The sequence below is a fragment of the Gordonibacter pamelaeae genome, from assembly GCF_003340385.1.
GTDB classification, from domain to species: Bacteria; Actinomycetota; Coriobacteriia; order Coriobacteriales; family Eggerthellaceae; genus Gordonibacter; species Gordonibacter pamelaeae.
Window position 1 is genome coordinate 170,208 of sequence record NZ_PPTS01000003.1, and the last position, 57,671, is coordinate 227,878.

Annotated in this window: 45 protein-coding genes and 3 tRNA genes (2 of these 48 cut by a window edge); 33 read left to right on the forward strand and 15 right to left on the reverse strand. The window is 68.1% G+C overall.

Going from position 1 to position 57,671, the window contains the following annotated elements; translation table 11 throughout:
- Nucleotides 1–1,968: the 3' portion of an ABC transporter permease gene (locus tag C1877_RS05835; RefSeq protein ID WP_114568648.1), read on the forward strand. The gene continues 135 nt to the left of window position 1, outside the view; only the last 1,968 of its 2,103 coding nucleotides appear in the window; its start codon lies beyond the left edge, outside the window; the stop codon is at nt 1,966–1,968.
- Nucleotides 1,969–2,190: 222 nt separating this feature from the next.
- On the opposite strand, the gene C1877_RS05840 is transcribed toward C1877_RS05835, so the two are convergent.
- The 3 genes from C1877_RS05840 to C1877_RS05850 all read right to left on the reverse strand — a co-directional run bounded on the left by C1877_RS05840 (nt 2,191) and on the right by C1877_RS05850 (nt 5,432).
- Nucleotides 2,191–4,020, reverse strand: coding sequence for a hypothetical protein (locus tag C1877_RS05840; protein ID WP_114568649.1), 1,830 nt, complete (start codon nt 4,018–4,020; stop codon nt 2,191–2,193).
- On the reverse strand, nt 4,017–4,718 hold the full coding sequence (locus C1877_RS05845; RefSeq protein WP_227155115.1) for an RNA polymerase sigma factor: 702 nt from the start codon (nt 4,716–4,718) through the stop codon (nt 4,017–4,019). Before C1877_RS05845 ends, C1877_RS05840 begins: the two co-directional genes overlap by 4 nt.
- Nucleotides 4,719–4,856: 138 nt before the next feature.
- Nucleotides 4,857–5,432, reverse strand: a complete 576-nt coding sequence (locus C1877_RS05850) for a flavodoxin family protein (protein ID WP_015538718.1) — start codon at nt 5,430–5,432, stop codon at nt 4,857–4,859.
- 329 nt (nt 5,433–5,761) lie between these two features.
- Here C1877_RS05850 and C1877_RS05855 point away from each other — a divergent pair, with 329 nt between their 5' ends.
- Nucleotides 5,762–6,928, forward strand: coding sequence for a phosphoglycerate dehydrogenase (locus tag C1877_RS05855; protein ID WP_015538717.1), 1,167 nt, complete (start codon nt 5,762–5,764; stop codon nt 6,926–6,928).
- Between the two features lie 353 nt (nt 6,929–7,281).
- On the opposite strand, the gene C1877_RS05860 is transcribed toward C1877_RS05855, so the two are convergent.
- Both C1877_RS05860 and C1877_RS05865 read right to left on the reverse strand, forming a co-directional pair.
- A tRNA-Lys gene (locus C1877_RS05860) sits at nt 7,282–7,357 on the reverse strand.
- Nucleotides 7,358–7,447: 90 nt separating this feature from the next.
- A tRNA-His gene (locus C1877_RS05865) sits at nt 7,448–7,524 on the reverse strand.
- 249 nt (nt 7,525–7,773) lie between these two features.
- Between C1877_RS05865 and C1877_RS05870 the strand changes: the two genes are divergently transcribed.
- Together C1877_RS05870 and C1877_RS05875 are read left to right on the forward strand one after the other, a co-directional pair.
- Nucleotides 7,774–9,624, forward strand: a complete 1,851-nt coding sequence (locus C1877_RS05870) for an NYN domain-containing protein (protein WP_114568805.1) — start codon at nt 7,774–7,776, stop codon at nt 9,622–9,624.
- Between the two features lie 150 nt (nt 9,625–9,774).
- On the forward strand, nt 9,775–10,350 hold the full coding sequence (locus C1877_RS05875) for a DUF4230 domain-containing protein (protein WP_015538716.1): 576 nt from the start codon (nt 9,775–9,777) through the stop codon (nt 10,348–10,350).
- A gap of 95 nt (nt 10,351–10,445) precedes the next feature.
- On the opposite strand, the gene sstT is transcribed toward C1877_RS05875, so the two are convergent.
- A complete protein-coding gene (sstT, locus tag C1877_RS05880) occupies nt 10,446–11,702 on the reverse strand; it encodes a serine/threonine transporter SstT (protein WP_114568650.1) in 1,257 nt (418 codons plus the stop codon).
- Between the two features lie 116 nt (nt 11,703–11,818).
- On the opposite strand from sstT, the gene C1877_RS05885 reads away from it, so the two are divergent.
- Nucleotides 11,819–11,903, forward strand: a tRNA-Leu gene (locus tag C1877_RS05885).
- 64 nt (nt 11,904–11,967) lie between these two features.
- Here C1877_RS05885 and C1877_RS15140 read toward each other — a convergent pair.
- Nucleotides 11,968–12,723, reverse strand: coding sequence for a hypothetical protein (locus tag C1877_RS15140; RefSeq protein WP_181813801.1), 756 nt, complete (start codon nt 12,721–12,723; stop codon nt 11,968–11,970).
- Between the two features lie 4 nt (nt 12,724–12,727).
- On the opposite strand from C1877_RS15140, the gene C1877_RS05890 reads away from it, so the two are divergent.
- A complete protein-coding gene (locus C1877_RS05890; protein WP_181813802.1) occupies nt 12,728–14,047 on the forward strand; it encodes a (Fe-S)-binding protein in 1,320 nt (439 codons plus the stop codon).
- A 51-nt stretch (nt 14,048–14,098) separates the two neighbouring features.
- Here C1877_RS05890 and C1877_RS05895 read toward each other — a convergent pair whose 3' ends face one another.
- Nucleotides 14,099–14,458 carry a hypothetical protein gene (locus C1877_RS05895; RefSeq protein ID WP_041239908.1) on the reverse strand — a complete coding sequence of 120 codons (360 nt, stop codon included), beginning with the start codon at nt 14,456–14,458 and terminating at the stop codon, nt 14,099–14,101.
- Nucleotides 14,459–14,802: 344 nt separating this feature from the next.
- Between C1877_RS05895 and tig the strand changes: the two genes are divergently transcribed.
- The 8 genes from tig to C1877_RS05935 all read left to right on the forward strand — a co-directional run bounded on the left by tig (nt 14,803) and on the right by C1877_RS05935 (nt 25,296).
- Complete coding sequence (gene tig, locus C1877_RS05900; protein WP_227153998.1) at nt 14,803–16,302, forward strand: trigger factor; 1,500 nt, start codon at nt 14,803–14,805, stop codon at nt 16,300–16,302.
- A 171-nt stretch (nt 16,303–16,473) separates the two neighbouring features.
- Nucleotides 16,474–17,109 carry an ATP-dependent Clp protease proteolytic subunit gene (locus tag C1877_RS05905; RefSeq protein ID WP_015538715.1) on the forward strand — a complete coding sequence of 212 codons (636 nt, stop codon included), beginning with the start codon at nt 16,474–16,476 and terminating at the stop codon, nt 17,107–17,109.
- Nucleotides 17,110–17,115: 6 nt separating this feature from the next.
- Nucleotides 17,116–18,513 (forward strand): ATP-dependent Clp protease ATP-binding subunit ClpX, encoded by a 1,398-nt coding sequence (gene clpX, locus C1877_RS05910; RefSeq protein ID WP_114568653.1) that lies wholly within the window; start codon nt 17,116–17,118, stop codon nt 18,511–18,513.
- Nucleotides 18,514–18,609: 96 nt separating this feature from the next.
- On the forward strand, nt 18,610–21,300 hold the full coding sequence (locus tag C1877_RS05915) for a valine--tRNA ligase (RefSeq protein WP_114568654.1): 2,691 nt from the start codon (nt 18,610–18,612) through the stop codon (nt 21,298–21,300).
- A gap of 228 nt (nt 21,301–21,528) precedes the next feature.
- On the forward strand, nt 21,529–22,074 hold the full coding sequence (locus C1877_RS05920; RefSeq protein ID WP_114568655.1) for a zinc ribbon domain-containing protein: 546 nt from the start codon (nt 21,529–21,531) through the stop codon (nt 22,072–22,074).
- Nucleotides 22,075–22,269: 195 nt separating this feature from the next.
- Nucleotides 22,270–24,183, forward strand: a complete 1,914-nt coding sequence (gene thrS / locus C1877_RS05925; RefSeq protein WP_114568656.1) for a threonine--tRNA ligase — start codon at nt 22,270–22,272, stop codon at nt 24,181–24,183.
- A 180-nt stretch (nt 24,184–24,363) separates the two neighbouring features.
- Nucleotides 24,364–24,921, forward strand: coding sequence for a hypothetical protein (locus C1877_RS05930; RefSeq protein ID WP_015538711.1), 558 nt, complete (start codon nt 24,364–24,366; stop codon nt 24,919–24,921).
- A 12-nt stretch (nt 24,922–24,933) separates the two neighbouring features.
- Nucleotides 24,934–25,296 carry a hypothetical protein gene (locus C1877_RS05935; protein ID WP_114568658.1) on the forward strand — a complete coding sequence of 121 codons (363 nt, stop codon included), beginning with the start codon at nt 24,934–24,936 and terminating at the stop codon, nt 25,294–25,296.
- A gap of 21 nt (nt 25,297–25,317) precedes the next feature.
- Here the strand turns inward: C1877_RS05935 and C1877_RS05940 are convergent, their stop codons facing one another.
- Nucleotides 25,318–27,027, reverse strand: coding sequence for a cation:proton antiporter (locus tag C1877_RS05940; RefSeq protein WP_114568659.1), 1,710 nt, complete (start codon nt 27,025–27,027; stop codon nt 25,318–25,320).
- Between the two features lie 230 nt (nt 27,028–27,257).
- Between C1877_RS05940 and C1877_RS05945 the strand changes: the two genes are divergently transcribed.
- A complete protein-coding gene (locus C1877_RS05945) occupies nt 27,258–28,166 on the forward strand; it encodes an ion transporter (protein ID WP_114568660.1) in 909 nt (302 codons plus the stop codon).
- A 22-nt stretch (nt 28,167–28,188) separates the two neighbouring features.
- On the opposite strand, the gene C1877_RS05950 is transcribed toward C1877_RS05945, so the two are convergent.
- Nucleotides 28,189–29,112: a patatin-like phospholipase family protein gene (locus C1877_RS05950; protein ID WP_015538710.1), complete on the reverse strand. Its 924-nt coding sequence runs from the start codon at nt 29,110–29,112 to the stop codon at nt 28,189–28,191.
- 320 nt (nt 29,113–29,432) lie between these two features.
- On the opposite strand from C1877_RS05950, the gene trxA reads away from it, so the two are divergent.
- Complete coding sequence (trxA, locus tag C1877_RS05955; RefSeq protein WP_015538709.1) at nt 29,433–29,741, forward strand: thioredoxin; 309 nt, start codon at nt 29,433–29,435, stop codon at nt 29,739–29,741.
- 160 nt (nt 29,742–29,901) lie between these two features.
- Here the strand turns inward: trxA and C1877_RS05960 are convergent, their stop codons facing one another.
- The gene (locus C1877_RS05960) at nt 29,902–30,660 is read right to left on the reverse strand and encodes a MerR family transcriptional regulator (protein ID WP_114568661.1); all 759 of its coding nucleotides are present in this window, start codon (nt 30,658–30,660) and stop codon (nt 29,902–29,904) included.
- Nucleotides 30,661–30,843: 183 nt separating this feature from the next.
- On the opposite strand from C1877_RS05960, the gene C1877_RS05965 reads away from it, so the two are divergent.
- The gene (locus tag C1877_RS05965) at nt 30,844–32,190 is read left to right on the forward strand and encodes an MATE family efflux transporter (protein ID WP_114568662.1); all 1,347 of its coding nucleotides are present in this window, start codon (nt 30,844–30,846) and stop codon (nt 32,188–32,190) included.
- 357 nt (nt 32,191–32,547) lie between these two features.
- Here the strand turns inward: C1877_RS05965 and C1877_RS05970 are convergent, their stop codons facing one another.
- The 3 genes from C1877_RS05970 to C1877_RS05980 form a co-directional block, all read right to left on the reverse strand.
- Entirely contained in the window at nt 32,548–33,552 is a 1,005-nt protein-coding gene (locus tag C1877_RS05970) for an IS1595 family transposase (RefSeq protein ID WP_114568663.1), read from the reverse strand.
- A 213-nt stretch (nt 33,553–33,765) separates the two neighbouring features.
- Nucleotides 33,766–35,142: a peptide-methionine (S)-S-oxide reductase MsrA gene (gene msrA, locus C1877_RS05975; RefSeq protein WP_114568664.1), complete on the reverse strand. Its 1,377-nt coding sequence runs from the start codon at nt 35,140–35,142 to the stop codon at nt 33,766–33,768.
- Nucleotides 35,143–35,270: 128 nt separating this feature from the next.
- Nucleotides 35,271–36,284: a response regulator transcription factor gene (locus C1877_RS05980; protein ID WP_181813803.1), complete on the reverse strand. Its 1,014-nt coding sequence runs from the start codon at nt 36,282–36,284 to the stop codon at nt 35,271–35,273.
- Nucleotides 36,285–36,472: 188 nt separating this feature from the next.
- Between C1877_RS05980 and C1877_RS05985 the strand changes: the two genes are divergently transcribed.
- From C1877_RS05985 to C1877_RS06030, 10 genes are all read left to right on the forward strand, one after another.
- On the forward strand, nt 36,473–36,679 hold the full coding sequence (locus C1877_RS05985) for a hypothetical protein (protein WP_114568666.1): 207 nt from the start codon (nt 36,473–36,475) through the stop codon (nt 36,677–36,679).
- A 310-nt stretch (nt 36,680–36,989) separates the two neighbouring features.
- Nucleotides 36,990–39,629, forward strand: a complete 2,640-nt coding sequence (locus C1877_RS05990; protein ID WP_041239903.1) for a molybdopterin-dependent oxidoreductase — start codon at nt 36,990–36,992, stop codon at nt 39,627–39,629.
- A gap of 63 nt (nt 39,630–39,692) precedes the next feature.
- Nucleotides 39,693–40,517 carry a 4Fe-4S dicluster domain-containing protein gene (locus C1877_RS05995; protein WP_015538705.1) on the forward strand — a complete coding sequence of 275 codons (825 nt, stop codon included), beginning with the start codon at nt 39,693–39,695 and terminating at the stop codon, nt 40,515–40,517.
- Between the two features lie 57 nt (nt 40,518–40,574).
- Nucleotides 40,575–41,981 carry a uracil-xanthine permease family protein gene (locus C1877_RS06000; RefSeq protein ID WP_015538704.1) on the forward strand — a complete coding sequence of 469 codons (1,407 nt, stop codon included), beginning with the start codon at nt 40,575–40,577 and terminating at the stop codon, nt 41,979–41,981.
- Between the two features lie 135 nt (nt 41,982–42,116).
- Entirely contained in the window at nt 42,117–43,478 is a 1,362-nt protein-coding gene (locus C1877_RS06005) for a uracil-xanthine permease family protein (RefSeq protein ID WP_015538703.1), read from the forward strand.
- 201 nt (nt 43,479–43,679) lie between these two features.
- Complete coding sequence (trxB, locus tag C1877_RS06010; protein ID WP_015538702.1) at nt 43,680–44,654, forward strand: thioredoxin-disulfide reductase; 975 nt, start codon at nt 43,680–43,682, stop codon at nt 44,652–44,654.
- A gap of 163 nt (nt 44,655–44,817) precedes the next feature.
- Entirely contained in the window at nt 44,818–45,876 is a 1,059-nt protein-coding gene (gene prfA / locus C1877_RS06015) for a peptide chain release factor 1 (protein WP_041239901.1), read from the forward strand.
- A 196-nt stretch (nt 45,877–46,072) separates the two neighbouring features.
- Nucleotides 46,073–47,062 carry a N5-glutamine methyltransferase family protein gene (locus C1877_RS06020; protein ID WP_114568668.1) on the forward strand — a complete coding sequence of 330 codons (990 nt, stop codon included), beginning with the start codon at nt 46,073–46,075 and terminating at the stop codon, nt 47,060–47,062.
- Between the two features lie 105 nt (nt 47,063–47,167).
- Entirely contained in the window at nt 47,168–47,695 is a 528-nt protein-coding gene (locus tag C1877_RS06025) for an L-2-amino-thiazoline-4-carboxylic acid hydrolase (RefSeq protein WP_049783968.1), read from the forward strand.
- A 47-nt stretch (nt 47,696–47,742) separates the two neighbouring features.
- Complete coding sequence (locus tag C1877_RS06030) at nt 47,743–48,576, forward strand: purine-nucleoside phosphorylase (protein ID WP_114568669.1); 834 nt, start codon at nt 47,743–47,745, stop codon at nt 48,574–48,576.
- A gap of 18 nt (nt 48,577–48,594) precedes the next feature.
- On the opposite strand, the gene C1877_RS06035 is transcribed toward C1877_RS06030, so the two are convergent.
- Nucleotides 48,595–49,659, reverse strand: coding sequence for a PTS sugar transporter subunit IIC (locus C1877_RS06035; RefSeq protein ID WP_114568670.1), 1,065 nt, complete (start codon nt 49,657–49,659; stop codon nt 48,595–48,597).
- Between the two features lie 291 nt (nt 49,660–49,950).
- On the opposite strand from C1877_RS06035, the gene C1877_RS06040 reads away from it, so the two are divergent.
- The 6 genes from C1877_RS06040 to C1877_RS06065 form a co-directional block, all read left to right on the forward strand.
- Nucleotides 49,951–50,874: an MBL fold metallo-hydrolase gene (locus C1877_RS06040; RefSeq protein ID WP_227155085.1), complete on the forward strand. Its 924-nt coding sequence runs from the start codon at nt 49,951–49,953 to the stop codon at nt 50,872–50,874.
- Nucleotides 50,875–51,182: 308 nt separating this feature from the next.
- Nucleotides 51,183–52,106 carry a LysR family transcriptional regulator gene (locus tag C1877_RS06045; RefSeq protein ID WP_114568671.1) on the forward strand — a complete coding sequence of 308 codons (924 nt, stop codon included), beginning with the start codon at nt 51,183–51,185 and terminating at the stop codon, nt 52,104–52,106.
- Nucleotides 52,107–52,405: 299 nt separating this feature from the next.
- Nucleotides 52,406–55,003 carry a molybdopterin-containing oxidoreductase family protein gene (locus C1877_RS06050; protein WP_114568672.1) on the forward strand — a complete coding sequence of 866 codons (2,598 nt, stop codon included), beginning with the start codon at nt 52,406–52,408 and terminating at the stop codon, nt 55,001–55,003.
- 4 nt (nt 55,004–55,007) lie between these two features.
- Entirely contained in the window at nt 55,008–55,751 is a 744-nt protein-coding gene (locus tag C1877_RS06055) for a 4Fe-4S dicluster domain-containing protein (RefSeq protein ID WP_114568673.1), read from the forward strand.
- A 72-nt stretch (nt 55,752–55,823) separates the two neighbouring features.
- Nucleotides 55,824–57,143, forward strand: coding sequence for a GntP family permease (locus C1877_RS06060; RefSeq protein ID WP_114568674.1), 1,320 nt, complete (start codon nt 55,824–55,826; stop codon nt 57,141–57,143).
- A 144-nt stretch (nt 57,144–57,287) separates the two neighbouring features.
- A protein-coding gene (locus C1877_RS06065) for a purine-cytosine permease family protein (protein WP_114568675.1) crosses the window boundary here: on the forward strand, nt 57,288–57,671 show its 5' portion. It continues 246 nt past the right edge of the window; 384 of the gene's 630 nt are visible here — the first part of the coding sequence; the start codon lies at nt 57,288–57,290; its stop codon lies beyond the right edge, outside the window.

The following is a 57,671-nucleotide window of genomic DNA, read 5'->3' on the forward strand; positions in this document are numbered from 1 at the left end:
TTCTCCGAGACGCAGGACAAGATGTTCGAGCTTCTGGGCATGGTGATCGGCGGGGTGTCGGTGTTCATCGCGTTCGTGCTCGTGTTCTTGGTGGTGTACGCGAACGGCTTCCTCATCAAGCGGCGCAAGCGCGAGTTCGGGGTGTACCTGACGCTGGGTATGAGCTCGGGCGACGTGGTGAGGATCGTGGCGCTTGAATCGCTCATCGTGGGCGCCGTGTCGCTCGCGGTGGGCCTTGCGGTGGGCGTGGGGCTCTCGCAGCTTCTGCTGCAGCTCACAAGCGCGCTGTTCAAGGCCGACGTGGCCGCTGCCGGTGGGTTCGCGTTCGTGTTCTCGGCCGACGCGCTGGTGAAGACCGCCGTCGTGTTCGCGGCTATCTTCCTGGTGGCCGCCCTTTTGAACGCGCGCACGGTGGCGCGGGCGAAGCTCATCGACCTGCTCCATGCAGGCAGCAGGAACGAGGAGATGAGGCTTAAGAGCCTGCCGCTGTCGCTCGTGCTGTTCGCGGTGTCGCTCGTGCTGATCGGCGTATCGTACAAGCTGCTCATCGACAACGGGCTCATGGAGCCTTCGCCGGAATTCGCCGCGGCCACGGTGCTCGTGTGCGTGGGCACGGTGCTGTTCTTCTACGCGCTGTCGGGCTTTTTGCTGAAGCTCGTGCAGATGATCAAGCCGCTGTACCTGCGCGGGCTCAACATGTTCACGCTGCGGCAGCTGGGCGCCAAGGTGAACACCACGTTCGCGTCGCTGTCGGTGGTGTGCATCGTGTTGTTCCTGGCCATCACCAGCGTGTGCGGCGGCATCGGCATCCGCAACGCCATCGACGGCTCGCTGGACAGGAGCACCGACTACAGCGCCAGCGTGTCCACGTCGTTCGGCTCCTACAACGCCGAGGCGGGTTTCCAGCCGGCGGACCTGGGGGCGTTCGGCGAGTTCGCCGAGCGGCAGGGCTACGACATGGCCGCCGGCCTGCGCGCGAGTGCAGCAGCGGTGGGGGCGGGCGACTTCGACGCGGTCGTGTCCGGCACGGCGCAGGTGGACCTCATGGTCGACCCGTCCGACGGCCTGGTGATGGACGACGTGGAGCGCGCGAGCGGCCTGGTGCTGGCCGATTACGCGGGCGCTTCCATCAACAGCGGCTACGGCGTGTACCCCGTGTACGTGGCGGCGCTGTCACAGGTGAACGATGCGCTTGCGCTGGCGGGCAAGCCCGCGCTCGAGCTGGGCGCGGGGGAGTGCGCGATCTACAGCGACTCCGACATCACGAGCGGGTTCTACCGCGATGCGGTGGATCGCGGCACCACGCTGCCGGTGGGCGGACGCGATATGCGCGTGGTCGAGTTTCGGGATGATTGCCTGCAGACCACGCCGTTCCCCATGAACACCGGCACGCTCGTGGTGCCCGACGAGGCGGTGCCCGAGGACGCGCGCATCCTGCAGTCCATCCTCGACGTGCAGTGCGCAAGCGATGCGGACGAGGCGGCGTTCGGCGAGATGATGGACGCCGTGGCGGATACCGACAACCCCGACACCTGGCCCGTCACGCTTTCCATGACGCGCGCCGACGTGTTCGACCAGAGCATCAGCCTGTCTACCATCGTGGCATATCTGGCCATCTACCTGGGCTTCGTCCTGGTCATCGCCTGTGCGGCAATACTCGCCATCCAGCAGCTCTCCGACGCGTCCGACAACGCGCAGCGTTACGGCCTGTGCGCCAAGCTAGGCGCCCCCGAGCGCATGATCGACGGCGCGCTGTTCGTGCAGGTGCTCGTGTACTTCCTGTTCCCGCTGCTGCTGGCCGTGGCGCATTCCGCGTGCGCGCTCGTGGTGGTCACCGACGTCGTGGCCGTGTTCGGGCACCTCGACATCACCTCGATGGCGCTCGCCTGCGCCGGCGCGTTCCTCGCGGTGTACGGCGTGTACTTCGCCGTGACGTACCTCGGCGCCCGCAAGCTCGCCCGCGAGTAAGGACGAAGACGCCCCCGCAGGTTCGACCTGCGGACCCTGCTAGCAGCCGCTTGCATGTCCTCCCCTTATCAGCCGGCCGGGTACGTGCGTGTCGTGCGAGCTGTCCGGCGCATCGGGCGAACCTCCAAGGTTGCCCTGATGCGCCGGACGGCGTCCATCGCGCGCGTGCTTTCGGCCGGCCGACAGAGGGGCCGAGGCACGCGCGAGCGATCTTCCTCTTTCCTACATCTGCCGGCCGAGCGCGAACGCGTGCGAGAACAGGCTGCCATTGTCGGTCGGCACGAGCACCAGGTTGTCGCTCTCCAGGACGTACGTGGGCAGGACGCGCACCATGGTCAGCTGCACCGTGCCGCCCGGCGCGATGACGACGTGCTGGGGGTTGTCGGAGGGCAGGGTGTCGCCCGAAGCCTCGAAGTCCAGATCGTAACCCGTCCGCACCACGTCGAGCGTCCCGTCGTCGTTGCGCAGGGCGAACTCGTAGAGCACGCTCGTCCAGACGGGCACGGCCGTATCGCCAAGGTTGCGCACCGTTACCGTCGTCGACGCGTAGCGGTAATCGTTGCTCGTCAAGGTGCCGTCGTCGTTGTAGCCGTAGCCCCACACCTCGCGCGAGCACTTGTCCAGGTAGCGCGCGTTTCCGAGCCAGCCGCCGATCACGAAGAGGCAGTCGCCGAGCGTCTTCCCGCCCGGCAGGGTGTCGGAGAGCGAGAGGGAAGGAGAGCTCATGGCCAGTTGGGCGGTCAGCCGTTGCGGGCTCTCGGCATTCGTGTAGGAGTAGTCGGGGTTCTCGTAACCGAAGTCGAACGGGATCTCGCCATCGGCCGCCGTGAGCGCGTTCTCGGGCAGCGTCGCGTCGACGTGCGCGCCGTCCACCTCGACGGTTGCCCGCCACGTGTCGTCCTGCCGCTCGATGATCGAGGCGGGCAGCACCTCGTCGGCGCGGTCGTTCGCGTCGTCCAGCGGGAAGGGGAACGGCCCGTTTCCGGCTTCCACCACGGTGCCGTAGAGCGACTTCGCCGACGTGCTCGCCTCGGCATCGTCCGCAGCGAGGCGGGGGGTCAGGCGGGGGGCGCCGTCAACCATCTCGGTCTCGAAGTTGGCGACGTGCAGCTCGATGGCCTGCGTGGAGGTGCTGCCGTCCTCGAACGTCACGGTGACGGTGAGCGTCTGCCCGTCGAACAGGTCGATGACGGGGGACTGCGAGTCGTTGAAGACATCCTCGGGAACCTCGCCTTCGTTCGTCCAGAGGCCGAAGCTCGTCGTGCCGTCGGCGATGCCGGGGTCGTCGTCCGCGGAGACGTCGATGGTGGCGCCCATGAGCTTCGCGAGGCTAAGCTTGCTCTCGCCGTCGCGCATGGCGCTGCCCACGAAGTCGTAGCCGCCGTAGTACTCGCCGGTGCCGCGCGACGTGGGCTTCCAGCTTGCAAGCTCGCCCATGCGCGGGTCGTCGGGGTCGGTCGGCCCGTCCTCGAACGTCACGCGGTACAGCGCCCCGCCCGTGAGATGCGCCTGCACGCGGACGATACCCTCGCCCTCCACGTGGAAGAGGCAGCCCGAGAAGAAGCCGCTTACCTTGTAATCGTCGCCTCCCCGGAATCGGTAGCCCAGGTCGCGGTCGAACGCCACGGTGCCGCCCTCCCCGGGTGCGAGCGGCGCGCTGCCGTCGCTCGCATAGGCGCGCACCGAGAAGCCGCAGCGTGCGGCGGCCTCGTCGAGCGTGATGGCAGGGGAGCCGGAGAGCGACGAGGTGAGGGCGGGGATGCCGGCCACCGCGAGCGCGCCGGCGACGAGGCAGGCGGCTGCGGCCGGCGCCCAGCGGCGGGCGAGGGATGCGGCGCCGACGGAGAAGCCGGCGGTGCGCGACGTGGGCCGGGGGCGGCGCCGGGCCGGGCGCTTCGCGGGTGCGGCTCCCTTCGCGGGCGCCTGGCTCCCGGCGTGCTGTGCCGTGCCCTCCTGCAGGGCGTTGCAGACGGCGCGCTGCTTGAGCTCGGGGGAGGCTTCGACAGGGGACTGCGACGCGGCGTAGCGCGTGCGGAACTCGTTCTCGTTCATGGGCGTGCTCCTAGGTCGATCTTGAGGGCCTTGCGTGCGCGGTGGAGGTGGGAGCGGACGGTGGCGGGGCGCTCGCCGGTGATACGGGCGATCTCGTCGGTTGCGTACCCCTCGTAATAGTGCAGGTGCACGGCGGTGCGCTGGCGGTCGCTCAGGCGGGCGAGGGCGGCCTCCAGCTCGTCGTCCCGGCCCGCGGCGCCCTCCGGGGCGTTCGGGCCGGGACGGTCGGCGAGGCGTGCCACGTCATCGTCGCCGAGGGCGGCGCGCTTCCGGTGCCAGGGGCTGCGGTGCAGGTCGTTGCAGCAGTTGACGGTCACGTGCAGAAGCCAGGCCTTCAGGTGCTCGTCGTCGCAGAAGCGCTTGCCGCCTTGATGCAGGCGCAGGAACACGGTCTGGAACACGTCCTCGGCATCGGCGCGGTTGCCCGTGCGGCTCGCCGCCAGGCGCAGGACCGTGTCGCCCCAGCGCCCGACCGCGTCCTCGAGGAACGCCGCCGCCTCGCGCGCCTGCGCGACGCTTGCCTCGGCGGCTGCGTCGGGGGCGTCGCCGCGGAAGGCGTTGCGCGCATCGCCGCCGCCTGCCGCCCGGGACGCGCCGGCGCTGGAAGCGCCGTCGAGCGGGGGACGTGCCGCGTCCGGCCGCCCCCGCCCTGCGGCGCCGAAGCCCGCGGGCAGCGCCATCTCGCCTGATTCTTCCATATCCCATCTCCTTTCCCCTAGAACACGGGGAAGGAACCGTCATTTGTTGCGCTCTGCCCGAAAAAAGACGGGCGGTTTCGATCGCCCGTCGAAACCGCCCGTTGGGCGCTCGCGCCCTCGCTTGCCGCCCTCTTTGCCTTACCGCAGGCTGGCACCCAGCTCGCGGGCATCGTCGAGGGCGGGGTTGCCGGCGATGTCGCCTACGCGGTACACGCCGCCTGCCAGCACGCGACCCAGGTCGCGCCAACCCATGCGCTCGCAGAGCACCTCGTAGTAGGAGACGACGGGGGCGAAGTTGCGTTCCGTGTCCTCCTCGGCGGGCATGAGCAGCACGCAGCCCTTGCCGCCCGCCTCGGCTGCGGCCGCCTCCGCGGCGCGCATGCCGGCCTCCATGAGCGCGAACAGGCGGTCGAGCACGGCCTTCTCCTGCGCGGTGACGCTCCAGCAGTACATAGGCGACGCCAGCACCACCACGTCGGCCGCGCGGTAGGCGGCGTATACGGCGTCCATGTCGTCCTTCTGCACGCAGGGGCTGTCCGCATCGGCGCCGCCGCCCAAGCAGCCCCGGCACGGCGCGATGTCCATGAGCGCCACGTCGAATCGCACGACGTCGTGGCCCGCCTGGGCGGCCCCTTCCGCGAACGCGTCGACGAGCGCCGCCGTATTGCCGTTCCTCCTCGGGCTCCCGTTCAGCACCAGCACGTTCTTCCCCATGGTCCTCCGCCTTCCCTCGTCTGCCTGGCCGCATCCGCTTTGCCTTGCCGCGCACGCCGCGCCGTTCCCGTCAGCCGTGCGCGGCTTCCGTCGCAGCCGATTGTACCGCGCCCACCGCGGCCCCGCTGCGACGGTTTTCAAATCGCGTCCCTGCTTCCCGCCCACGCGCTCGTTCGCGCGGGCGCCGCCCTTTCGCCGCCCGCCGGGCGGGGGAGGGAGTATACTGCTGTAGCAGGCTAAAGCGGCTCGGCTCCCACGCAACGACGGCGCGGCTCCCCTGCGCGACGGCAGCCCTCGGCCTCACCTTATACAAGAGAAGGAGAAGAACCATGCGCTACGTCCACTGCTTGAACAACATTTCCTCGCACGGAACCGACCTGCTCACCGATTCCTACGAGCTCACCGACGACCCTGCGAGGGCATCGGCCATCCTCGTGCGCAGCGCCGCCATGCACGACATGGCGTTCGGCGACGGTCTCCTGGCCATCGCGCGCGCGGGGGCGGGCGTGAACAACATCCCCACGGATCGTTGCGCCGAGGAGGGCATCGTCGTGTTCAACACGCCGGGCGCCAACGCCAACGCCGTGAAGGAGATCGTGCTGTGCGCGCTTCTGCTGGGAAGCCGCGGCATCGTGGACGGCATCGCATGGTGCCGCGACAACGCCGACGACCCGAACATCGCCAAGGCGGCGGAGAAGGCGAAGAAGCAGTTCGCCGGCTGCGAGATCAAGGGCAAGAAGCTGGGCGTCATCGGTCTGGGCGCCATCGGCGCCGAGGTGGCGAACGCGGCTGTGGCGCTGGGCATGGACGTGTACGGCTACGACCCGTACGTCTCGGTGGGCGCCGCATGGCGCATCTCGAGCGCCGTCCACCACGTCACGAACCTGGACGACCTCTTCCGCACCTGCGACTACCTCACCATCCACGTGCCGGCCATGGAGGGCACCATCGGCATGGTGGGCGGGCGCGCCTGCTCGCTCATGAAGGACGGCGCCGTGGTGCTGAACTTCTCGCGCGACACGCTCGTGGACAACGCCGCCATGGCCTCGGCGCTGGCGTCGGGCAAGGTGGGCGCCTACATCACCGACTTCGCCACGCCCGAGGTCATGAAGATGGAGCACGCGATCGTGCTGCCCCACCTGGGCGCGTCGACCGCCGAGGCCGAGGACAACTGCGCCGCCATGGCCGTGCAGGAGATGATGGACTACCTTGAGAACGGCAACATCAAGAACTCGGTGAACTTCCCCGCGTGCGACATGGGCGCGTGCCCTGCCGGCATGAGCCGCGCGGCCGTCATGCACGAGAACATCCCCAGCATGATCAGCCGCATCACCGATGTGTTCGGCGAGGAGGGCGTGAACATCGAGAACATGACGAACAAGTCCCGCGGCGACGCCGCCTACACGATGCTCGACCTCGACCAGCCCGTGCCCGCCACCGCCGTGGAGAAGCTGGAGGCCCTCGAGGGCGTCCGCCGCGTGCGCGTGGTGTGTTAAAGGGAGGTTCCGAGCCGCGCCGCATGTCCGAGGGGCATGCGGCGCGGCGGCAGCAGGGCCGGCCCGTTCTCGGGTTCGGCCCTCCTCCCCGCAGGCGGGGAGGGAAGATGCTCGCAAAACGAAAAAAGCCAGCCGGTTCTGCCGGCTGGCTTTTAGGTTCTCAATGGTGGACCGTCGGGGACTCGCGTATTCGCTTCGCGAATCCGCACCCCTCGGCATCGCAGATGCCTCGGGCGTTTTCCTAAGAACAGCCCACCGGGCTGTTCTCTTAACGGAAAACCACCTCATCGGTTCGAGTCACCGTTCCCCAAAAATGCAACAACCCCGCATAAGCGGGGTTGATTTGATTTCAATGGTGGACCGTCGGGGACTCGAACCCCGGACCTTGGGATTAAGAGTCCCCTGCTCTACCAACTAAGCTAACGGTCCAAAGAAAAAACTATGTCAAAGTGCTCAAAGCGCTGGGCTATCTTAAAGCATGCGTCCAGCGATTGCAAGCCCTAATTTCAAAAAGCGCGCTGGGGTGGCTAATCGGACTCGAACCGACGACCTCCAGAGCCACAATCTGGCGTTCTAGCCAACTGAACTATAGCCACCAAGGCGCAAGGTGGAAGTATACGGATTTTCTCCCCTGAGTGCAAGAGGATTATGGACAAATTGTATCAGACTTGCTGCAATCGGGCTCTGATCGGCCCGTTTAGAGTAGTATAGTTGCCTGAAACGCCGTGTTTTCCGCCGGTTGGAACAGCTTCGGGCTGCCGACCGCTTCCGGCCACGGCGCAAAAGCCGGCGTCGCGCGCCTGGGCGCGCCCGCCACCATCCCTTTCACCGAGGAGCGGCACCACGTGGAAAAGCAATCATCTGAAAAGCGCTTCGCGCTCTTGATCGACGCCGACAACGTGTCGGCGAAGTATATAAAGCCCATCACCGACGAGCTGTCGAAGTACGGCACCGTCACCTACAAGCGCATCTACGGCGACTGGACGCTCACGCTCCACGCCAAATGGAAGGACGCGCTGCTGGAGAACTCCATCACGCCCATCCAGCAGTTCGGCTACACGCAGGGCAAGAACGCCACCGACTCGGCCATGATCATCGACGCCATGGACATCCTGTACACGCGCTCGGTGGAGGGCTTCTGCATCGTGTCGAGCGACAGCGACTTCACGCGCCTGGCCAGCCGCATCCGCGAGAGCGGCCTCACGGTCATCGGCATGGGCGAGAAGAAGACGCCCACGCCGTTCCGCAAGGCGTGCGACATCTTCACCACGTTGGAGCTTCTGCTGGGCGACGCGGGTGGGAAGGCGTCCGGCCGCGGCAAGGGCCGGGGCGACCAGGCCGGCGCGAACGCCGCCGGCGCGGGCGCGGGCACGGCCACCGCGAGCAAGGAGGAGATCGAGCAGGCCGTGGTGAACATCATCACGGACAACCAGAACAACGGGAAGTCCACCGGCCTCGGCGAGGTGGGCAGCCGCCTGCTGAAGCGCTACCCGGACTTCGACGTGCGCAGCTACGGCACGAACCTGCTGTCGAAGCTGCTCGACGAGTTCCCGAGCGTGCAGATCACGAAGGACGGCAGTTCGGTGACGGTGGAGCTCGCGGGCGACGACCGCGAGCGCCGGGGCGGCCGCGGCAAGGACGCCCCGCACGGCGCGGAGGCGCCGGCCGCCGAGGCGTCCGACGCGCAGGCCGAGCAGGAGCCGAAGGGGCCTGCCGGCGCCGAGGGCGCAGTCGACGCGCAGGCGGAGCCCGTCCCGGCCGAGGGCGCTGACGAGCCGGTGCGGCAGCCGGCTGCGAACGGGGGCGGGGAGGGCGCTTCCGCGAAGAAGCCCCGTCGCTCCACGCGCCCGGCCTCGCACCGCGGCGGGAAGGGCGACGCCCCGAAGGCGACGGCCGAGGATGCCGTCGAGGCGAAGGGCGCCGAGGCTCCTGCCCCGGATGCCCCGGCGGAGGAGCCGCAGGACGCTTCGCGCGCCGCGCAGCCCGAGCCTGTCGAAGAGCCTCCCGTGGACAACCGTCCGGGCCGGGCAGCGCGCTTGAGGGCCGCCGCCGCATGGGCGAACGCCATGGGCGGGCGCAAGGCTGCGGCCAAGGCGAAGCCGGCCGCGCGCAAGGAGCCGGAGGCGGAGGCGCAGGACGCCCCGGCCGCCCCGCAGGCCGAGGAACCCGCAGGGGTGCGGCAGGGGCAGGCGCCCGCAGCGCCGAAGCCGAAGTCCCGCCGCAAGCCGGCCGCCAAGGCCGCTGCGGCCCCGCAGCCCGTCGAGCAGGGCGAGGCCCCGGCACAAGCCGCCGAGGCGCCCGCGAAGGCCCCGGCGAGGGCTTCCGCGAAGGCGGCGCCGAAGCCCACGGCGAAGCGCGCGAAGGCGGCCGGCCCGGCCGAGGCGGCGCGTCCCGCCGAGAAGGCCGCGAAGGCCGGCAAGGCCCCCAAGTCACCCAAGGCCGCGCAAGCACCCGAGGCTCCCGCGCAGGACGCCCACGCCGCAGGCGGGCCCGAGGAGTACATCCGCCAGACGCTGGCCGAGGCCGGCCCCGACGGCGTGGCGCTCGCCACGCTCGGCAAGCGCGTGCGCGGCAGGTTCCGCACGTTCAAGCTGCGCGACCTGGGCTATGCCCAGTTCCGCCCGTACCTCGCCGACCTCGAGGGCGTTGACGTCGAGCAGCGCGACGGCCAGTTCTACGCCCGCCTGGCCCGCTAAGGCGGGCTGCGGACCAGCGAGGCCGGCCCGCCCTTCGGCAGCGGGCCGGCCTCGCGCCCCTTTTCAACCGCTCGTTGACGGAGGACGGGTGCCCGTGCGTCCGTGGTATCCTGCCCCTTGATCCTGTTTCCATCGAGAAGGAACCTTGCCATGAAGAAGATTCTCGCGATCGTGGCGGCCGTGGCGCTCGTCGCCGTGGGCGTCGTGGGCACGCTCGCGTTCCAGCGCGCCTTCGAGCCCAGCGTCAAGCTCACCGCCACGTCCATCCAGGAGCAGCTCACGAACTCCAGCGAGCTGGCCACGGCCAAGCTGGAGTACCGCGGCCTCGTGCGCTATGAGAACGGCGACATCGACTTCATCAACAAGAAGGGCTTCACCATGGTCTACGACGCCGAGGTGCGCGCCGGCGTGGACCTGTCGCAGGCCTCCGTGGACGTGAGCGGCCGCACCGTCACCGTGCGCCTACCGCAGGCCCGTCTTCTGGGCATCGAGATAGACCCGCACTCCATCGAGTTCTACGACTCCGCGTTCGCGCTGTTCAACTGGGAGAACAAGCAGGACACCGCCGAGGCTCTCAAAGCGGCCCAGGCCGACGCCGAGGGCAAGGTCGACCAGACCGGCATGATCGAGCAGGCGAACGAGCAGGCCCGCACCCTCGTGGAGAACCTGCTGCACCCGTTCACCGTGGGAGAGGGCGCCTACACGCTGCAGATCGTGGACGCGTAAGAGGGGCGCAAACTGCGCCCCATACGGAAACGGCGCGGCGGCCCGGTGGACCGTCGCGCCGTTTCCGTATGGGAAGGGGCTTGCCCCGCCCCGCCCTACGCCAGCTCGTTCTCGTCGAACGCGTCGCGGCCCAGGCGGAAGCTGCGGCCCTCGAGGCGCCGCTGGCGGTACTCCGCCGCGGCGGTGAACAGCACGTCGGACGAGGAGTTCAGGGCCGTCTCGCACGAGTCCTGAACCACGCCGATGATGAAGCCGATGGCCACCACCTGCAGGGACACGTCGCCGTCTATGCCGAATAGCGAGCAGGCCAGGGGTATGAGCAGAAGCGATCCGCCGGCCACGCCCGACGCGCCGCAGGCGGAGGCGGCGGCCAGCGCGCTTAGCACCACGGCGGCGAGCGGGTTCACGGCGATGTCGAGCGTGTGGGCGGCCGCCATGGCCATGACCGTGATGGTCACGGCCGCGCCCGCCATGTTGATGGTGGCTCCCAGCGGGATGGAAACCGAGTAGTTGTCCTTGTCGAGGCCGAGCTTCCGGCAGAGCTCCATGTTCACCGGGATGTTCGCCGCCGAGCTGCGCGTGAAGAACGCCGTGACGCCGCTGTCCTTCAGGCACCGCAGCACGAGGGGGTAGGGGTTCGCGCGCACGCAGGCGAACACGATGAGCGGGTTCGCAACGAGGGCGATGAACACCATGCAGCCCACGAGCACGAGCAGGAGCCGCCCGTACTCGGCGAAGATGTCCAGCCCTTTCTGCGACACGGTGGTGTACACGAGCCCCAGCACGCCGAACGGGGCGAGCGCGATCACCCAGCGCACCACGGTGGACACGGCGTCCGACACGCTTGCGAACACGTCCTTCACCGTGCCCGACGCCGTGCGCAGCGCGATGCCCAGCACGACGGCCCATACGAGGATGCCCAGGTAGTTCGCGTTCGCCAGCGCGTCCACGGGGTTCGCCACCATGTTCGAGGCGAGCGTGCCCAGCACCTCGCCGATACCCGAGGGCGTGCCCTGGGCCTCCGCCGGGGCCGCCAGCGTCAGATCGGTGGGGAACAGGTAGCTCGCCCCCACGGCCACGAGCGCCGCCGCGAACGTGCTCACCAGGTAGAGCACCACGACCGTCCGCATGGACCCCGCCGCCTTCGCGTTGGCCAGCGCGCTTGTCACGAGGAAGAACACGAGCACCGGCGCCACGGCCTTCAGGGCCGACACGAACAGCGTGCCCAGAAGCCCCACGGCCTCTGCGCTCGGAAACGCGATGCCCAGCGCCGTGCCCACGGCGAGTCCCGCCACGATGCGCTTGATAAGGCTGATATCGTTGTATTTGCGCGCAAGCGCCTTGAAGTCCACGTCTGCTCCTTGCCTTCGTTCCCTACGGTTCGGGCGCCTATGATAGCAGACCGCGCAACCTGGCCGCGCGCCGCCAAGTTCTGCTATCATGTTCGCTGCGCGAAAAGGGCGCACGTGCGGGCGTGGCGGAATTGGCAGACGCGCCAGATTTAGGTTCTGGTACCGAAAGGTGTGAAGGTTCGAGTCCTTTCGCCCGCACCAAGCAAATTTTCTGAATCTAAGCTTCTCCTAAAGAAAAAAACAGCTTTCCGCATCTAAGGCAGAGCTAACCTTTGGCGATATCTAGGGTATATTTATTAATTAGCTTTTCGACTTGATTAGATGAGACCGCCTGAATTGATCTTTTTGGTAACATTCTGCGGACTCTCATTATGGATTGTGGCGAAACATTACACTCGTCAGATAAATAAGCGGTCCTACGGTATTTAACACCTTTGTTATCCAGCATTTGCACGAAAAGACGTCTATCAGTTTTTCCCTCTTTATCGAGCATGGATAAAGGAATATTGTATTGTACTCGTTCGCCATTGCCATCGTTAATCCATTTATATTTCGCCTTTACATCTAAAGGCGTAATACTTAATGAGCTTTTTGAAATAAAACAAACATAAAGCCTTATTTTCGACAAGCTAACCTTTCCTTTACTTTCTACTAAAATTGAGCAGTACTTTATCATATTTGTGTCCCAAAAAGGCCCTGTACTTTCTATCGATACTCTGGGTATGACATTGCTTGGAGCGAGATCGTTGCTGATGAAAATCCTTTTGATTTTGTTGCGAAAGACATAGCCGAAAACTGTTAAGAGTGTGGCAACAGCTAAAGCCGCAAGCATATTTGCTAGCACATTGGATAAGAATTCTTCCACAGCAAAACCCCCGACAGTAGAGTAATCGTTCTTGTTTACTTCAGTATAAAATATGTTTGCCGCAGCTGCGCAAAATGCGCGTCCTCGCCCGATTCTCGCCTCGGCCGGGGCGCGTTGCGCTAAACTGGTCGCGGATACGAGGGGGGAGTACGCCATGCGCATGCAGCCACGACCGGAAAAACTCACGACCGAGGAGCTCGGGCAGATCGCCGGCCTGGACGCGGCCAAGCTCGATATGCTGGCCGCCTGGGCGAACAAGAAGCTCACCTGCGCGCACTGCAAGCGCTGCACGCTGCGCTGCGAGGTGCTGAAGGAGCCGGACCTGGACATGGGCCAGGTGGAGGAGGGCTACGGCGCCATAGCGGCGCTGCCGTTCGACGACCAGCCCGCCGCCGTGCTGCAGCTCGTGCAGGACCGCCCCGAGCTCTACCACGCGCTGCGCCGCTGCTGCTTCTGCGGCTTCTGCACGGCCACGTGCCAGACCCATGTGCTTGCGCCCGAGCGCATGCGCGACTGGCGCGTGCTGTTCATGCGCGCCGGGCTCATGCCGCCCGACGACTCCAAGCTCGTGATGGTGGACAACGAGTGGAACATCTTCAGCGCCTACCGTGCCGTCTACGGCATCGGCTACCCGGAGCTCGCCTCGCTCGAGCAGGCGGCCGAGCACGGGCCGGGCCTGGCGGACACGCTGTTCTTCCCCGGCTGCTCGTTGGTGAGCTACGCGCCCGAGCTCACGCGCACGGTGGGGAGGTGGCTCACCGACAACGGCGTGGCCTGGGCGCTCTCCACCGACTGCTGCGGAAGCCCGCTCATGAGCGCCGGGCTGTTCGACCGCGCCGCCGCGCTGCGCCAGCGCATCCTCGACCAGATACGCGCGGCGGGCATCGTGCGCGTGGTCACGGTGTGCCCCGGCTGCGGGGAGGAGTTCGTGGAGCTCATGGGCGACGAGGTGGACATCGTCCCCTTGCCGGAGCTCCTGCTGCAGAAGAGCCGCGCCGCCGAGCGCGCCGGCCGCCCCACGGGCTTCGCGCCGCTTCCCGAGCGAAGCGTCACGTTCTTCGACTCGTGCCACGACCGCTTCGACGGCCGCCACGGCGCCGCCATCCGCGCGCTCGTGGCGCGCAACCTGCCCGGGACGGCCCGCCTGGAGATGGACCACCGCCGCAAGGGCACGCTCTGCTGCGGGGCGGGCGGCGCCGTGGCGGCCTACGACGGCGACGTCACGGAGCGCCGCGTGTGGCGCATCATCGACGAGGCGCGCGCGACCGGCGCCGAGACACTCGTCACCACGTGCCCCACCTGCACCTACACGGTGGCGCAGGCCTGCCTCGGCGCGCCGCCCGAGCGCGGCATCGGCAACCGCCACTACCTGGAGCTGCTGTTCGGCCAGACCATCGACTGGCCGCAGGTGTTCGCCCAGCTGGGCGGCATGTGGGAAGGCGAGTACGGCCCCTGGCTCACCCAGACGTTCTTCGCCTAGGAGGGCGCCGCCCGATGCGCGGCCCGGCCGTCGGGAAGGCCGCCGCGGCCCTTACGCCAGGAAGCGTCCCAGCAAAAAGCCGGCCACCACGCAGAGCGCGGCGAACAGGGCCGACAGGCCGATGAGCCGCGCGTCGCGCTTCTCGCGGCGGACGCGCTCGCGCTCGGCACGGTTGCGCTCGAGGAAGAAGGAGTACCCGTCCGAGGTGATGACCACGATGGTGCCGCGCTTGCCCTCGGCCTTCGCGGCCAGCGCCCCGGCATCGATGAGCTCGGCCTGCAGCTCGTCGTCGGGGCGGTAGGGGAAGGCGCAGCGGTACACGAGCTCGCCCTCGACGCTGCACGTCGAGCGCTCGTAGTCTATGAGCCGCGCCAGCTCGCGCTCCTGCGGTATGTTCAAGGAGATGGCCACGCGCACCTCTCGATCGGTTTCATGATGATGGTTTCCATGATAGCGGGTCGCGGCGGGCGGGGGATGTGGAAAATCGCCGGAGATCAGGAAACGTCCCGGTACCCGGAGGCTCCGGACGGGCAGCGCGGCGCCTCGCGCCCGCGTACCGCACCTCTTTCGTCGGTTCTTCGTGAACCTGCTTCCTCAACCCTACCATATGTGCGATAATTCCGTTTCGGTGTGCCAGAGTGCGACTCGGACGTCTTGCGAGGCCGACGCGGATGCGCGCCGCTAGGGGGCAGCCGCCGAGAGCACCGCGCACGCTGCCGCGAGGCGATTTATCGGAAATGATGGAGGATAGTTACGTGGAGACAAAAGTTGAGGCATTGCAGGATAACCGCGTCAAGGTGACCGTTACCGTCGATGCCAAGGATATCGACGCGCGCATCAAGAAGACCTACAAGGACTTCGCGCACAAGTACAACTTCCCCGGGTTCCGCGCCGGCAAGGCGCCGCGCCCGATCATCGACAACGCGCTGGGCGCCGAGGCGGTTCCCGCCACGGTGACGGACGACGTGGTGAACGAGACCTATCCCCTCGCCATCGACGAATGCAACCTGTACCCCGTGTCGAAGCCGACGTTCGCCGAGGACATGGGCCTCGTGGCGGCCGGCAAGCCGTTCGAGTACTCGCTCGAGGTGGAGGTCAAGCCGGAGCTGGAGCTCTCCAGCTACGAGCCGGTGGAGATCGACATGCCCGCCGAGGGCGCGAGCGACGCCGAGGTCGACGACCAGATCGACCAGCTCCGCGAGCACTACTACGACTACGAGGACGCCGCCGCGGCCACGAAGGTCAAGGAGGACAGCTACCTCGACCTGGGCATGAAGGCCACCGACGACGCCGGCGAGGACATCGCCTCCCTGACATCTCCCACGCGCCTCTACGGCCTGGGCACCGGCCTGTTCCCGGCCGCGTTCGACGCCGAGCTCGTGGGCATGAAGAAGGGCCAGAAGAAGGAGTTCTCCATCGACGTGCCGGCCGAGCCGACCGTCATGACGCAGCCCCTCATGGGCAAGACGTCCAAGATCAACTTCGAGGTGGAGGTGCAGGCCGTCAAGAACAAGGTGCTGCCCGAGGTCACGGACGAGTGGGTCAAGGACACGCTCGGCTTCGAGAACGTGGCCGACCTGCGCACCCGCGTGGCCGACTCCATCCTGGAGCAGAAGGAAGAGGTGCTGCCCCGCATCAAGGAGAACCAGTGCCTCTCCAAGCTGGCCGACCGCCTGCAGGGCGACGTGCCGGAGGCCATGTGCGAGGAGGCCGAGACGAGCCTGCTGCAGGACTTCTTCCAGCAGCTGCAGCGCCAGGGCGTGAGCTTCGACGCCTACCTGAAGCAGCAGGGCATCACGCCCGACCGCTTCAAGGAGGACGTGAAGGCGCAGGCCGCCGACATGACCAAGCAGGACCTCGCGCTCGACGCGTGGGCGCGCCACTACAACATGGAGGTCACCGACGAGGATGTGGCCGAGGAGTTCGTGAAGAGCGGCGTGGAGGATCCGAAGAAGCTCCAGGAGGAGTGGCGCCGAAACGGCCAGCTCCACATGGTGAAGAACGGTATCGCCCGCACGAGGGCCGCCGAGGACGTCATGGAGAAGGCCGTCGTGACCATCGTCGAGCCGGGAGCGGCCGCCGACAAGAAGGACGAGAAGAAGACCGCCAAGAAGGCCGCGGCCAAGAAGACCGCCAAGAAGGACGAGGCCAAGGCCGAGGCTACCGAGAAGAAGCCGGCCGCCAAGAAGGCCGCCCCGAAGAAGGCCAAGAAGGACGAGGCCGCCGACGCCGAGAAGGCCGCGGACGCCGAATAGCGCCGCAGGCGGCCCTTCGGACGCGCCCTCCCGGGGGCGCGTCCGCTCGTCTCGCCGAGGGTAACGAAACGGTAGCCTGGCCTTGCGTGGCGGCGAAACGTACATCACTATGGCATTAGACGATTCCGTGCGGTCCCGCCGGGGCCGCGAGCGAAAGCGAGGCAACAAGCTATGAGCTACGATACCAAGGCAGCACTGATCCCCTACGTCATCGAGCAGTCCCCGCGCGGCGAGCGCAGCTACGACATCTACTCCCGCCTGCTGAACGACCGCGTGATCTTCCTGGGCGAGCAGATCGACGACAACGTGGCGAACTCCGTGGTGGCGCAGCTGCTGCACCTGGAGAGCGCCGACCCCGAGAAGGACATCTCCCTCTACATCAACTCGCCGGGCGGCTCCGTCACGGCGGGCCTGGCCATCCTGGACACCATGGACTTCATCAAGTGCGACGTGTCCACCATCTGCCTGGGCGAGTGCGCCTCCATGGCCGCCGTGCTGCTGTCCAACGGCGCCAAGGGCAAGCGGATGTGCCTGCCGAACTCCATGGTGCTCATCCACCAGCCGTCCGGCGGCGCTCAGGGCCAGCAGACCGAGATCGCCATCGTGGCCGACTTCATGCTGAAGACCCGCAACCGCCTGAACAAGATACTCGCGGACAACACGGGCCAGACGCTCGAGACCATCCAGGCCGACACCGAGCGCGACAACTACATGACCGCCGAGGAGGCGCTGGCCTACGGCCTGGTGGACCGCATCACCACGTCGCGCGCCGCCGCCGCGGACACCGAAGAGAAGAAGAGCGAATAACCTGCTATGACGAACGAGAAACACGAGGAATTCGCCGGCCGGGACGACATCGCGTGCGCCTTCTGCGGGAAGCACCCGCACGAGGTGGCCGCGATGATCTCGGGCCCCAACGGCATCTACATCTGCGACGAGTGCATCTCAGTGTGCGCCGACGCCATGATGCGCGATCTGGGGCTCTCCGTGCCGCCCGAGGCGGACGTGCCGATGGAGCCCGAGCCGCAGGGCCGCCACGCCAAGCGCGCGGGCGAGCCGTACGTGGCCGAGGCCGAGCCGGCACCCGAGGACGTGCTGGCCGACCTGCCCACGCCCCACGAGCTGTACGCGGAGCTCTCCGAGCACGTGGTGGGGCAGGAGGCGGCCAAGCGGGCGCTGTCCGTGGCCGTGTACAACCATTACAAGCGCATCAGCCTGGGGGCCGACGCGGCCGAGGGCGACGTGGAGCTGGCCAAGAGCAACATCATGCTCTTGGGCCCCACGGGCTCCGGCAAGACGCTCTTGGCGCAGACGCTCGCCCGCACGTTGAAGGTGCCGTTCGCCATCGCGGACGCCACCACGCTCACCGAGGCCGGCTACGTGGGCGAGGACGTGGAGAACATCCTGCTCAAGCTCATGACGGCGGCCGACTTCGACATCCCGCGCGCTGAGATAGGCATCATCTACATCGACGAGATCGACAAGGTGGCCCGCAAGGCCGAGAACCTGTCCATCACGCGCGACGTGTCCGGCGAGGGCGTGCAGCAGGCGCTCCTGAAGATCGTGGAGGGCACGGAGGCGAGCGTCCCGCCGCAGGGCGGCCGCAAGCATCCCCAGCAGGAGCTCATCCATATCGACACCACGAACATCCTGTTCATCCTGGGCGGCGCGTTCGTGGGCCTGGCCGACATCATCGCCGACCGCGTGGGCAAGAAGGGGCTCGGCTTCAACGCCGACATGCCCGAGTCCAAGAAGCACGCCGAGGCCGAGCTGCTGGCCCAGGTGCTGCCGGAGGATCTGAACAAGTACGGCATGATCCCCGAGTTCGTGGGCCGTATCCCCGTGGTGACGTCGCTTAACGAGCTGTCGGAGGAAGACCTCGTGCGCATCCTCACCGAGCCGAGGAACGCCCTGGTGAAGCAGTACACGAAGATGTTCGACTTCGAGGATTCCACGCTCGTGTTCGAGCCGGAGGCCCTCACCGCCATCGCGCACGAGGCCGTCGAGCACGGCACGGGCGCCCGCGGGCTGCGCTCCATCTGCGAGCGGGTGCTCATGGACGTGATGTACGACCTCCCCGAGCACGAGGGCGCCACCGCCGTCACCGTGCGCGCGAGCGACATCACGGGTGAGACGAAGCCGGAGATCGAGCCGGCGGGCGGGGCCGAGGTCCTGCCGATGGGCGACGAGGTGAGCCTGCAGAGCGCATAGCGCGGTCGCGGGATACGGGAGACGAGCGGGCGGATCGCGGATGTGCGGCGCGCCCGCTTTTCGGTTTGAGAGACTTTGAGGACGAAAGAGCAGACCATGGCCGATAACACGAACGAGAAATCCGGGGCGAGGAAGATCGACTACGACTTCGCAGCCCACGAGCGCCCCCTTTTCGAGGCATGGAAGGATGCCGGCTACTTCCAGCGCGGCGAGGGATTCGGCGCGAAGAAGGGGCAGCCCTACACCATCGTCATCCCGCCGCCGAACATCACGGGCGTGCTGCACATGGGCCATGCCCTGAACGACACCATCCAGGACACGTGCATCCGCCGCGCCCGCATGCAGGGCCGGCCCGCGCGCTGGATCCTCGGCACCGACCACGCCGGCATCTCCACGCAGACGAAGGTGGACAAGAAGCTGGCCGACCAGGGCATCAGCCGTCTGGAGATAGGCCGCGAGGCGTTCGTCGAGGCGTGCTACGACTGGTACAAGGAGTACGGCACCACCATCGTGAACCAGATCAAGGGCATGGGCTGCTCGTGCGACTACGACGACGAGCACTTCACGCTTGAGCCGGCCTACGTGAAGGCCGTGCGGAAGCTCTTCGTGGACTGGTACCACGACGACCTCATCTACAAGGGCAAGCGCATCGTGAACTGGTGCCCGCACTGCACCACGTCCATCTCCGACGACGAGGCCGAGTACGTGGACGAGGCAGGGCACCTGTGGTACCTGCGCTACCCGCTGACCGAGCCCGAGGGCGACTTGGAGTACCTCGTGGTGGCCACCACGCGCCCCGAGACGATGCTCGGCGACACGGGCGTGGCGGTGAACCCGAAGGACGAGCGCTTCAAGCACTTCGTGGGCAAGACGGTGAAGCTGCCGCTCGTGGACCGTGAGATCCCCATCTTCGCCGACTGGCATGTTGATATGGAGTTCGGCACCGGCTGCGTGAAGACCACGCCCGCGCACGACCCGAACGACTGGGCGATGGGCGAGCGCAACGGCCTCGAGCGCATCAACATCTTCGACGAGACGGCGCACGTGGTGGACGGCTACGGGAAGTTCAGCGGCATGGACCGCGACGAGGCCCGCGAGGCCGTGGTGGCCGCGTTCGACGAGCTGGGGCTGCTCGACCACGTGGAGGACCACGACCACTCCGTCATGACGTGCTACCGCTGCCACACGAAGCTCGAGCCCTGGGAGTCCGAGCAGTGGTTCGTGGCCGTGGACGGCCTCAAGCGCGACGCCGCGCGCGTGGTGGAGGACGGAAGCATCCAGTTCCATCCCGAGCGCTGGCGCCAGGTGTACCTCGACTGGCTGGAGAACCTGAAGGACTGGTGCATCTCGCGCCAGCTGTGGTGGGGGCACCGCATCCCCATGTTCTACTGCGACGAGTGCGGCTGGGAGGACGCGTCGGTGGAGGACATCGAGGCGTGCCCCGTGTGCGGGAAGCCCGTGCGCCAGGACGAGGACGTGCTGGACACGTGGTTCTCGTCGCAGCTGTGGCCGTTCGCCACGATGGGCTGGACCGAGGAGGGGGTGGACGCGCCCGAGATGCGCGCCGCGTACCCCACGCAGGTGCTCTCCACCGCGCGCGACATCATGGGGCTCTGGGTGGCGCGCATGGTGATGGCGTCCATGTACTGCACGGAGCAGATCCCGTTCGAGCACGTCATCATTCACCCCACGGTGATGGCCGCCGACGGCAAGCCCATGTCCAAGAGCCGCGGCAACGGCGTGGACCCGCTGCGCCTCATGGAGGACTACGGCGCCGACGGCATGCGCTTCGGCCTGCTCATGCAGGTCACGGGCGCGCAGGACCTCAAGTTCAACGAGGCGAAGCTGGAAAGCTCGCGCAACTTCGCGAACAAGATCCGCAACGCCGCACGCTTCGTCATGATGAACCTGGATGGCTATGAGCCGGGCGAGCCCGCGCCCTCGACGCCGGCCGACCGCTGGATCTTCTCGCGCTTGGCGGGCCTCGTGGCGCGCCTGGACGCGGCGTTCGACGGCTTCGAGTTCGGCGAGGCCACGCGCGAGCTGTACGCGTTCTTCTGGAACGAGTTCTGCGACTGGTACATCGAGTTCTCGAAGGCGCGCCTGGGCGCCGGGGCCGACCCGGCGGACCGCCTGGCGTGCCAGCGCAACCTCGTGTTCGTGCTCGACCAGGCGCTGCGCCTGCTGCATCCCATCATGCCGTTCGTGACCGAGGAGATATACCAGGAGCTGCCCATCGACCGCGAGGGCGCGCCGTACCTCATCGGCGCCGCGTGGCCGGACGCGCAGGAGCTGGCGAAGTACGCGGATGCGGAGGCCGAGCGCGCCATCGAGATGGTGTGCGAGACGGTGTCGGCCATCCGCAGCACGCGCGCCCGCTACGGCATCTCGCCGAAGTCCGAGCTGGCCGTGGTCGTAAAGGCCGACGAGGCGGACGCGGCCCTGCTCGAGGCCCAGCGGGGGCTCATCGAGGGCATGGGCAACACGGCGTCGCTCGCCATCGGCGCGCAGGTGGAGAAGCCGGCCGAGTCCAGCGCCGTGCTGGGCGCGGGGCTGGAGGTGTACCTGGTGCTGTCGGGCCTCGTGGACCTCGACGCCGAGCGCGAGCGCCTTGCGAAGGAGCAGGCCAAGCTCGCCGCCGACGCGGGCAAGCTGGAGAAGAAGCTCTCCAACCCCGGCTTCCTCGCCAAGGCCGCGCCCGAGATCGTGGAGAAGGACCGCGCCAAGCACGCCGAGCTCGCCGACAAGCTCGCCCGCGTGGAGGCCCAGCTGGCAGAATTGGGGTAGGGGCGGAGCGGGTGTGACAGGGACCCCCTGTCACACCCGCCGGCCGCCAGGACGCATCGAGGCGCGGGCACGGGTCCGGATGGGCGCCTCTTGCGGAAATTGCCTGAACACGGGGGTGCGGTCGGACAACTTTGGTATAATGACTGACCGTGTCGGCGCTTCTGGCGGCCGGCACGGTGCATCGGGCGCCCGTGCGGCGCCTGGCAAGTCGAAGAAAACGAGGTTGAAATGAGCGAACTGCTGTCCCAGTTGTGGACGCCCGAGTTGCAGGCCGCGTTCACCGTGGTCGTCATACTGCTCGTCATTCTGTACGTGCTCTCCATCGTCTGGGTGGTCCGCGACGCGTACCTGCGCGGCTCCTACTGGTACGTGTGGGCCATCGTGGCGCTCATCCCGCTGCTGGGCATCATCGCGTACTGCCTGCTGCGCCCGCCGCTGCTGCAGATCGACCGCGACGAGCAGGAGCTGGAGATCGCGCTCAAGCAGCGCGAGCTCATGAAGTACGGCGAGTGCGCGAACTGCGGCTATCCGGTGGAGGCCGACTTCGTGCTGTGCCCGAACTGCCACCAGCGCCTGAAGAACCTCTGCGGCACCTGCAACCATGCGCTCGACCCGTCGTGGACCGTGTGCCCCTACTGCGCGACCCCCGTGGGCGGTGCCGCGCCCGCACGCCGCAGCGCCCCGCGCGCCCGAACGCAGCAGCCGCAGCAAGCGGCTCCCCAGCAGAGGCAGGGCCGGACCCGCTCCCCGCAAGGCGAGCATCCCGCCCCGTAACCCGCGCTGTCGAAGAAGCCGCCTCGATCCCGAGGCGGTTTTTTATGCCTGCTTTCTGCGGCGTCTGTTGAAACCGTGTGCCCGGGGGACCTTCCGGCCGTTCGTGGCATACTGAGCCCAGGCTGCGCACTCAAGACGCGGCCGTACCGATCGTGCAGGCGCTTTGTGCGCGCCCGGCACAGGAAAGGAACCATCATGAACATCGTACTCCCCGACGGCTCGGGCAAGGAACTCGCCGACGGCGCCACCGTCGCCGACGTGGCCGCCTCCATCGGCGTGGGCCTCGCCAAGGCCGCGCTCGCGGGCATCGTGAACGACCAGCCGGTCGACCTGTCCGCGCCCGTGGCCGAGGGCGACTCCGTGGCCATCGTCACCGCCAAGAGCGACGAGGGCCTGGAGCTCCTGCGCCATTCCACGGCGCACGTCATGGCCGCCGCGCTCGTCGACCTCTACGGCGACGTGCAGTTCGGCGTGGGGCCGGCCATCGAGGGCGGCTTCTACTACGACGTGAAGACGGGCCGCGCGCTCTCGCCCGACGACTTCGCCGCCATCGAGGCCCGCATGGCCGAGATCGTCAAGGCGGACGAACCCTTCGAGCGCCGCGTGGTCACCCGCGCCGAGGCCGAGGATATCTTCGCGGACCAGCCGTTCAAGCTGGAGCTCATCGCCGAGCTTCCCGAGGACGCCGTCATCACCACGTACACCATCGGCAAGTTCACCGACCTCTGCCGCGGGCCGCACCTGCCCTCCACCGGCAAGCTGGGCGCGTTCAAGCTGACGAAGCTTGCCGGCGCATACTGGCGCGGCGACGCCGAGCGCGAGATGCTCACCCGCATCTACGGCACGGCGTTCTTCAAGCAGAAGGAGCTGGACGAGCACGTGCGCAACCTGGAGGAGGCCGAGAAGCGCGACCACCGCAAGCTGGGGCGCGAGCTGGGCATCTACGTCATGGACCCGCTGGCGGGCGCCGGCCTGCCGCTGTACCTCCCCAAGGGCGCGCGCATCATACGCACCCTGCAGGAGTGGCTGCGCCGCGACCTGTACACGCGCGGCTACGAGGAGGTCATCACCCCGCACATCTACAACGCCGACGTGTGGAAGACCTCGGGCCATTACGGCTTCTACAAGGAGAACATGTACTTCTTCGAGATCAACGAGGGCGATGACGAGAACCCCCGCATGACCGAGTACGCCGTGAAGCCCATGAACTGCCCGGGCCACGTCATGCTGTACAAGAGCGAGCTGCATTCCTACCGCGACCTGCCCCTGCGCTACTTCGAGTTCGGCACGGTGTACCGCCACGAGATGTCGGGCGTCGTGCACGGCCTGCTGCGCGCCCGCGGCTTCACCCAGGACGACGCGCACGTGTTCTGCACGCGCGACCAGGTGGTGGACGAGGTGGTGGCCATCCTCGGGCTCGTGGACCACATCATGTCCACGTTCGGGTTCGAATACGAGGCCGAGATATCCACGCGCCCCGAGAAGTCCATCGGCACCGACGACATGTGGGAGCATGCCACGGGTGCGCTCAAGGAGGCATGCGAGCGCCACGGCCTGTCCTACGACATCAACGAGGGCGACGGCGCGTTCTACGGCCCGAAGATCGACATCAAGGTGAAGGACGCCATCGGGCGCACCTGGCAGTGCTCCACCGTGCAGGTGGACTTCAACATGCCCGAGCGCTTCGGGCTCACCTACCGCACCGAGGACAACACCGAGGAGCGCCCCTGGATGCTCCATCGCGCCATCTTCGGCTCCATCGAGCGCTTCTTAGGGATCCTGATCGAGCACTACGCCGGCGCGCTGCCGCTGTGGCTGGCCCCCGTGCAGGCGGCCGTGCTGCCGCTGGCCGACCGCCACAACGAGGCGGCCCACGAGCTTGCGTTGAAGCTGGCCGACGCGGGCGGGCGCGTGGAGGTGTACGACCAGAACGAGCCCATGCGCGTGAAGATCGCGAAGGCCCAGAGCCAGAAGATCCCGTACATGGTGGTGCTGGGCGACAAGGAGATCGAGAACGGCACCGTGTCCGTGCGCGAGCGCCACGAGGGCGATCTCGGCGCGTGGGACGTGGAGAAGCTGGTGCAGACCATCAAGGACGCCGCGCTGTAGCGGCGTGCCGGGCCGGGCGGCGCCTGCGCGTCGTACGGCCAAGCGGCGGCCTGCGCCGTGCCGCATTGGCTATCTTAAGTGGCCCCCGCCTGGTCGGGGGCCTTTTTCTGCTTGTCGAACGGGGCTTCGGCAGGTATGATGGCCCAGGGTAGGTCAACGATAGGGGAGGGGAACGTTTCCATGAAGAGAATCAAGATCGCCGCCGTCTGCGCCGCCGCGCTCATGGTGCTGTGCCTGGGGGCGCTCGCGGGATGCGGGCCGAACGACGAGGAGGTCATCCGCAACGGGGTGGCCGAGGAGCTGGACGGGCTGAAGAACCTGGACGAGGCGGCGCTCGCCGACCTCATGTCCGGTGCGGACGTTGCGGACCTGTCCGAGTTCGGCATCGACGCGAACGAGTTCATGAAGGCTTACCTGGCCGGCTTCGATTACCGTATCGACGACGTGACGGTCGACGGCAAGGAGGCGCATGTCGACGTGGCGCTCACGTGCAAGAGCTACGCCGCCTACGAGCAGGCGCTCGAGGATGCCGCGGCGAAGCTGGCCGAGGACGAGTCGTTCCTCGAGCTTCCCGAGGCCGAGATGAACCAGAAGATCGGGGAGACCGTGATGGAGGCCACGGCGGCCATCGAGCCGGTCGATGCCGGCTCCGTCACGATCGACTACACGCTCGAGGGCAGCACCTGGACGCCTACCGAGCAGTCCACCCGCAACATAGCCGAAGTCCTGTTCGGCTAGGAGGGCGCGGGCGTGGAATACGGCTGGGGGTTCGCGGCGCTCATGGCGGGCCTGCTGCTCACGGGGCTCGTGTTCGTGGTGACGGGCATCCAGATGGCCTGCGGCCGCTGGCGGCATGCGCTCGCCGGCGCCGCAGGTCTTTCGGAGCGCGAGCGCGAGGCGGCCGGCGTGGCGCAGGCAGCCCGCGTAGGCGGCGTGCTGCTCGTCGCCGTCGGTGCGGGCGTCGTGGGTCTCGGCGGCTGGCAGGCCTGGACGTCCTACACGCCCGAGGGCGACGGCGTGCTGACGGCGGCCGGCGTGTTCCTGGTGCTCGTCGATCTGTTCGTGGCCTGGGCGCTGCGCGCCGCACGCCAGGAATACGAGGACGGCTCCTAGCCTGCCCGGTTGCGCCATCCGTCAGGCACGGGGCCCGTCGTCCCCGTTCTCGCCGTGTCCCGTGCGCGTGCCGTGCCGGTCGCCCAGGGCCGCCGTCCGCAACTCGTGCGCGTCCTCGAACAGCCGTCGCGCGTCCTCGCGGCTGACGCCCATGCGCTCGGCCGCGCCGCCCAGCTCGTTCATGCGGCGCCGGTACTCCCTCACGGCATGCTCGGCAACGAGGCGCCGCCGCTCCTCGCGGCGCTGCTGCCGGTCCGCCAGGCGGGGCCCGTCGCCGTCGGGGTCGGCATCGTCCACGAGGGCGCGCCGCGCCATCTCCTGGGAGGCCAGGTCAAGCGCCTCGTCGATGGCGCGCTTGCGCGCCGAGGCGCGCTGGAGCAGGGCCGCGCGGTCCTGCCAGTCCAGATCCTCGAAGTCGCGCCCCTCCCGCCGCGCCGCCAGCCGCTCGAGCGCCTCCCTGCGCGCGAGCATGCGCTCCAGCTCCCAGTGCTCGCGCAGGATGTCGCCGATGTCGCGCGGGTTGTGCGCGATCTCCCTCACGGCCTCGATGGGCTTCGCGTCGGCCACGCGGTAGGTGAGCATGCCCAGAAGCGGCATGAGGAACACGGTGATGGCTCCGGCCGCCACCAGCACGCTGGCCGTCTCCTGCGGCATGGCGCCCGCGCTCACGGCCACCGACGTGACGGCCACGATGATGGGCAGCGCCGTCGTGCAGTACAGCGCGATGGTCAGGCGGTTGTGCGTGGATATGTCGCGCGTGTCCTTGCCGGTCGAGAGCGCGACGAAGATGGGCACGGCGCGGATGAGCAGCAGAAGCGCGATGAAGCCCACCAGCACCTCGGGCTGCTGGAACACGGCCGCCAGGTCGATCTTCGCACCGGAGACCACGAAGAAGATGGGTATGAGGAAGCCGTACGCCACGCCGTCCAGCTTGTGCTCGAGCGCGTGGTCGCCCTCGGGGATGATGTAGCGCAGCACGAAGCCCGCCGCGAACGCCCCCAGCACGATGTCGAGGTCGAACGCGGCCGACAGGGCCACCAGCCCCACCAACAGGAGCACCGTCACGCGCATCATGGTCTGCGAGGTGCCCTCGGCGTTGGCGGTGAGGAAGCGGAACAGCCGGTGGCCGGCCTTCTTCGCCTTGGCGGGCACCACCGCCACCAGCACGCACAGGGCCATGAACGCCACCAGGATGAGCACGGTCTTCCACTCGGCGCGCGTCGACAGCAGAAGCGCCATGGCAAGCACCGGGCACAGCTCGCCCCACGTGCCGTAGGCCAGGACGGACTCTCCCACGCGCGTGCCCATGAGCTCGCGCTCCTTGAGGATGGGCATGAGCGTGCCGAGCGCCGTGGTGGTCAGCGCGATTGCCACGGCCACGGACTCTATCTCGTTCACGAACAGGCCGCTGGCGAAGTGCACGAACAGGAAGGCCAGCACGATGGACACGGCCCAGGTGGCCAGGCCCCGCTTGCCCTGGGAGCCGGTGAGGCTCCTCGGGTTTATCTCGTAGCCTGCCAGCAAAAACAGGAAGGCCAGGCCCAGGTCGGACAGCAGCCCCACCGAGTCGGTGAGCTCGATGGCGCCCACGAGGTTCGGCCCGAGCACGGCGCCGGCGATGAGCAGGAACACCGTCTCGGGAATGAGCTTGCCGGGGATGAGCTTGGCCAGGATGGGGCACGCCGCCGCGACGAGCGCGATGATGGCGAGCGAGATGAGGTCGACGGGCATGGAGGGCCTTTCGGGCGAGCGGAAACAACGTTTGCAGACGGACGATGCCATTGTAGCGCAACGGAGGGGGAGGGCATCGTGGTATGCTTAGGGGTGCACACAGAGCACGTAGCGCCCGCCGCCCCTGCGGCGCGGGCGGGCAGGAGAAGGAGCGAACCCCATGATCGTCACCATCGAGGTCTCCGCCGAGGGCCGCCGGCCCCGTGCCGGCTTAGGGCGGGCGCGGGCCCATGGCTAAGAGGGAGGAGCTGCCAGAGCGACGGCTGGCCCAGGCGTCCCCGCTCAAGCGGCAGGCGTTCCTTGCCTTGGAGGACGTACGCGCGGCGCGCGGCGCGGCGCGGGCGGTGGGCATCGCGCTGTTCGCGCTCATCGTGGCGAACGCGCTGCTCGTGTTCGCCGAGCCGCAGATCGACGTGTCGTCGGGCGTGGCGCATGCACTGCTCGTGTTCGGCCTGGCCTCGAGCGTGTGCTTCGCGGCGGAGTATGCGGCGCGCCTGTGGGTGGCCGACCTCGTGCATCCTTGCTGCGGGCCCGCGAGGGCGCGGCTGCGCTACGTGCTCTCGCCCATGGGGCTCGTCGACCTGCTGGCGTTTTTGCCGGGGCTGCTGGTGTTGGCGGTGCCGGTGTCCGCCTCGGCGCTCAACGCCGCGCGCATCATCCGCCTGCTGCGGCTCGTCAAGCTGTCGCGCTACATGCGCGGTCTGCGCTCCATCGCGCGCGTGTTCGCGAAGCGACGCCAGGAGATCGTTGCCGCGTTCACGGTGCTGGGGCTGCTCACCGTCACAGCCAGCGTGCTCATGTACGAGGCCGAGTACCCCGTGCAGCCCGATCGGTTCGACAGCGTGCTCACGGGCATGTACTGGGCCATGACCACCATCACCTCCACGGGTTACGGCGACCTCGTGCCCGTGACGGCGGCGGGGCGGCTCATCGGCTTCGCCACCATGCTGCTGTCCATAGGCGTGGTGGCCATCCCGGCGGGCATCTTCTCGGCCGGATTCGTGGCGGAGTTCCGCGCGCAGGACGCCCGCGCCCGCGTGCGGCGCGGCGAGGGGGACGGGAGCGGGGGCCGTCCTGCCGACGGGTGCGACGCGGCGGACGGGGACGATCCCGGCGAAGAGGAGGCCGGCGGGGCGTAGGCCCGGCCGCCGCAGGGGGCGGCTAACCGGCGAGGTATCGCTCCAGGGCGCCCCAGACGCGCAGGGCCTCGGCGTAGCCCTGCTCGTAGAGGGCCATGAGCTTGGCCGGGTCCTTCTCCATGCTGGACACCGTGACGGGCTCGGGCGGGCGGATGAGGAAGAGCTGCCCCTCGTCGTGCAGGCACGGCAGCGCCCGGTACAGGCGGTTGTACTCGTAGTGGCGGTGCTGCAGGCGGTCGACGTAGAAGGGGAAGTCGGCGTAGCGCTGGCGCAGGAGCGCCATGAGCTTGTTCGGGCCCTTCAGGTAGTCCTCGGCCTGCGTGAGCACCACGATGCGCTTGGCGGGGCCGGTGAGCAGCGAGTAGAGCACGGGCACGCTGTCGCACGTGCCGCCGTCCAGCAGGTGCTTGCCGTCCACCTCCACGATCTGGCTCACGAGCGGCATGGACGACGAGGCTATGAGGTAGTCGACGTCGGCCAGGGCGTCGGTGAACTCGTGGTAGTCGGCCTCGCCCGAGTCCAGGTCGCTCGACACGGCCACGAGGCGCATCGGCGAGCTGTTGAAGGCTTCGTAGTCGAAGGGCTCCAGCTCGTTGGGTATCACGTTGAAGGCGAAGTCGCGGCCGCAGGCGTTGCCCGTGCGCACGAAGCTCTTCAGGGACAGGTAGCGCCAGTCGCCCGCGTATTTCACGTTGAGGTAGCAGGAGCGCCCCGCATCGCCGGCCACGTAGTTGTAGCCGCAGAGCGCGCCCGCCGACACGCCCACCGTGCGCTCGCAGAACAGCCCGCGGTCCATGAAGGCATCCAGCACGCCGGCCGTGAACTGGCCGCGCATGGCCCCGCCCTCCAGCACGAGGTCGACGGGCGCCACGTCATGCCCGCGCCAGGCGGGCTCGTGGAGGTAGCGGGTGCCGGTGCGGGGGAGGCGTGCGGTCGTGTCACTCATGCGGGGGTCCTTTCTGCGCGTTCGCGCCCCATTATAGCGCAGCGGCGCGACCGGCGCCGCGCGCCGTAGCCGAACCGGGAGGCGGTGGCCGTTATCTCCTTCCCGCAAACTGTGAAGTAACCATGGAGCGCCTGCCGGCGGATCGGCCGCTCGCGGCGCGAAAATGTCGGGAAACCCAATATTTATGCCCTAAACCGTAACAATTAGATGCACAGTTGAGCGAAGGCGTTTACAATACGGGCAGAACAGACAGGATCGCGCGCCCGCCGGGTGCTGCGAGCGGGGCCGTGCGAGCGGCCAAGACCATAAGGAGGCTTTACATGAGCGAGGTCGTTTCTTCTTCCGATTTCCAGTCCAAGGTGCTCGACGCGCAGGGTCCCGTGCTGGTGGACTTCTTCGCCACGTGGTGCGGGCCGTGCAAGATGCTGGCGCCCACCATCGACGAGATCGCAGGCGAGCAGGCCGGAAAGGCGACGGTGTACAAGCTCGATATCGACCAGAGCCCCGACATCGCCCAGAAGTACGGCGTCATGAGCGTGCCCACCTTGATCGTGTTCGAGAACGGCCAGGTGAAGAAGCAGGCCGTGGGCGTGCAGCCCAAACAGAACATCCTGTCGATGCTGGCGTAAACGCCGCCTCGCCGTAGGTTTTCCGGAAGCGCCGGCCGCCTTGGGCAGCCGGCGCTTCCTTGCGCTCGGGGTGACAAAGGGACGGGGATAACGTCACATTCCCAAGCGACCACCGAGATCCGAGTACTTCGGGGAATGTGACGTTATCCCCGTCCCTTTGTCACCCCTCCAGCACCCAGGCGCGGTAATAGTCCCAGCGTGACGCGTGCGGGCCCTCCTCGACGGCGGTGAGCAGGTAGGTGCCCACCGCGAGGCGCGGCTCGAGGCCCTGCCGGGCCGCCTCGGCGAACAGCGCGGCGGCGTTGCTGCGGTTCGGGTCATCCGGGTCCACCAGCAGCAGGCACTCGCGGCCCTCGCCGGCGTCCGGCGCGCCGCGCTCCCAGACGGCGCCCGCATGCGTGGGCGTGTCGGCCACCATCTCGAACACGGTGCCCGGGTCCGCCGCGTCCACGAGCACGGCGAAGCGCCACGGCTCGTCCACCAGCAGGGGCCAGAGGGAGGGGTCGGCGTAGTCGATGGCGTCGAGGCGGGCGATGGCGGGCGCGCCGGGCCGCATGCCCGCCGCCTCCAGCCCCTCGGCCCGTGCGTTCAGGGCGCGCTGCCGCGCAAGGCGGGCCCGCATGGCCTCCAGCTCGGCGATGCGCTGCTCCACGTCGCGGGCCGTGCGGTCGAGCGCGTCATCCAGGTCGCGTGCCGAGAGCGTGCGGTAGCCCGCCAGCTCGCGCACCGGCACGCCCAGGCGGCGGTAGAACGCGATCTCGCTCGCGTCGATGAGGTCGTGCAGCGCGTACTGCCGGTAGTCGTTGCCGCGGTTGCGGCCGGCGCGCACGAGCCCCTCGCGCTCCCAGTAGCGCAGCGTCGACGGCGCCACGCCCAGGTAGCGCGCCGCGTCCTTGATGTCGTACAGCACGGGTTCCATGACGCGCTCCCTTTCCGTTTGGAGATTTGGGGGAGGTGGGCAGGGCGCCCCTTTACCTTAAAGTCGCTTTAAGGTTTAGAGTATCATGCGGCAAAAGCCAAGACAAGCCCCGCCGCGCAGCGAAGCGCCGGCGGAGGGGGCGCCCCTTGGGGGCGCGGCAGCGCAACAGCGGAGTGGAAAACCATGATCAAGAAGAATATGTTGAAAGAGTACCTGCGCTACATCCTGCCCACGATGCTCACGTTCACGCTCGCCAGCGTGTACAGCATCGTGGACGGCATGTTCGTGGGGCACGCGGTGGGCGATGCGGGCGTCGCGGGCATCAACGTGGCGTTCCCGCTCGTGGCCTTCGTCATGGCCGTGGGCACGGGCATCGGCATGGGCGGCGGTGTGATATCGTCCATCGCGCGCGGCGCGGGCGACGAGGCGAAGTCGCGGCGCGCCGTGGGCACGACGTTCACCCTGCTGCTCTTGGCGGCGCTGCCCGTCATGGCGCTGCTGCTGTTCGCGGCCGAGCCCATCTGCCGCCTTCTGGGCGGGCAGGGCGGCACGCTCGAGCAGGCCGTGGCGTACACGAGCGTCATCGCATGGGGCGTGCCGTTCCAGATATTCGTCACGGGCTGCACGCCGCTCATCCGCAACCAGGGGCGCGTGGGCTTCGCCATGGCGGTGCAGGTGTTCGCGGGCCTGATGAACGTGGCCCTGGACTACGTGTTCGTCATGCTGTTCGGCTGGGGCACCGCCGGCGCCGCGGCGGCCACGGCGGTGTCGCAGGCGGCGGCGTTCGTGCCGGTGCTCGTGTTCTTCCTGATGAGGAGGAACCGTATCGCGCGGGCCGACCTGCGGCCGGACGGCAAGATAGTCGCCCATGCGCTCAAGCTGGGGCTCGCCCCGTTCGGCCTGACGCTCTTGCCCGAGGCCACGGTGGTGGCCATCAACGTGAACCTGTCGGCCTACGGCGGCGAGACGGCGCTCGCGGCCTATGCCGTGGTGTCCTACACCGCCTGCGTCATCCAGATGCTCATCCAGGGTGTGGGCGACGGAAGCCAGCCGCTCATCTCCAAGCACTACGGGGCGGGCGATGCCGACGGCGTGCGGCGGTTCAGGAACACGAACTACCTCATTACCATCTCACTGGGCGCGCTGGGGCTTCTGGCCATGTACCTGCTGCGCAACCAGGTGCCGCTCCTGTTCGGCTCGTCGGCCGAGACGGCCGCCATCGTGGCGTACGCGCTGCCCATCTTCTCCATGGCGTACGTGTTCTACGGGTTCACGCACGCGTCCACGTCGTACTTCTACGCGGTGGACGACGCCCGCGCCTCGAACGCCATCGTGTACGGCGAGGCGGTGCTCGTGGTGCTGGTGGTGTTCGGCATCGCGCGGGTGGCGGGCGTCGACGGCATCTGGTTCTCCGTGACCATCGTGCAGATGGTGCTGGCCTGCGCGGCCGGGGCGCTGCTGCGCTACCGCCACCGGAGGCGCGCCGCGCAGGCCGCCCCCGCAGCCAAGCCGGCGGGCGGGGGCTGCTAGCGCCGCCCCTGCGCGGGGGCGCCCTGCGTCCCAGGTCGGCCGATGCGCGGGGACCGATCGGCCCGAGGCGTATGAGCGCGCGGCCGGGCCGGTTTGGACGGGTCCGCCGGGCCGGGGCTGCATCGTGCGGCGTGCAGTCGTGCGGAGGTGCGTTCGCACCCGCGGCCCGGCCGATGCGCTCGCATCGGACTGCGCGACCTGCTCGGCTGCCCTGACTGCGCGTTTGCTTCGAGTTGTCCCATTCATCCGGCGCCCAGCCAGCGCGCATCGGCCGCGGGCCGGTCCCGTTTGGCGCCCGGTTCGCGCACCCATCCTCGCTCGAGCGCATGCGCGCGCTCCGCAGAGCCGGCTCCGCTGTTAAACCACCATTGACATATACCCGTGCCTCTCGCCGATCGTCCACCTGTTGACGCAGCTCATGAATGGGCGGGCCTCCAGGTGGGTCAGCTGCCGCGTGCAGACGTAGCGCCCGTTCGCCTCGTGGCCGTACAGGAGCTCCCTGCGGTCCCTCGCGCTGGAGCGGAACTGCTCGCGCCAGCAGAACCAGTCGAGGTAGCGCTGGAGCCTGCGGTTGGAGACGCCGTTGAACCGGCCGACGAAGGACTTGAGCCTCGAGTGCAGGGAGTTGACCATCTCGAGCTCCCTGCTCCCCCGCACCTCGTGCGGCCTGCCCCCGAGCGCCCAGTCGTTGTAAGCCCTCCACCCGTCGGTCGCGACCTCGCACGAGGCGGGCAGGCGCGCGCCGAGCACTACCATCGCGCTCGCGGAGTCCTCGGCCCCGTCGACGACCTCGCAGAAGCAGTCGCCCAGCTCGCTCACCCCGCACAGCACGCACGTCCCCTTGTCGGCCTCGTGCCCGGTGCGGTGGGGCTCCCGCCCCAGCTCGAACCATCCGCTGCGCGAGTGGTCGCCCGGCAGGGAGTCGTGCAGGTAGGTGCCGTCGACCTCGAAGGACTCCCCCCGCAGGGGCAGCAGCCTGCGCCCCATGACCTCGCAGACGCGCATCCTCATGAACCAGGCGGTGTAGAGCGAGGTGCCGACCCTCCTCGCGGTCTCGCGCAGGGGGAGGGCGTCGGCCATGCACGCCGCGAACTCCATCCACGCCGGGGCGGGCAGCTTGGAGCGGCCCAGCAGGGAGAAGGTTCTCGCCCCGAAGGTGCGCCCGCACCCCCGGCACAGCCAGCGCTGGCCGGAGGAGTCGCGGCCCTTCCGCACGAAGGCCGGGCAGCCGCACTTGGGGCACCGGTCGGGCTCGCCGCAAGCGGAGGCTGCGAGGTCCTCCGCGATGGCCCTTCTCAGCACCTCGGCCAGCTCGCGCTTATCGGCGAGCGACATCGTCGCGACTTGGTCCATGATCCCCATGGCGGGTCCTTTCCCTCGTGCTTTTTCGACGATCGCATCGTAGGGCAGAGGACCCGCTTCGCCTATCCCGGGATAGGGACTATGTCAATGTTGGTTTAACAGCGGACGCGGACTCTTCGCGCACGGGTGCGGGCCGGGTTTGATCGAGCGGCGTGGCCGAGCCTGTCGGCAGCGGATCGGAAGGGCTGTGCCGATCCGCCGCCGACTTCGGCGTCAGGCCATGGCCGGCGCCCGGCCTGCCTCCTGCTGCTCCACGAGGGGCTTGAGGTAGCCGTAGCCCTCGGCGTCCATGCGCTCGAGCGGCACGAAGCGCAGGGCGGCGCCGTTGATGCAGTAGCGCAGCCCGCCCGCCTCGGCAGGGCCGTCGGTGAACACGTGGCCCAGGTGCGCGTCGCCCGCGCGGCTGCGCACCTCGGTGCGCAGGGTGCCGAAGCTGCGGTCCAGGTGCTCCGTGACCACGTCCTTCGAGAGGGGACGCGAGAACGCGGGCCATCCGCAGCCGGAGTCGAACTTGTCCGCGCTGGCGAACAAGGGCTCGCCGCTGGTCACGTCCACGTAGATGCCGGGCTCGAACGCGTGGTCGTAGGGATGCGCGAACGGGCGCTCCGTGGCGTTCTCGCGCACGACGCGGTACTGCTCGGGCGAGAGCGCGCGGCGCAGCTCGTCGTCGGGCGGGGCGGCATAGCCCCGTGCGCGGATGGCGTCGGCCACGCCGGCCGCGTCGAGGGGGCCGGCGCCGGGGGCGCTGGGGGTGCTGTCGGCTGCGCCGGCCTTGGCGTCGGGGGCGGCCTTGGCGGCAGCCTCGGCCGGGCTGCCTGCCCCGTCGGCGGAGGCGCTCGGCGCCTCGCCTGCGCCGGCCTTGGCGCCGGGGATGGCGCCCGCCACCGCCGGATCGTCGGGCGACTCGCACAGGCCGTCGAACTGGATGCACGGCCGTCCCTCCGCAAGCCCCATGCGCCGTGCGAAGGCCTCGGCGGCGCCCAGGTCGATGTGGCAGTAGCCGTGCGGGTTCTTGCCCAGGTAGTCCTGGTGGTAGTCCTCGGCTGCGTAGAAGCCGTCGAGGGGCTCGATCTCCGTGACGATGGGCTCGGTGTAGCGCGCCTGCTGGCGGCGCAGCGCCGCCTCGATGGCGGGCAGGTCGGCCTCGTCCTGCCAGTAGATGCCGCTGCGGTACTGCGTGCCCGCGTCGTTGCCCTGGCGGTTCAGGCTCGTGGGGTCCACGACCTCGAAGAAGCCGTCGAGCAACACATCGGTGGGCAGGATGCGCCGGTCGTAGGTCACGGCCACCGTCTCGGCGTGGCCCGTGTTCCAGTTGCACACGTCGCGGTAGCTGGGGTTCTCGGTGGAGCCGTTCGCGTAGCCCGCCACCGTGCGCCGCACGCCGGGCAGGCGCTTGAGGAATGCCTCGAGCCCCCAGAAGCAGCCGCCGGCCAGGTAGAGCGTGTGCAGGTCCTCGCCGTCCGTCCCGCCGCGACGGCCTTCGCCCGCCTGCCCTCCGTGCAGGTGCGGGCCTCCGGCCGACGGGCCGTGCAGGTGCGCGCCGCGTGCCGGTGACGATCCGGCCGGGCGGTTCGTGTTCTCAGCGTCCATGGAGCGTTCCTTTCCTCGCTTGGTCGCCTCCATGGTAGTGCGCCTTGCGGGCGCCCGGCGCGGCCTTCGCGAAACCGTCACGCACGCGTTGAGCACGCGGGCTTTCGCGAGGCCCGGCGCGGCATCGCTCACTCGCCGCGGTCATCCTTCTGCGCGAGGCCGCGCTCGTGGCAAAACGCGTCGAAGGCGTCGAGCAGCTCCATCTTCGTATGGATGCCTATCTTGCGGTAGATGTTGTAGATATGCGTCTTCGCCGTTCCCTGCGCGATGAACAGCTGGTCGGAGATGTACTGGGTGTTGCGCCCCTTGACCAGCAGGTCGAGCACCTCCATCTCGCGTTTCGACACGCTCCATATCTCTCCGAACGCCACGAGGCTCTGGGCGAAGCCCCCTTCGCCGCGGCTGGCGGTGGCCGCTTCTTCGGAGAGGATACGCTCGTCGGCGACCCCCTGGACGGAGAACATCTCCTTCTCGGTGAACACGAGCGTCGAGGCAGCCACCACCACCACGATGCCCACGGCCATGGCGACGAGCGTCGGGTCGAGGGGCAAAAAAGTCGTTGCGTACCCTATCGACCAACCTCCGAGGATGCCTCCGGTGATGGCCAGGCGGGCGAATCCGAGCACGCGCACGAGCGACAGCCCCCGTACCTTCACGGCATTGCAGAAGTCGTTGAGCGCAGTGATCTCGAACGTGAGGTAGGCGAGCATAACGCATGCGCTGGCAACGAAATAGGTTCGGTCGTCCGAGAAGAGAAACGCGGCAAAACCCACGGCGAACAGCAGCGGGATGAGCCGGTATGCCAGGTAAAGCCGTCGCGCGCCTTTCTGGGACCGGAAAGTGGCTGCCAGGAGAACCCCCAGCACCAGGCAGCAAGGTGCCTCGATGTAGGGGCCGACGAAGCCTCCCCCGAACCCATTGCACACTGCGACGCTCGTCATGAGGCCGAACAGGAGGGCGTACAGGCCGAGCGTGCAGGCCATGCGGTGCATGTAAGGGAACGTGGTCTCTCCGTCCGTCCCCCCTGGCTGCCCATGCGAGAACATGGAGGGCTCGCCCGTCTCCTTGGTGTAGAAGCGGTTCGACAACGAGAACGCCAGCCCAGAGAGCACAGGCAGCGCGGCTGCGCAGGCGAGTGCCATACGCGCGTCGAGGCTCATGATGACGATGCAGAGCAGGGCCCTGCCGCATAGGAGAGCGCCATGTAGAGCGCCGTCCCGCCCACGCGCATATGCCCGAAGAAGCACAGCCACAGCATGAACGTAGCCGCATCGGCCAAGGCGCAGCCGAGCCGATGACGAGACCGCCTTCTGCCGCAAGGAGCGACACGGTGCCCAGGGGGCCGACGACGAAGCAGGCTGCCAACAGCACCTTGCGGCCCCCGTCGGAGGAGAGCTGCCGTGCGAACGCCACGATGGCGGCGACGGAAGCCAGCCTGAAGCCCAGCTCCCAGATCTCGAAGGGCGCTCCTGCGAAGGATACGTCGCCCACGATGGGCGAGGGAGACACGCCTATCAGGAACAGCCATGCCCAGTAGAAGCCGAACCCGAGGAGCCGGGCCGGGAACAGGTTCTGCGATTTCATGGCATCTACCCCCTCGTTGCGGATCCCTCCGACGAAACCCGCCGTTGCCGCCTTTCCCCTGTCGGCGTCACCTATCAGTATAGGTGGCATACCCGCCGCGCCTGAATAAACCAAACGTCGTAAAACCGCTTTTACGCCGGTCGGTTGGTTATATCCGACTCCATCCGAACCTATCATCCGCTTCGAGGCCGTAGCTGGCGCCTGTGCCGACGGCACGCGGCGGCGGCGAGCGGTAGGAGCTAGAACGAGGGAGGATGATGCTCATGAGCGCGGACACGAGGGGCGATACGGTCTTTCGCGGCATCGCGTGGTCGGCGTTCGCCTGCAGCGCGAACACGGCGTGCGTCGACGTGAAGGACGGCCGGGTGCTGCGCATCCGGCCCCTGCATTACGATGAGATAGAGGGAGGAAAGGAGCGCAGGCCCTGGCGCATCAAGGCTCGCGGGAAGACGTTCGAGCCGGGTGAGAAGACGCTTCTCCCCCCGCTTTCCCTAAGCTACAAAAAGCGCGTCTACTCCAAGAACCGTATCCTTCACCCGATGCGCCGCGTGGACTGGGATCCGCATGGCGAGCGCAACACGCAGAACCGCGGCAAATCGAAGTACGTCCGCATCAGCTGGGATGAGGCAACGCAGATCATCGCGGACGAGATCAAGCGCGTTCACGACGAGTATGGCCCGCTTGCCATCCTCTGCCAAGCCGACGGCCATGGCGAGACGAAGGTCGTCCATGCACCCCATGGCTGCCAGGCCATGATGCTCGACCTCGTGGGCGGTTACACGCTGCAGGCGCGCCAACCCGACAGCTGGGAAGGATGGTACTGGGGCGGCAAGCATATCTGGGGCATGGAGCCCGTGGGCATGCAAGTGAACCAGCGCAACCTGTACAAGGATATCTGCGAGCACGGCGATGCCATCCTGTACTGGGGCTGCGACTTGGAGACAACGCCATGGGGGTGGGGCGGCGAGCAGCCCTCGCGCATGGCGTACTTCCTGGAGGAGCTGGGCGTGCGCCCGTTTTTCATCTCGCCGGACCTGAACTATGCGGGCGCTGCGCACAAGGGCAAGCCGGGCGCGCCCGTCAAGGGGAAATGGATCCCCGTCCTGCCCAACACCGATGCCGCGCTGCAACTGGCCATCGCTTACACGTGGATCACCGAGGGCACGTACTACCGGGATTACGTGGACACCCATACCGTGGGCTTCGACTGGTTCGAGCGCTACGTGCTCGGCGGCGAGGATGGCGTGCCCAAGACGCCGAAGTGGGCAGAGGGGAAGTGCGGCGTGCCCAGCTACACCATCAAGGCCCTCGCGCGCTATTGGGCGAAGCATGCCGTGTCCATCGCCCATGCCGACGGCGGCGGCATGATACGCTCGCCGTTCTCCGCCGAGCCGGCGCGCCTCGAGATCGTGCTCTTGGCCATGCAGGGCCTCGGCCGTCCTGGCACAGGCCAGCTCCACCTCATAGAGTTCGGCCAGTTCGGCTTCGACGAGTGGAATCCCCTGCCTCGCTCCGAGAAGTACTTCGAGGTGCCCGGAGCCTACCATGGGTGGATGGAGACGATCGGCCACCAGGCATTCGTGCCCAAAACCATGGTGCCCCAGGCGCTCATGCTTCCCGAGGGCGAGAAGTTGCGTTGGTACGGGCACGTCGTATGCACGGCGCCGCGCGAGGACCAGTTCATCCCGTTCGAGTTCCCCGTCGACGGCGCTCCGATGATTCACATGATCTGGTCGGACTCTCCTAGTTGGACCACGTGCTGGAACGGTGGCTTCGCCATGCAGGAGGCCCTGCGCTCCAAGCGCGTGGAGACCGTCGTGATGCAGCATCCCTGGTTCGAGAACGACACGCTGTTCGCCGACGTCGTACTTCCCGTGAGCACCATGTTCGAGGAGAAGGACATAGCCGTGGACAACTGGACCGGGCAGTTCAACCTCATGTACGTACAAGACGATTGCGTGGACCCTCTTGGCGAGTCGAAGTCGGATTGGGAGTGCGTCATCGAGGTGGCCCGAAAGCTCGAGCGTTTCGGCGGCGCGTACGAGAACCTCGTGGAGCGCTATACGCGGGGCATGGACGTCGACGAATGGATCAAAGCCGGTTTCGACAGCGCCCAGGCAGACGCTCTCATGTCCTACGAGGAGTTCGCGGAGCGGAAGATATGCGTTGCGCCCACCGCCGAGGGCTGGGAGGACGATCCGGTGGCGCTCGCCGCCTGGTACGACGATCCCGCGAGCCAGCCCTTGCAGACGCCCACCCGCAAGATAGAGATCTACGCGACGGGGCTCGCAGAGCATTTCCCTGATGACGAGACGCGGCCCGTGGTGCCGCATTGGATCGAGGAGTCCGAAGAGCTCAAGGAGCGCCTGTCGTGCGACCGCGCCGTGCGCTACCCGTTCCTTATGGTGACGAACCATCCGCGTTGGCGCGTGCATTCCGAACATGACGACGTGACGTGGCTGCGCGAGATACGCACCTGCAAGGTGGAAGGCCCGGACGGCTACCTTTACGAGCCCGTTTGGCTGAACCCGGTGGATGCTGGAAGACTCGGCCTTGTCGATGGCGACGTGGTGCGCGTCTACAACGAGCGCGGCAGCGTGCTGGGCGGCGTGTACGTGAACGAGCGCATCATGCCCGGCGCGGTGTACCAGGACCACGGCGCGCGCGTCGATCCTATCGTGGGAGGAAGGGGAGGGCTCGACCGCGGCGGTGCGAACAACCTGATATGCCCCGAGGCATGCGGCTCCCGTAACACCGCTTCGGAAGCCACGAACGGCTTTCTGGTAAACGTGGAGAAGGTGGACGTGGCCGCCTTGGCTGCCCTGCACCCCGATGAGTTCGGCCGCGCGTACGACCCGGCCGACGGGTTGCGCGTGTCCGCTTGGATGGTTGAGGACGAGTAGCGGCGCAGGCGCGCGGCCCGCTTCGTCGGCGCGCGCCCGACCCGCGGAAATGGAGAGGAGCCCATGAAGGTATTCGTATTCGACTTGGACAAGTGCAACGGCTGCCACAACTGCCAGATCGCCTGCAAGGACGAGCATGCGGGCAACGACTGGAGCCCCTATGCGCTGCCCCAACCCGACACCGGGCAGTTCTGGTGCAAGGTCGACGAAGAGGTGTGCGGCAAGGTGCCCCACGTGCGCGTGAACTATTTGCCGCGCCTGTGCAACCACTGCGACGAGGCTCCCTGCAGGGCGGCCTCGCCCGAGGCGGTGCGCAAGCGCGACGACGGCCTCGTGCTCATCGACCCGGCCGAGGCGGGCGCGCGGGAGCTCGTGGACGCCTGCCCCTACGGAGCGATCTTCTGGAACGAGGAGCTGGGCATCGCCCAGAAGTGCACAGGTTGCGCCCATCTGCTCGACGACGGCTGGGCCGAGCCGCGCTGCGTGGACGCCTGCTGCACGGGCGCCTTACGCTTCGGCGAGGAAGAGGAGTTCGCCTGCGAGCTTGCGAAGGCCGAGACCCTGTCGCCCGAGTTGGGCACCGCACCTCGCGTGTACTACCTCAACAAGCCTAAGCGCTTCGTGGCTGCCACCGTGGTCGACGTGGAGGCCGACGAGGTGGTGGAGGGGGCGCGGGCGACGCTCGTGCGCGCGACCGATGGAGAGACAACGGCCGTATGCGTTGCAGACGAGTTCGGCGACGTGTGGATCGACGGCGTGGAGCCGGGTGCGTATCGCCTGTGGATACAGAAGGAGGGCTACCTTGACCTGCCGTGCGACGTCGACGTGGTCGAGAAGGATTACGCGGTTCCCGAGCTGCGCTTCTACCGTGAGCCGACGCTGCCCTAGGCATCGGCAAGGGTGCTTTGCGGCGAGACAAGCAACCAAACGAGGAGGGATTCCGAAATGAAAGAGGAGAAACAAGGCAGGAAAGAGAAGAAAGCCGTCAAACGCGGCTACGGGATGAACGAGCGACCGCATGCGGGCGAGCTGGGCGCGTTCGGACTGCAGCACGCGCTCATCATCTTGTTCCAGACGCTGCCGGCGCCGCTTTTGATCGCAGGCGGTCTCGGCCTCGGGCCGGGGGAGACCTCCATCCTGATAGCGTCTGCGCTGTTCGTGAGCGGTATCTGCACGTTCATCCAGAGTTATGGCGTGGGTCCTCTGGGCGCGCGCATCCCCATGGTCATGGTGGGCAGCTTCGTGTTCATCGCGCCCGCGCTGCTCATCATCCCCGAAGCGGGATTCGGCGGCTATATGGGTGCTTGCATCGTCGCCGCCGTTATCTGCGGCGTGGTGTTCGTGCTGTTCTCCGATTGGCTCAAGGTCATATTCCCGTCGTTCGTGTCGGGCGCCGTTCTGCTCGTGCTGGGAACGGGGCTTATCGGCAACGCGCTCGCGAACTGTGCGGGTGGCAGCGGTGCTGCGAGCTTCGGCGAGCCTGTTAACCTCGTGCTCGCGGGCGTCACCTTCCTCGTCGTGCTTATACTGAGCGTGTTCGGGAAAGGCTTCGTCAAGGGGGCTGCGCCGCTCATCGGCATGGCGGCCGGATTCGCTATCAGCGTCGCCATGGGTATGGTGGACTTCTCATCGGTCTCCGAGGCCGCCTGGATCGGCTTGCCGCAGCCGCTGCATTGGGGCATCTCGTTCCCGATCGACGCCTGCGTGGTTATCACGCTCGTGGCCGTCTGCGGCGTTGTGGAGATACTCGGCACCACGTCTGCCACCACGACCGTCGCCGAGAATCGCCTAGCCACGCCTGGCGAGACGCGCCGCACCGTGCTGACCCAGTCGGTCACGAGCGTGTTCGCCGGCCTGTTCAACGCCGTACCTACCATCTCGGGCAGCGCGAACATCGGCCTCATGGGCATCACGCGCGTGTTCAGCCGCTACGCGGTTGCGGTTGCAGGCGGCATCGTCCTGCTCATGGGCCTGTGCCCCAAGCTGTCCGCCGTGTTCTCGGTTATTCCGAATCCCGTGTTCGGCGGCGCCGTGATCATGATGTTCGGCACTATCCTGGTCAACGGCATGAAGATCATCATGGAAAGCGAGCAGACCGCGCGTACGCAGACGATCCTGGCGGTGGCGCTGGCCGTGGGCGTCGGCTTCAACTCGGTGGCCGGGGCGCTCGACCAGTTCCCGTTCTGGGTGTCCACCATGCTCTGCGGGGTGCCCGGCACCGCCTTCGTCGCCGTGATCCTGAACGTGCTTTTGCCCGGACGCAACCTTAAGCGCCCGGACCCCGCCGATGCCGGCGCCGAGACTCATGCAGCTGCAGAGACCGCCGAGGAGGAGGCGCCGTTGGGAGCCTGAAAGGCCGTCGTGCGGGGCGCGTCCATACGGGGGCGCACCGCCGCACGGCACTGTTGCGTAACCTGTGCAACTTGCTCAAGCCCTTTCGGAGAAAGGGCGCGATAGGGGGATGCCATGAAATCTCAAGGGTATGGCATGGACGAGCGACCGCCGGTGCGGGAACTCGTACCGTTCGGCGTGCAGCATGCGCTGCTCGTCGCGTTCCAAGCGCTTCCGGCGCCGCTGCTCGTCTCGGCGGGCCTGGGGTTCAGCCCCGCCGAGACCACGGTGCTCGTCGCCTGTGCGCTGTTCGTGGCCGGCGTCTCCACGCTCGTGCAGACGCTCGGCATCGGGCCGGTAGGCGGCAAGCTGCCCATTGCCATGGTATGCAGCATTGTGTTCGTTTCGCCGGCACTGCTCATCGCGCCGCAGGTAGGATACGCCGGCTACGTCGGGGCGTGCCTGGTCGGCAGCCTCGTGTGCGGCGTGGTATTCTTCGCATTCTCGGACAGGCTGAAAGTGGTCGTGCCCTCTTTCGTGTCAGGTGCGGTGGTGTTCGTACTGGGCACCACGCTTCTGGGGGTGGCGTTGGGCTACTGCGCAGGCGGGGCCGACAGCCCGGGATTCGGCGATCCGGCGAACTACCTTCTTGCCGGCATCACGCTTGCCACGGTGCTGGCCTTCAATGTGCTCGGCAAGGGATTCCTGCACGGGGCTGCCCCGCTCATCGGCTTGGCCGTGGGGTTCGCGACGGCAGCAGCGCTCGGTCGCGTCGACTTCGGCCCGGTGGAGGCGGCTGCGTGGTTCGCTTTTCCCGAGCCGTTGCGCTGGGGCATCGCATTCCCGATCGACGCCTGCATCACCATTGCGTTTCTGGCCATCTGCGGAGTGGCCGAGCTCTTGGGCGACACGTCGGCCACGACCATGCTCACCGAGGAGCGCATGCCCACCAAGAGGGAGACGCGCGGCGTTATCTTTACCCAGGCTGTCACGAGCGGGTTCTCCGCGCTTTTCAACAACGGACCCACCATATCGGCCAGCGCGGATGTGGGCCTGCTCGGCATCACCCGCGTCTTCAGTCGCCATGTGGTTGCCGTGGCCGGCGCCATTATGATCGTGGCCGGCCTCTGCCCTAAGGTCAGCGCGCTGTGCTCAGTCATTCCCACTCCGGTGTTCGGTGGGGCGGTCATCCTCACGTTCGGCGTGGTCATGGTCAGCGGCATGAGGATCATCATGCAGGATCGGCCCGATGCGCGCACCACCACCATCGTGGCCGTGTCGTTGGCGGTAGGGCTTGGGTTCAACGCGCAGCCCGAGGCACTGGCAAGCTTCCCGCTTTGGGTGTCGATGTTCTTGAGCGGCGTGCCTGGCACGGCCTTCACGGCCGTCATATTGAACCTGGTGCTGCCGGGCAGGAAGAGGGCTTCGGCGGATTCCACGGGCAAAGCGGCGCCCGAGGTGGGCGCGAGAGAGGACGGGGACGGGATGGGCTCCCCGGGCGGGCGCGGCTTGCGGTAGCGTGGCGACCCAGAGGGCGCGGCCTTCGCGAAACCGTCACGCACGCGTTGAGCACGCGGGCTTTCGCGAGACCCGGCGCGGCATGACGGTTTCCCAACCGAATCCTGCTTATTCGGCGTAAAGTGGTGCCGATCTTGTGACAATTAGGCGACGAGTCCTATACTGGTTGCAAAGCAAAGGTTCCGCGATAGGAGGCTTCCCATGACAGAGGAACCCAACAACGGCACGTCCGCCGCGTGCAAGGCGCCCGGAGCGCAGGAGAAGGCTATCGACGTCGCCGTCATCGGGGCAGGGCCGGCCGGGCTCACGGCGGGGCTCTACGCCGCGCGCGCCGGGCTCGAGGCCGTGGTGTTCGAGCGCATCGCACCGGGCGGGCAGCTGGCCCAGACCGAGCACATGGAGAACTACCCGGGCTTCCCCGACGGCACGAACGGCTTTGAGCTGGCCTTCTCCATGAAGCAGCAGGCCGATCGCTTCGGCGTGCGCAACGTGGGCGAGGAGGTGCTCTCCGTCGACTTCACCCAGAACCCCAAGGTGCTCAAGACCGCGTTCAACGAGTACCGCGCCAACAGCGTGATCATCGCCACCGGCGCGCGCCCGCGCAAGCTGGGGCTGGAGCTGGAGGAGGAGCTGCAGGGCCGCGGCGTGTCGTACTGCGCCACCTGCGACGGCAACTTCTTCCGCGACAAGACCGTCATGGTGGTGGGCGGCGGCAACACGGCCGCGGGCGACGCCATCTACCTGTCGCGCATCTGCAAGAAGGTGTACCTGGTGCACCGCCGCGACAAGCTGCGCGCCACCGCCATCTACCACAAGCGCCTGGAGGACCTGCCGAACCTGGAGTTCGTGTGGAACGCCGTGCCGCGCAAGCTCGTGGCCGACGAGGGCGCGCTCGCGGGTGTGCGCGTGGAGATGCTCGAGACGGGCGAGGAGCGCGACATCGCCGTGGACGGCCTGTTCGTGGCCGTGGGCACCGAGCCGAACACCGAGTTTCTGGCTGGTGCGCTGACGACGGACGAGACGGGCTACATCGTGGCCGGAGAGTCGGGCGAGACGGAGGTTCCCGGCGTCTACGTGGCCGGGGACGTGCGCACGAAGTTCCTGCGCCAGGTGGTCACCGCCGTGGCCGACGGGGCGCTTTGCGCCGAGGAGGCGGCGGAGTACCTGGCCATCTAGGGGAGGCGCTGCGGGAGGGGCTGCGCTTTGCGCCGCTCTCTGATATCATGAACCAGTTACCGTAAAGGCGCCCGGTTGCCCTGTGCACCGGGCGCTCGCCGCGCGCGGGGCGTGCGCCGCGCAACCACGTTCAAGAAGGACATATCCCATGCAGGAAACGGACATGCGAGAGAAGCTCGAGAAGATCATCCAGGCTTACGAGGACCTCCAGGGGCGCATGGGCGACCCCGCCGTGCTCGCCGATCAGAAGGAATACAACCGCCTGGCCAAGGAGTACGCGAGCCAGGGGCCGCTCGCGAAGAAGGCGCGCGAGTACGTGCAGGCTTCCGACGACCTGGCCGCGGCCAAGGAGATGATGGCCGACCCCGACATGCGCGAGTTCGCGCAGGAGGAGATAGCCGGGATCGAGGCGAAGCTCCCCGCGCTCGAGGAGGACATCAAGTTCATGCTCATTCCGGCCGACCCGGCCGACGACAAGGACATCATCGTGGAGATCCGCGCGGCGGCCGGCGGCGACGAGGCGGCCATCTTCGCGGGCGACCTCTACAAGATGTACGAGCGCTTCGCAGGCGCGCAAGGCTGGAAGACCGAGACCATGGACGTGTCGGCCTCCGAGGCCGGCGGCTTCAAGGAGATCCAGTTCAAGGTCAAGGGCGACCACGTGTACTCGGTCATGAAGTTCGAGAGCGGCGTGCACCGCGTGCAGCGCGTCCCGAAGACCGAGAGCCAGGGGCGCATCCACACGTCCACGGCCACGGTGGCGGTGCTGCCCGAGGCTGACGAGGTGGAGGTCGACATCAACGAGAACGACCTGCGCATCGACGTGTACCGCGCCGGCGGCCCGGGCGGCCAGTGCGTCAACACCACCGACTCGGCCGTGCGCATCACGCACCTGCCGAGCGGCCTGGTGGTGCAGTCGCAGGACCAGAAGTCGCAGCTGCAGAACAAGATCGCGGCCATGGCCGTGCTCCGCGCGCGCTTGTACGAGAAGATGCTCGCCGAGCAGCAGGCTGCCGAGGGGGCCGAGCGCCTGGCGCAGATCGGCTCGGGCGACCGCTCGGAGAAGATCCGCACCTACAACGGCCCGCAGGACCGCGTGACCGACCACCGCATCGGCTACAACGGCACCTACAACGGCGTGCTTTTGGGCGACGGCCTGGGCGACGTGATCACCGCCCTGCAGGCCGCCGACCGCGCGCAGAAGCTGGAAGCCGTGGTCTGATGTTCCGGCGGCCTGCCGGCCGCCGGAACCTGCCGACGCTGCGAAGGCCCGTAGCACGCCGTCTTCGCGCGATCCCGCGGGCTCGCGTACCGAAGTACGCTTCGTCCGCGCGATCCCGCGAATACGACGCACCACGGGCCTTCTCGCTGACTTACTACGCCAACCGGCGACTCTGTCAACCTGCGAGGTTTTGATCATGGCTGAAAACGACATCTGGACCATCAAGGCCGCACTCGACTGGACGGTGGGGTACCTTGAGCGCAAGGGGGACGAGAACCCGCGCATCTCGGCGCAGTGGCTGCTGGCCGAGGCGTGCGGGCTCTCGCGCATCGAGCTGTACACGCGGCTCGACCAGCCGCTGTCGATGGACGAGCGCGACGTGCTGCGCGGCTACGTGACGCGCCGCGGCCAGGGCGAGCCCCTGCAGTACATCACCGGCGAGGTGGGCTTCCGCCATATATCCGTGCAGGTGCGCCCCGGCGTGCTCATCCCGCGCCCCGAGACCGAGGTCCTGGTGAGCGAGGCCCTGGCCCTGCTGCCGCCCGCGCCGCGCCCGCGCGCGAAGGACGAGGAGGCGGAGGCGGCCGCCGAGGGCGAGGCGGGGGAGGCCGGCGCCGCGGATCTCCCTTCCGCCGACGCGCCCCCGGCGCCCGCGCCCGAGCCGCTGCTCGTGGCGGACCTGTGCACGGGCTCCGGCTGCATCGCGTGCTCCATCGCCTACGAGCACCCGCTCGCGCGCGTCTTCGCCACCGATATCGCGCCCGAGGCCGTCTCGCTCGCGCGCGAGAACGCCGCGGCGCTCGGCTTGGACGGGCGCGTGAGCGTGGTCGAATGCGACCTGGGCGAGGGCGTCCCCGCCGAGGCCGTGGGCGCGCTCGACCTCGTGGCGTCGAACCCGCCCTACGTGCCCACGGCCGTGCTCGCCGGCATCCCGCGCGAGGTGGCCGCCTACGAGCCCGCGCTCGCGCTCGACGGCGGCGCCGACGGGCTCGACATGTTCCGCCGCCTGCTGGCGTTCTGCGCCCGCGCCCTCAAACCGGGCGGCGGCTTCGCCTTCGAGCTGCACGAGACCTGCCTGGACGACGCGGCCCGTCTGGCCGCCGAGGCGGGCTTCGCGGACGTGCGCGCCGTGGCCGACCTCGCCGGCCGCCCCCGCGTGCTCGTCGGCCGCGCCGCGCGCGCCTAGCCGCGGCCACGCCGATCCGCATGCCGGGGCCCCGTCCGGGGCTGCGGGAGGGCGCGAGGGCCTATAATGGAGCGGTTGCACGTCGATGAGGGGAAAGGGGATCGCATGAGCAAGATCGTAAACGAGCCGAAGAACACGTTTCCGCTGTTCGTGAAGGTGCGCGAGCAGTTGGAGCATCGGGCGCTGTGGCTGTACCTGCTGGTGGACGAGGCGCGCAAGCATGGGCTGGCCGACGACGCGTTCGCAGCCGACGCCGTGAAGCGCTGCGGCTTGTACCAGGGAGCCGAGATCGTGGGGAAGAGCGGCACGAAGAGCCTGAAGGGCCTGAAGAAGGTGCTGTTCACCAAGAGCGCGCAGATCGTGTTCGAGATGAAGGTGGTGGAGTGCACCGACGACAAGCTGTCCATCGACTTCCACTACTGCCCGCTCGTGAAGGCGTGGCAGAAGCAGGGCTGCACCGACGAGGAGATCTCCCGGCTGTGCGACCTGGCCATGTGCGGCGACCGCGGCATCGGCGAGGCGCACGGCGTGGAGCTTGACCTGCCCAAGACCATCGCGCGCGGCGACGACTGCTGCGCCATCCGCTACGTGCGCCGCGGCGGCGCGTCGGCTCCCCGGTCCGACATGCGCTAGAATACGTCTCACCGTGTAGCTATCATCTTATACTCGAAGGAGCAGCCATGTCCCAGCGCAACGTGCTGAAAGAGAACCTGGCCGAGTCCGCGCGCGTCCTGCGCGAGCGCATCGGCGACCGCCGGCCCGAGGTGGGCATGATCCTGGGCTCGGGGCTGGGCCCCTTGGCCGGGCAGATCGAGGATGCCGTCTGCGTGCCGTACGGCGAGGTTCCCCATATGAGGACGAGCACGGCCACGAGCCATGTGGGCCGCTTCGTGTGCGGCGTGCTGGGCGGGAAATGCGTGCTGGCCATGCAGGGCCGCCTGCACGGCTACGAGGGCAACACCGCCCAGGAGGTGGCCTATCCCGTGTGGCTCATGCACGAGCTGGGCGTGGGCACGCTGTTCGCCACGAACGCGGCCGGGGCCATCAACGAGGGCTACCGCGTGGGCGACTTCTGCCTCATCGAGGACCACATCAACTTCACCGGGCGCAACCCCGTGGCGGGCCTCGAGCCCGACGGCATCGCGTTCCGCTTCTTCTCCATGCTGGACGCCTACGACCCCGCGCTGCGCCGCCTGGCGCGCGAGACGGCCGACGAGCTGGGCATCCGCGTGCAGGAGGGCGTGTACCTGGGGCTTCTGGGCCCGAGCTTCGAGACGCCGGCCGAGATACGGGCCTTCCGCGCCTGGGGCGCCGACACGGTGGCCATGAGCGTGTGCGAGGAGGTCATCGCGGCGCGGCATGTGGGCATGCGCGTGCTGGGCATGTCGCTGGTGAGCAACATGGCCTGCGGCATCGAGGGCGCCTCGCCCACCGACGAGGAGGTGCTCGACGTGGCGCGCGACCGCGAGGCCGACTTCGCGCGCCTGGCCACCGCCATCGTGGAGCGGATGTAGCGCGGCGCGTGGGCGCCCCTAGTCCTCCAGCTTGAGGTCGCCGTCGGCGATGAGGCCGGCGCGGCGCATGAGGGCGGCGACCGCCCAGCTGATAACGGCGGGCAGCACCAGGCATACCAGCACGAGGCCCGCCCACTCGAGGGCCCCGGGCGCCGCCGCGCCGGCCTCCATGCCCGCCACCCAGCCGGTGTACACGCCGATGGGCCCCACGAGCCCGCACGTGCCCATGCCCGAGGCCACGGCGGGGCCGTTCTGCTGCAGGGCGAACACGCAGGTGGCAAGCGGCCCCGTGACGGCCGACGCCACGATGGGCGGCACCCACACGAGCGGCTTTCTCACGATGTTGCCCATCTGCAGCATCGACGTGCCCAGGCCCTGCGACAGCAGGCCGCCCCAGCGGTTCTCGCGGAAGCTCATGACGGCGAAGCCCACCATCTGCGCGCAGCAGCCCGCGAGCGCCGCGCCGCCGGCCAGGCCCGTGAGCCCGAGCGCCGCGCAGATGGCTGCCGACGAGATGGGCAGCGTGAGCGCGATGCCGATGACCACCGACACGATGACGCCCATGAACAGCGGCTGCAGCTCGGTGGCCCACATGATGAACCCGCCCACCGACGACGCCAGCGCCCCGATCCACGGCGCCACGGCCAGCGCCAGCCCGCAGCCGGCCAGGACGGTGACGGCAGGCGTGACGATGATGTCCACCTTCGTCTCCTTGGACACCGCCTTGCCAAGCTCCGAGGCTGCGATGGCGATGACCAGCACCGCCAAGGGCCCGCCGGCCCCTCCCGCCGCGTTGGCGGCAAAGCCCACGGCCGCGAGCGAGAACAGCACGAGCGCGGGCGCCCGCAGCGCGTAGCCTATGGCAACGGCCATGGCCGGCCCCGCCACGCTCTTGGCGAAGCCGCCGATCTCGTTGAAGAACCCGAGGCCGGAAAGGTCGCCCACCGTGGTGAGGATGGTGCCGATGAGCAGCGACGCGAACAGGCCCTGCGCCATGGCCGATAGCGCGTCGATGGCGTAGCGTTGGAACGTCACTTCTATGTCCTTGCGTGCAAGGAACGAGGAAACAGGGTGCTTGGACATGCCGTCCCCTTTCGGATGCGGGCGGTGCTATGCGGTTCTGGCCGGGATTTCTCGTATGGCCATGGTAGGCGAAGAAGCCAGCAGTCAGGGGCACAAACGCCGCCGGCGACGGTGCGCGGCCGGTATCCGGCAAGCCTGTGCGGTTTGCAGCGCCCCCGCGCGGGCGGGATGCGCTTCGGGTACAATCGACGCGAGGGGGTCGGCGGCAAGGCGCCCGGCAGGGGATGAGCCGGCGGACGGCGTCCCGGGGTTTGGGCGTCCAAGATGAGGCGAAGGGAAGCGAGCGCAGGCGTGGACATGGTTTTCGAAGAGGTATTCTCGCGGCGGCAGATCGAGGAGCGCCGGGCGGCCGACGCCGGGCCCGCGGCATCGGCCGTGCAGGCGCGGCTGGACGCTCCTGCACCCGGCGGGGCGCGCACGCTGCGCCTGCACGTGCTGGCCAGCGGCAGCCGCGGCAACGCGGCCGTGGTGGAGGACGCGTCAACGGGCGCGGGCGTGCTCGTTGACTGCGGCATCTGCAAGCGCGATTTCCTCGCGCGCTGCGACGAGGCCGGCTTCGACCCGGCGAGGCTCGCGGCCATCCTCGTGACGCACGACCACACCGACCACACGAAGGGCCTCGGGGTGGTGCTGCGCGGCCTGGCGAAGAAGGGCATCGAGCCGGCCGTGTACGCGGAGGACGCCGTGCGCGCTGCCAGCAGCGAGGTGCGCGCGCTCGAGGACGCGCACGACGTGCGGTCCCTGCACGCGGGCGACGCGCTCTCGCTTGCCGGCATGGCCGTGCACGTGTTCCGCACCTCGCACGACGCGGCCGCGTCGTGCGGGTTCCGCTTCGAGAGCGCCGGCGGCGACGTGGCGGGCTTCGTCACCGACACCGGCGTCGTCACGGGGGAGGCGCACGAGGGCCTCATGCATGCGCGGCTGCTGGCGCTGGAGAGCAACCACGACGTGCAGATGCTCGCCGACGGCCCCTACCCGTACCCGGTGAAGCGCCGCGTGGGCTCGGACGTGGGGCACCTGAGCAACGACCAGGCCGCCGCCGAGCTCGAGGCGCTCCTCTGCGACGAGCTGGAGCAGGTGGTGGCCATGCACATCTCGCAGAACAACAACACCTACCGCCTGCCCGCCGAGTCCCTCGCCGCCGTTGTGCGCCGAGCCTCCCATCCCGCCGCGGTGCAGGCCGCCCTCCAATCCGTGCTCGTGAGCGTGGGCTAACGGAAGGATGCGCGCCGAGCCGTCGCTTCCGCGCATCGCGGGAACGCGACGGCTCGGCGCCGGCGGGAGCGGCCGGCCGAACCGGACGGCTTTACCGCGCGCGGCCTCCATGGTCTTCCGGGTCCTCGTAGGCGGCAGGGCGCACCCTGCGCCGACGATGTTTTTTTCTGCGGCTGTCAAAAAACCTTCGGCTCGCATCCGCCCGCGTTCGCTATGATGGAGGCCATTCGGCTTTAGCCGAATGCGGCCGGCGGGAAGGCCGCCTGGGACGTGGATGGCAGGACGAGGCGTACGAGGGGGCGTGGCCCATGCTGCTGGACGACATCGAGATCTTCACGGTCATATCGGAGACGAAGAGCCTGTCGCAGGCTGCGGAGCGCCTGTACAAGTCGCGGCCGGGACTCTCGCGGAAGATCGCCAACATCGAGGCGCGCTACGGCACGAAGCTCTACGTGCGCACGTCGACGGGCGTGGTGCCCACGGCGGCCGGGCAGATCGTCACGAAGTTCGCCAAGAAGATCGCCACGCTGGAGACCGCGCTCTCGGCCGAGCTCGCGGCGGTCGACGAGCACTTCGACAGCACCATCGAGGTGGGCATGAGCATGAACGACGGCGTGGCGCTGCTGCCGGCGCTGGTCAAGCGCTTCCACGACCTGCACCCCGACGCGCTCGTCCACCTGGACGCGGGCTACGAGCCCGAGCTCATGGAGAAGCTCAAGTCCGGCAAGCTGGACTTCGCCCTGCTGGAGAACCAGCCCATCGAGGACGGCATCTCGTGCGAGACGCTGGGCTTCAAGCGCCTGCTGTTCTGCGCGCCCGACCGGCCGCCCTACAACTCCGTGCCCCAGCCGGTGAAGATAGAGACGCTGCTCGAATGGCCCATGATCATCTACGAGTGGAACTCGGGCCGCCACATGGTGGGCAACCGCCACTTCCGCGAGCGCTACGGCCTGTCGCTCACCGACCACAACATGGTGGCGTGCTTCGACACGCACGAGGCCATGGTGAACGGCGCGAAGGCGGGGCTCGGGTGGGCGTGCATCCCGGAGTGCGTGGCCGAGCGCTACCGCAACGAGCCGGGCCTCATCTGGTTCAAGGTCGACACCGACCCCATGCGCTACCCGGTGGATTTGGCCTGGCACACCGGGCGGGTCATATCGCCGCTGGCGCTGGAGTTCAAGGACTTCATCCGCGACAACGTGCCCGCGGGCTACTTCCGCAAGCAGGGATAGGCCTGCCGTCGCGCGCGGAGATGCTCTACGTCGCCCTCCCGCCGCGCCCAGCTCCCGTTCCGTGCGCTCCGGCCGCCGCCTTCGCGCGCCATGTCCGCGGCGCCCGCCCCGCCTCCGGCCGTCAACGCCGCTTTACGGCGGCGGTAAGCGGGCCCTTCCCGCAGCATCCCTTTACACCCCCTGGCTCCTATCGCGACGGCGAATCCGCCTGCGCGGCCTCCCTGCGCCGCCTCGGGGGTCTAACCTTGCTCCCATCGCGCCGCCCGGAGACGAGGGGCGGCACCGGAGAAGGAGGAGCGATGGACAAGCAAGGCATCATCGAGGCCAGTCGGCACCGGCGCGAGGGGGAGCGCATCTTCTACACGTCGTGCCCGGCGAACGGCTGCTGGGACAGCGCGTGCATCCTGAAGTGCCACGCCAAGGACGGCCGCATCACGGCGATCGAGCCGGACGACTCGGTGAACCGAAACGACAGCCGCGAGGACTGCGGCTGGGAGAACATCTGGAAGGGCAACGTGCAGATGCGCCCCTGCGCCATGGGACATGCGTGGAAGAAGGAGCTCTACGCCGAGACGCGCCTTCTGCACCCCATGAAGCGCGTGGGCGAGAAGGGCGCCGGGCGCGGGTACTTCGTGCCCATCAGCTGGGAGGAGGCGCTCGACACCATCGCGGAGAAGATGCGCGAGGTGCGTGGGAAGTACGGCCCCTACGGCATCTTCCACTCGCAGTACCCGAGCTTCGAGAAGAACGGGTTCCCGTTGGCGCCCTGGTGGGAGGCCGGCTTCGGCGCATGGGGCGAGCACTCCACGTCGGGCCATGCGGCGGGCGAGATGCTGCACTTGGGCGTGGACCTCTCCAAGACGGCCAAGGGCCTGTCCGAGGCGCTGCCGGGCTTCGAGGCGTCCGACATCTTCAACTCGAAGCTCTTCGTCATGTGGGGCATGGACCCGGTGGTGGCGTGGTTCGGGCCCACGAGCTACTATATGCAGCTCGCCCATGAGTACGGCTGCAAGACCATCGTCATCGACCCGCGCTACACCCAGTCCGCCGAGCTTCTGGCCGACCAGTGGATACCCATCCGTCCCGGCACCGACCTGGCCATGATGCTGGCCGTGGCCCAGGTGCTCTACGAGGAGGACCTGATCGACCACGAGTTCGTTGATCAGTGGGTCGACAAGGCGGGCTTCGAGGAGTGGCGCGCCTACTGCATGGGCGAGGGCGAGGACGGCATCAAGAAGACGCCCGAGTGGGCCGCCCCCATCTGCGCCGTGCCGGCCGAGACCATCCGGGAATTCGCGCGCCTCTACGGCACGACGAAGCCGGTGCACCTCCAGTACTTCTACTCGTGCGCGAAGCGCCACATGGGCGATTACAGCGCCTCGGCCTCCATGCTCCTGCAGGCCATGACCGGCAACATCGCCTGCGCCGGCGGCTGCCAGACGGGCGCCTGCCTGCCCACGCCCGGCCGCGTGCCCGCCCCGCGCGCCGACTTCGGGCGCGACCCGGGCGACTACCAGGTGCCGGTGCTCTTCAACAACAACTGCCTGACCGAGATACTGGCCTGCCAGAAGGACTACTGGGAGGGCCGCATGAGCGAGAGCGAGTTCCGCCACCGCATCGGCTCGCCCACCAACGACTCCCCGCTGCCGAACGTGCAGATGATCATCTTCGAGAACAACTACGCCAACAACCACTCGAACGTGAACAAGCGCTTCGCCGGCATGGCGTCCACGGAGTTCAACTGGGGCTTCCAGTGGCACCTGAACCAGCCCACGGCCGAGCTCTGCGACATCATCCTGCCGGCGCCCGTGTGGCAGTTCGAGGGCATGGACGAGTACATGTACGGCCACCAGCGCTTCGTGAGCGGCCCGAACGGCATGCGCAACTACTTCACGTTCTGCGCGCGCGGCGTGGACTTCCCCGGCGAGGTGCGCTCGAAGGAATGGGTGTGGACCGAGATCGCCAAGCGCCTGGGCGACGAGGTGGTGCAGGGCTACAATCCGCGCCTGGCCGACGTGGCCTGGGAGGACTGGGTCGACGCGCAGGAGGCCATCTACAAGGAGGCCTTCGAGGAATGGGCCGACAACGAGACCATCATGGCGTACCTGGGCTACGACCACCGTCCCACCTGGGAGGAGTTCAACGCCAACCCCGTGGTGCGCACCGAGGTGGACGTGCCGTACTACCCGTTCAAGACGCTCATGGAGCGCGGGGAGAGCCCGTTCGGCACGCCTACCGGCAAGATAGAGTTCTCGTCGAACTTCGTGAAGGGCCACGACATGACCGAGACGCGCTGGCGCGGGCAGATCGAGCCCATGCCGGTATGGAGCCCGAGCTACGTGGAGGGCGACATCGGGTCGGCCTCGAACGACGGCTTCTACAACCCGAAGGCGAAGGACTACCCGCTGTCGCTCGTGTCGCCGGTGTCCATCTACCGCCAGCACTCCAGCAACGACAACAACCCCTTCATGCGCGAGGACTGCTACCGCCATGCCGTGTGGATCTCGGGCGTGGACGCCCAGGCGCGCGGTATCAAGGACGGCGATTTGTGCCGCGTGAGCAGCGACCGCGGCGAGACCGTGCTCACGGCCTACGTGACGAACCGCATGATGCCGGGCACCGCCGCCGTGCACCACGGCGCGTGGTACCAGACCGACGGCACCGCCGCCGAGAAGAACGAGTACGGCCAGGACCTGCGCGGCACGCCGAACATCCTCATCGACGACGGGCACCTGCCCCATATCCTGGGCGCGCTCATCACGGCCGGCCTCGTGGAAGTGGAGAAGCTCGCGGACGGCGACGCCGAGGGCTTCGGCCTGGAGGCGGAGCGCGGCGGCTTGCGCGGGGCGAAGGCGGCGCTCGGCCTGCGGGCGGCGCTCGGAGAGGGAGAGGAGTAGGACCATGACGCAGTACGGATTTATGTTCGACATGAACCGCTGCTACGCCTGCCAGGCGTGCAGCATCGCGTGCAAGGACTGGAACGGCCTCGAGCCGGGCGCCGAGAAGTGGATGGGCGTCTACGAGTGGGAGCAGGGCACGTTCCCGGACATCCGCCTGCATGCGCTGGCGTTCCCCTGCGGCCACTGCGAGGACCCGGCGTGCGCGAAGGCGTGCCCGAACGGCGCCCTCTACAAGGAGGACGAGTTCGGCGCCGTGCTCGTCGACCAGGACAAGTGCGACGGCTGCCGGAAGTGCTACGACGCGTGCCCCTACGGCGCGCCGCGCTTCGCCTCCGACGAGCCGGGCACCAAGATGAGCAAGTGCACCATGTGCGTAGACCGCCTGGCCGAGGGCATGCAGCCCGCGTGCACGGCGAGCTGCCCGCTGCGCGCGTTCGACTTCGGCCCGCTCGACGAGCTGGTGGAGAAGTACGGCGACGTGCGCTTCTGCGAGGGCATGCCCGCGCCCGACGCGACGAGCCCCGCCTTCATCGTGTGGAACCCGCGCGACAAGCAGCCGCTCGTGCCCTACGACGCCGAGGAGGCCATCGCGCTCAACCGCCAGCGCGGCGACCTGGGAACGCTCTTCGAGAGCCCCGAGGACCTCTCCTCCTTCGACGAGGGCACCGTCCGCCGCGACGAGCTGCGCATGAAGCACGGCACCGCGGTGGAGTTCATGCGCGCTACCAGAAACGACATGGCGTAGGAGAGCTCCGGGAGCGCTCTGGCGAGCGCTCCCGGAGTCGGGGGAACGAAAAACCAACGAAAGGGGAAAGCTATGGAATGGATAGGGGTTGCCGGCATCGTCGTCGGGCTCGTGTTCTTCGTCATCGCGGCCATGAAGGGGTGGAACGTGCTCGTCACGTCCATCGTCACGGCCATCATCATCGCGCTCACCAACGGCATGGACATCGCGGTCGCCATGGTGGGCGGGGAGTCGTCGTACGTCACCGGGCTGGCCGGGTTCGTGCAGAAGAACCTGCTCATCTTCATGGGCGCGGCCATCCTGGGCGAGTACATCGACAAGTCGGGCGCCGCGAAGTCCATCGCGCGGGCCATCATGGGCAAGGTGGGCACGAAGAGCCCGTACCTTGTGCTGCTGGGCATCGCCGGCGTGGGCGCCATCCTCACGTACGCGGGCATCTCCATGTTCGTGGCCATGTTCGCGCTCATCCCGCTTGCACGGCCGCTGTTCAAGGAGTGCAACATCCCGTGGCACCTGTTCTGCGCCGCCTGGTCGCTCGCGGCCTGCTCGTTCACCATGGCGATGATCCCCGGCGTGCCGGCCATCGCCTGGATCAACGCCGCCAACGGCTGCGGCGTGTCGCTCACGGCTGCGCCGGTGCTCGGCATCACAGGCTCCGTCATCGCCATCGCGGTGTCGTGCGTGTACATCAAGTTCGCCCTGAAGCGCGCCCAGGCCAAGGGCGAGGGCTACGAGGCCCCCGCCGGCGAGGTTGCCGAGGACGACGACCGCGCCTTGCCGAGCCTGCTCGTGGCGCTGCTGCCGCTCATCCTGCTCATCGTCATCATCATCGCCGGCTCGCAGCTGGGCGTGGCGAACGTCGTCTATATCGCCATGATCGTCGCCGTCGTGGCGTCCATGGTCGCGTTCAACAAGTACATCGACAGCCAGCGCGACGTCATGGGCAACGGCGCCAAGAACTCGCTCGGGCCGGCGCTGTTCACCTCCGCCGCCGTGGGCGTGGGCACCGTGGCCGCCGCGTCGGTGGGCTTCACGGTCATCTACGAGGCCATCTTCAACATGCCGGGCGGCACCTACGTGTCCGCCGCCACCATGGCGGCCGTGCTCGGCGGCGTCATGGGCTCCGGATCGGGCGCGGTGGGCATCATCGCGGGCAACTTCCTCGAGCCCTACCTGGCCACGGGCGTGGACCCGGCGGCGCTGGCGAAGATCATCGCCACGTCGGCCACCATCGGCGGCGCGCTGCCGAACTCCGGAGCCATGTTCGGGATGCTCGCCGCCATGGGCCTCACGCACAAGAACTCCTACAAGCACATCGCGGCCATCTCCATCGGCGCGGGCCTGTGCGCCCTGGTCGCGATGATCGTGTTGGCGAACATCGGCATCGTGTAGGTCCGAGCGCTCGGGTTCGAGGGTGTGACAGAGGGACGGGGATAATGTCACATTCTCTGAAGTCCCTCGATCGTTGCAAGCGCAGGGGAATGTGACATTATCCCCGTCCCTCTGTCACACCCCTGCGCGGACAAGGGGGTAGCTATGAAGGAAGCACCGGCTGCTGGGAAGGCGGCGCTGTTCGAGCGCGTGCCCGACGCGGCGCGGCTCGCCTGGCCCGACATCGCGGCCATCCTCTCGGGCGTGGTGTCCAGCCTCTCCAAGCTCATGGGCGGCGGCATCGTGGCGTTCTACGCGGGCTGCCAGCTGGGCGGGGTGGCCATGGCCATCACGTTCGCCTTGAGCTTCGTGCTCACGTACCTGGTGGGCAAGATCACGTTTCGCGAGGGCCTGCCCAACAACGTGGTCAGCCGCCTGTACATCTTCGGCACGAAGGGTTCGGCGGCCGGCTCGCTCGTGTGGATATTCCTGCTGGTGGGCGTGCTGGCCGTGGGCACGGTGCAGCTGGGCAACGCCATCCTGTTCGCG

Coding starts and splice junctions, on each gene's coding strand:
- C1877_RS05840 (WP_114568649.1), bottom strand. CDS start 4,020: ATGAACGAGAACGAGTTCCGCACGCGCTACGCCGCGTCGCAGTCCCCT.
- C1877_RS05850 (WP_015538718.1), bottom strand. CDS start 5,432: ATGGGGAAGAACGTGCTGGTGCTGAACGGGAGCCCGAGGAGGAACGGC.
- C1877_RS05945 (WP_114568660.1), top strand. CDS start 27,258: ATGGCTAAGAGGGAGGAGCTGCCAGAGCGACGGCTGGCCCAGGCGTCC.
- C1877_RS06020 (WP_114568668.1), top strand. CDS start 46,073: ATGGCTGAAAACGACATCTGGACCATCAAGGCCGCACTCGACTGGACG.
- msrA (WP_114568664.1), bottom strand. CDS start 35,142: ATGGACGCTGAGAACACGAACCGCCCGGCCGGATCGTCACCGGCACGC.
- C1877_RS06005 (WP_015538703.1), top strand. CDS start 42,117: ATGGACGAGCGACCGCCGGTGCGGGAACTCGTACCGTTCGGCGTGCAG.
- C1877_RS05915 (WP_114568654.1), top strand. CDS start 18,610: ATGGCCGATAACACGAACGAGAAATCCGGGGCGAGGAAGATCGACTAC.
- C1877_RS06000 (WP_015538704.1), top strand. CDS start 40,575: ATGAAAGAGGAGAAACAAGGCAGGAAAGAGAAGAAAGCCGTCAAACGC.
- C1877_RS05960 (WP_114568661.1), bottom strand. CDS start 30,660: ATGGAACCCGTGCTGTACGACATCAAGGACGCGGCGCGCTACCTGGGC.
- C1877_RS06025 (WP_049783968.1), top strand. CDS start 47,168: ATGAGCAAGATCGTAAACGAGCCGAAGAACACGTTTCCGCTGTTCGTG.
- C1877_RS06060 (WP_114568674.1), top strand. CDS start 55,824: ATGGAATGGATAGGGGTTGCCGGCATCGTCGTCGGGCTCGTGTTCTTC.
- trxA (WP_015538709.1), top strand. CDS start 29,433: ATGAGCGAGGTCGTTTCTTCTTCCGATTTCCAGTCCAAGGTGCTCGAC.
- thrS (WP_114568656.1), top strand. CDS start 22,270: ATGAACATCGTACTCCCCGACGGCTCGGGCAAGGAACTCGCCGACGGC.
- C1877_RS05855 (WP_015538717.1), top strand. CDS start 5,762: ATGCGCTACGTCCACTGCTTGAACAACATTTCCTCGCACGGAACCGAC.
- C1877_RS05930 (WP_015538711.1), top strand. CDS start 24,364: ATGAAGAGAATCAAGATCGCCGCCGTCTGCGCCGCCGCGCTCATGGTG.
- clpX (WP_114568653.1), top strand. CDS start 17,116: ATGACGAACGAGAAACACGAGGAATTCGCCGGCCGGGACGACATCGCG.
- C1877_RS05890 (WP_181813802.1), top strand. CDS start 12,728: ATGCAGCCACGACCGGAAAAACTCACGACCGAGGAGCTCGGGCAGATC.
- C1877_RS06045 (WP_114568671.1), top strand. CDS start 51,183: ATGCTGCTGGACGACATCGAGATCTTCACGGTCATATCGGAGACGAAG.
- C1877_RS05845 (WP_227155115.1), bottom strand. CDS start 4,718: ATGGAAGAATCAGGCGAGATGGCGCTGCCCGCGGGCTTCGGCGCCGCA.
- C1877_RS06055 (WP_114568673.1), top strand. CDS start 55,008: ATGACGCAGTACGGATTTATGTTCGACATGAACCGCTGCTACGCCTGC.
- C1877_RS05940 (WP_114568659.1), bottom strand. CDS start 27,027: ATGCCCGTCGACCTCATCTCGCTCGCCATCATCGCGCTCGTCGCGGCG.
- C1877_RS05965 (WP_114568662.1), top strand. CDS start 30,844: ATGATCAAGAAGAATATGTTGAAAGAGTACCTGCGCTACATCCTGCCC.
- prfA (WP_041239901.1), top strand. CDS start 44,818: ATGCGAGAGAAGCTCGAGAAGATCATCCAGGCTTACGAGGACCTCCAG.
- C1877_RS05970 (WP_114568663.1), bottom strand. CDS start 33,552: ATGGGGATCATGGACCAAGTCGCGACGATGTCGCTCGCCGATAAGCGC.
- C1877_RS05875 (WP_015538716.1), top strand. CDS start 9,775: ATGAAGAAGATTCTCGCGATCGTGGCGGCCGTGGCGCTCGTCGCCGTG.
- C1877_RS06050 (WP_114568672.1), top strand. CDS start 52,406: ATGGACAAGCAAGGCATCATCGAGGCCAGTCGGCACCGGCGCGAGGGG.
- C1877_RS15140 (WP_181813801.1), bottom strand. CDS start 12,723: ATGGCGTACTCCCCCCTCGTATCCGCGACCAGTTTAGCGCAACGCGCC.
- C1877_RS06035 (WP_114568670.1), bottom strand. CDS start 49,659: ATGTCCAAGCACCCTGTTTCCTCGTTCCTTGCACGCAAGGACATAGAA.
- C1877_RS05980 (WP_181813803.1), bottom strand. CDS start 36,284: ATGGCACTCGCCTGCGCAGCCGCGCTGCCTGTGCTCTCTGGGCTGGCG.
- trxB (WP_015538702.1), top strand. CDS start 43,680: ATGACAGAGGAACCCAACAACGGCACGTCCGCCGCGTGCAAGGCGCCC.
- C1877_RS06030 (WP_114568669.1), top strand. CDS start 47,743: ATGTCCCAGCGCAACGTGCTGAAAGAGAACCTGGCCGAGTCCGCGCGC.
- C1877_RS05995 (WP_015538705.1), top strand. CDS start 39,693: ATGAAGGTATTCGTATTCGACTTGGACAAGTGCAACGGCTGCCACAAC.
- C1877_RS05920 (WP_114568655.1), top strand. CDS start 21,529: ATGAGCGAACTGCTGTCCCAGTTGTGGACGCCCGAGTTGCAGGCCGCG.
- C1877_RS05950 (WP_015538710.1), bottom strand. CDS start 29,112: ATGAGTGACACGACCGCACGCCTCCCCCGCACCGGCACCCGCTACCTC.
- C1877_RS05905 (WP_015538715.1), top strand. CDS start 16,474: ATGAGCTACGATACCAAGGCAGCACTGATCCCCTACGTCATCGAGCAG.
- C1877_RS05990 (WP_041239903.1), top strand. CDS start 36,990: ATGAGCGCGGACACGAGGGGCGATACGGTCTTTCGCGGCATCGCGTGG.